The 57,671-nt window shown below is 66.7% G+C and carries 52 protein-coding genes and 1 pseudogene (2 of these 53 running past the window's edge); 11 read left to right on the top strand and 42 right to left on the bottom strand.

Annotation, left to right across the window (positions count from 1 at the left end; genetic code table 11):
- Positions 1 to 1,222, bottom strand: partial view of an aspartate--tRNA ligase gene (gene aspS / locus ACQP2D_RS15030; RefSeq protein WP_433684308.1) — the 5' portion only. The gene continues 581 nt to the left of window position 1, outside the view; the window shows 1,222 of its 1,803 coding nt (coding positions 1-1,222); the start codon lies at positions 1,220 to 1,222; the stop codon falls past the left edge of the window.
- Between the two features lie 217 nt (positions 1,223 to 1,439).
- Here aspS and ypfJ point away from each other — a divergent pair, with 217 nt between their 5' ends.
- Positions 1,440 to 2,363 (top strand): KPN_02809 family neutral zinc metallopeptidase, encoded by a 924-nt coding sequence (ypfJ, locus tag ACQP2D_RS15025; protein WP_433684307.1) that lies wholly within the window; start codon positions 1,440 to 1,442, stop codon positions 2,361 to 2,363.
- A 127-nt stretch (positions 2,364 to 2,490) separates the two neighbouring features.
- Positions 2,491 to 3,030: a hypothetical protein gene (locus ACQP2D_RS15020; RefSeq protein ID WP_433684306.1), complete on the top strand. Its 540-nt coding sequence runs from the start codon at positions 2,491 to 2,493 to the stop codon at positions 3,028 to 3,030.
- A gap of 281 nt (positions 3,031 to 3,311) precedes the next feature.
- On the opposite strand, the gene ACQP2D_RS15015 is transcribed toward ACQP2D_RS15020, so the two are convergent.
- Complete coding sequence (locus tag ACQP2D_RS15015) at positions 3,312 to 4,919, bottom strand: hypothetical protein (RefSeq protein WP_433684305.1); 1,608 nt, start codon at positions 4,917 to 4,919, stop codon at positions 3,312 to 3,314.
- Positions 4,916 to 5,245 carry a type VII secretion target gene (locus ACQP2D_RS15010; RefSeq protein WP_433684304.1) on the bottom strand — a complete coding sequence of 110 codons (330 nt, stop codon included), beginning with the start codon at positions 5,243 to 5,245 and terminating at the stop codon, positions 4,916 to 4,918. The genes ACQP2D_RS15015 and ACQP2D_RS15010 overlap by 4 nt, the downstream gene beginning before the upstream one ends.
- Before the next feature lie 246 nt (positions 5,246 to 5,491).
- Between ACQP2D_RS15010 and ACQP2D_RS15005 the strand changes: the two genes are divergently transcribed.
- From ACQP2D_RS15005 to ACQP2D_RS14990, 4 genes are all read left to right on the top strand, one after another.
- Entirely contained in the window at positions 5,492 to 6,496 is a 1,005-nt protein-coding gene (locus ACQP2D_RS15005) for an NAD-dependent epimerase/dehydratase family protein (protein WP_433684303.1), read from the top strand.
- A gap of 31 nt (positions 6,497 to 6,527) precedes the next feature.
- Positions 6,528 to 7,544: an Rv2578c family radical SAM protein gene (locus ACQP2D_RS15000; protein ID WP_433684302.1), complete on the top strand. Its 1,017-nt coding sequence runs from the start codon at positions 6,528 to 6,530 to the stop codon at positions 7,542 to 7,544.
- Between the two features lie 83 nt (positions 7,545 to 7,627).
- Positions 7,628 to 9,571, top strand: coding sequence for a 2-oxoacid:acceptor oxidoreductase subunit alpha (locus ACQP2D_RS14995; RefSeq protein ID WP_433684301.1), 1,944 nt, complete (start codon positions 7,628 to 7,630; stop codon positions 9,569 to 9,571).
- Positions 9,571 to 10,650: a 2-oxoacid:ferredoxin oxidoreductase subunit beta gene (locus tag ACQP2D_RS14990; RefSeq protein WP_433684300.1), complete on the top strand. Its 1,080-nt coding sequence runs from the start codon at positions 9,571 to 9,573 to the stop codon at positions 10,648 to 10,650. The genes ACQP2D_RS14995 and ACQP2D_RS14990 overlap by 1 nt, the downstream gene beginning before the upstream one ends.
- Before the next feature lie 6 nt (positions 10,651 to 10,656).
- Here the strand turns inward: ACQP2D_RS14990 and ACQP2D_RS14985 are convergent, their stop codons facing one another.
- A complete protein-coding gene (locus tag ACQP2D_RS14985) occupies positions 10,657 to 11,103 on the bottom strand; it encodes a MarR family winged helix-turn-helix transcriptional regulator (RefSeq protein ID WP_433684299.1) in 447 nt (148 codons plus the stop codon).
- Positions 11,104 to 11,161: 58 nt separating this feature from the next.
- Here ACQP2D_RS14985 and ACQP2D_RS14980 point away from each other — a divergent pair, with 58 nt between their 5' ends.
- Positions 11,162 to 11,557 (top strand): hypothetical protein, encoded by a 396-nt coding sequence (locus tag ACQP2D_RS14980; RefSeq protein WP_433684298.1) that lies wholly within the window; start codon positions 11,162 to 11,164, stop codon positions 11,555 to 11,557.
- A gap of 235 nt (positions 11,558 to 11,792) precedes the next feature.
- Here the strand turns inward: ACQP2D_RS14980 and ACQP2D_RS14975 are convergent, their stop codons facing one another.
- The 3 genes from ACQP2D_RS14975 to hisS form a co-directional block, all read right to left on the bottom strand.
- The gene (locus ACQP2D_RS14975) at positions 11,793 to 12,800 is read right to left on the bottom strand and encodes a malate dehydrogenase (protein ID WP_433684297.1); all 1,008 of its coding nucleotides are present in this window, start codon (positions 12,798 to 12,800) and stop codon (positions 11,793 to 11,795) included.
- A 506-nt stretch (positions 12,801 to 13,306) separates the two neighbouring features.
- Positions 13,307 to 13,963: a hypothetical protein gene (locus ACQP2D_RS14970; RefSeq protein ID WP_433684296.1), complete on the bottom strand. Its 657-nt coding sequence runs from the start codon at positions 13,961 to 13,963 to the stop codon at positions 13,307 to 13,309.
- A gap of 45 nt (positions 13,964 to 14,008) precedes the next feature.
- Positions 14,009 to 15,286, bottom strand: coding sequence for a histidine--tRNA ligase (hisS, locus tag ACQP2D_RS14965; RefSeq protein ID WP_433685658.1), 1,278 nt, complete (start codon positions 15,284 to 15,286; stop codon positions 14,009 to 14,011).
- Positions 15,287 to 15,421: 135 nt separating this feature from the next.
- Here hisS and ACQP2D_RS14960 point away from each other — a divergent pair, with 135 nt between their 5' ends.
- Positions 15,422 to 16,237 (top strand): peptidylprolyl isomerase, encoded by an 816-nt coding sequence (locus ACQP2D_RS14960; RefSeq protein ID WP_433684295.1) that lies wholly within the window; start codon positions 15,422 to 15,424, stop codon positions 16,235 to 16,237.
- 423 nt (positions 16,238 to 16,660) lie between these two features.
- Positions 16,661 to 17,215 (top strand): hypothetical protein, encoded by a 555-nt coding sequence (locus tag ACQP2D_RS14955; protein ID WP_433684294.1) that lies wholly within the window; start codon positions 16,661 to 16,663, stop codon positions 17,213 to 17,215.
- A 63-nt stretch (positions 17,216 to 17,278) separates the two neighbouring features.
- On the opposite strand, the gene ACQP2D_RS14950 is transcribed toward ACQP2D_RS14955, so the two are convergent.
- The 19 genes from ACQP2D_RS14950 to ACQP2D_RS14860 form a co-directional block, all read right to left on the bottom strand.
- A complete protein-coding gene (locus tag ACQP2D_RS14950) occupies positions 17,279 to 17,665 on the bottom strand; it encodes a DUF4913 domain-containing protein (RefSeq protein WP_354950769.1) in 387 nt (128 codons plus the stop codon).
- 64 nt (positions 17,666 to 17,729) lie between these two features.
- Entirely contained in the window at positions 17,730 to 19,553 is a 1,824-nt protein-coding gene (locus tag ACQP2D_RS14945; protein ID WP_433684293.1) for a type IV secretory system conjugative DNA transfer family protein, read from the bottom strand.
- 48 nt (positions 19,554 to 19,601) lie between these two features.
- Complete coding sequence (locus ACQP2D_RS14940) at positions 19,602 to 20,315, bottom strand: hypothetical protein (protein ID WP_433684292.1); 714 nt, start codon at positions 20,313 to 20,315, stop codon at positions 19,602 to 19,604.
- Complete coding sequence (locus tag ACQP2D_RS14935; RefSeq protein WP_433684291.1) at positions 20,312 to 22,012, bottom strand: peptidoglycan DD-metalloendopeptidase family protein; 1,701 nt, start codon at positions 22,010 to 22,012, stop codon at positions 20,312 to 20,314. Before ACQP2D_RS14935 ends, ACQP2D_RS14940 begins: the two co-directional genes overlap by 4 nt.
- A gap of 46 nt (positions 22,013 to 22,058) precedes the next feature.
- Entirely contained in the window at positions 22,059 to 22,367 is a 309-nt protein-coding gene (locus tag ACQP2D_RS14930) for a transposase (RefSeq protein ID WP_355178213.1), read from the bottom strand.
- 49 nt (positions 22,368 to 22,416) lie between these two features.
- Positions 22,417 to 24,741 (bottom strand): hypothetical protein, encoded by a 2,325-nt coding sequence (locus ACQP2D_RS14925; RefSeq protein ID WP_433684290.1) that lies wholly within the window; start codon positions 24,739 to 24,741, stop codon positions 22,417 to 22,419.
- A 7-nt stretch (positions 24,742 to 24,748) separates the two neighbouring features.
- Positions 24,749 to 26,239 carry an SCO6880 family protein gene (locus ACQP2D_RS14920; RefSeq protein WP_433685657.1) on the bottom strand — a complete coding sequence of 497 codons (1,491 nt, stop codon included), beginning with the start codon at positions 26,237 to 26,239 and terminating at the stop codon, positions 24,749 to 24,751.
- Between the two features lie 2 nt (positions 26,240 to 26,241).
- On the bottom strand, positions 26,242 to 27,726 hold the full coding sequence (locus ACQP2D_RS14915; RefSeq protein WP_433684289.1) for a hypothetical protein: 1,485 nt from the start codon (positions 27,724 to 27,726) through the stop codon (positions 26,242 to 26,244).
- Positions 27,720 to 28,571 carry a hypothetical protein gene (locus ACQP2D_RS14910; protein WP_433684288.1) on the bottom strand — a complete coding sequence of 284 codons (852 nt, stop codon included), beginning with the start codon at positions 28,569 to 28,571 and terminating at the stop codon, positions 27,720 to 27,722. The genes ACQP2D_RS14915 and ACQP2D_RS14910 overlap by 7 nt, the downstream gene beginning before the upstream one ends.
- The gene (locus tag ACQP2D_RS14905; protein WP_433684287.1) at positions 28,565 to 29,377 is read right to left on the bottom strand and encodes a hypothetical protein; all 813 of its coding nucleotides are present in this window, start codon (positions 29,375 to 29,377) and stop codon (positions 28,565 to 28,567) included. The genes ACQP2D_RS14910 and ACQP2D_RS14905 overlap by 7 nt, the downstream gene beginning before the upstream one ends.
- On the bottom strand, positions 29,374 to 30,075 hold the full coding sequence (locus ACQP2D_RS14900; protein ID WP_433684286.1) for a hypothetical protein: 702 nt from the start codon (positions 30,073 to 30,075) through the stop codon (positions 29,374 to 29,376). Before ACQP2D_RS14900 ends, ACQP2D_RS14905 begins: the two co-directional genes overlap by 4 nt.
- 23 nt (positions 30,076 to 30,098) lie before the next feature.
- Positions 30,099 to 30,374: a hypothetical protein gene (locus ACQP2D_RS14895; RefSeq protein ID WP_354950750.1), complete on the bottom strand. Its 276-nt coding sequence runs from the start codon at positions 30,372 to 30,374 to the stop codon at positions 30,099 to 30,101.
- 8 nt (positions 30,375 to 30,382) lie between these two features.
- A complete protein-coding gene (locus tag ACQP2D_RS14890; RefSeq protein ID WP_040692318.1) occupies positions 30,383 to 30,679 on the bottom strand; it encodes a hypothetical protein in 297 nt (98 codons plus the stop codon).
- Between the two features lie 60 nt (positions 30,680 to 30,739).
- Entirely contained in the window at positions 30,740 to 31,381 is a 642-nt protein-coding gene (locus tag ACQP2D_RS14885) for a DUF6668 family protein (RefSeq protein WP_433684285.1), read from the bottom strand.
- A complete protein-coding gene (locus ACQP2D_RS14880; protein WP_433684284.1) occupies positions 31,378 to 32,256 on the bottom strand; it encodes a MinD/ParA family ATP-binding protein in 879 nt (292 codons plus the stop codon). Before ACQP2D_RS14880 ends, ACQP2D_RS14885 begins: the two co-directional genes overlap by 4 nt.
- Before the next feature lie 19 nt (positions 32,257 to 32,275).
- Positions 32,276 to 33,211, bottom strand: a complete 936-nt coding sequence (locus ACQP2D_RS14875; RefSeq protein WP_433684283.1) for a hypothetical protein — start codon at positions 33,209 to 33,211, stop codon at positions 32,276 to 32,278.
- Positions 33,212 to 33,265: 54 nt separating this feature from the next.
- Positions 33,266 to 34,897, bottom strand: coding sequence for a cutinase family protein (locus ACQP2D_RS14870; RefSeq protein WP_433684282.1), 1,632 nt, complete (start codon positions 34,895 to 34,897; stop codon positions 33,266 to 33,268).
- 338 nt (positions 34,898 to 35,235) lie between these two features.
- Positions 35,236 to 37,641: a RelA/SpoT family protein gene (locus ACQP2D_RS14865; RefSeq protein ID WP_433684281.1), complete on the bottom strand. Its 2,406-nt coding sequence runs from the start codon at positions 37,639 to 37,641 to the stop codon at positions 35,236 to 35,238.
- A 162-nt stretch (positions 37,642 to 37,803) separates the two neighbouring features.
- Entirely contained in the window at positions 37,804 to 38,769 is a 966-nt protein-coding gene (locus tag ACQP2D_RS14860; RefSeq protein WP_433684280.1) for an alkaline phosphatase family protein, read from the bottom strand.
- 190 nt (positions 38,770 to 38,959) lie between these two features.
- Here ACQP2D_RS14860 and ACQP2D_RS14855 point away from each other — a divergent pair.
- Positions 38,960 to 39,091, top strand: a pseudogene (locus ACQP2D_RS14855) (YnfA family protein); the annotation flags it as partial.
- Positions 39,092 to 39,133: 42 nt separating this feature from the next.
- Here the strand turns inward: ACQP2D_RS14855 and ACQP2D_RS14850 are convergent.
- From ACQP2D_RS14850 to ACQP2D_RS14815, 8 genes are all read right to left on the bottom strand, one after another.
- Positions 39,134 to 39,760, bottom strand: coding sequence for an NUDIX hydrolase (locus tag ACQP2D_RS14850; protein ID WP_433684279.1), 627 nt, complete (start codon positions 39,758 to 39,760; stop codon positions 39,134 to 39,136).
- A gap of 192 nt (positions 39,761 to 39,952) precedes the next feature.
- A complete protein-coding gene (locus ACQP2D_RS14845; protein ID WP_433684278.1) occupies positions 39,953 to 41,209 on the bottom strand; it encodes an adenylosuccinate synthetase in 1,257 nt (418 codons plus the stop codon).
- A gap of 47 nt (positions 41,210 to 41,256) precedes the next feature.
- Entirely contained in the window at positions 41,257 to 42,207 is a 951-nt protein-coding gene (locus ACQP2D_RS14840) for a hypothetical protein (protein WP_433684277.1), read from the bottom strand.
- A 117-nt stretch (positions 42,208 to 42,324) separates the two neighbouring features.
- The gene (locus ACQP2D_RS14835) at positions 42,325 to 43,284 is read right to left on the bottom strand and encodes an acyl-ACP desaturase (protein ID WP_433684276.1); all 960 of its coding nucleotides are present in this window, start codon (positions 43,282 to 43,284) and stop codon (positions 42,325 to 42,327) included.
- 256 nt (positions 43,285 to 43,540) lie between these two features.
- Positions 43,541 to 43,906 carry a DUF4345 domain-containing protein gene (locus tag ACQP2D_RS14830; protein ID WP_433684275.1) on the bottom strand — a complete coding sequence of 122 codons (366 nt, stop codon included), beginning with the start codon at positions 43,904 to 43,906 and terminating at the stop codon, positions 43,541 to 43,543.
- A gap of 72 nt (positions 43,907 to 43,978) precedes the next feature.
- A complete protein-coding gene (locus ACQP2D_RS14825; protein ID WP_433684274.1) occupies positions 43,979 to 45,250 on the bottom strand; it encodes a hypothetical protein in 1,272 nt (423 codons plus the stop codon).
- Between the two features lie 106 nt (positions 45,251 to 45,356).
- Entirely contained in the window at positions 45,357 to 46,622 is a 1,266-nt protein-coding gene (locus ACQP2D_RS14820; protein ID WP_433684273.1) for a hypothetical protein, read from the bottom strand.
- A 58-nt stretch (positions 46,623 to 46,680) separates the two neighbouring features.
- Positions 46,681 to 47,181, bottom strand: a complete 501-nt coding sequence (locus tag ACQP2D_RS14815; protein WP_433684272.1) for a winged helix-turn-helix transcriptional regulator — start codon at positions 47,179 to 47,181, stop codon at positions 46,681 to 46,683.
- An 84-nt stretch (positions 47,182 to 47,265) separates the two neighbouring features.
- Between ACQP2D_RS14815 and ACQP2D_RS14810 the strand changes: the two genes are divergently transcribed.
- On the top strand, positions 47,266 to 47,676 hold the full coding sequence (locus tag ACQP2D_RS14810; protein ID WP_433684271.1) for a nuclear transport factor 2 family protein: 411 nt from the start codon (positions 47,266 to 47,268) through the stop codon (positions 47,674 to 47,676).
- Positions 47,677 to 47,678: 2 nt separating this feature from the next.
- Here the strand turns inward: ACQP2D_RS14810 and ACQP2D_RS14805 are convergent, their stop codons facing one another.
- The 8 genes from ACQP2D_RS14805 to ACQP2D_RS14770 all read right to left on the bottom strand — a co-directional run.
- Positions 47,679 to 49,268, bottom strand: a complete 1,590-nt coding sequence (locus tag ACQP2D_RS14805; protein WP_433684270.1) for an ABC-F family ATP-binding cassette domain-containing protein — start codon at positions 49,266 to 49,268, stop codon at positions 47,679 to 47,681.
- 224 nt (positions 49,269 to 49,492) lie between these two features.
- A complete protein-coding gene (locus ACQP2D_RS14800; RefSeq protein WP_433684269.1) occupies positions 49,493 to 50,098 on the bottom strand; it encodes a DUF4291 domain-containing protein in 606 nt (201 codons plus the stop codon).
- 57 nt (positions 50,099 to 50,155) lie between these two features.
- Positions 50,156 to 50,728, bottom strand: coding sequence for an adenine phosphoribosyltransferase (locus ACQP2D_RS14795; RefSeq protein WP_433684268.1), 573 nt, complete (start codon positions 50,726 to 50,728; stop codon positions 50,156 to 50,158).
- A gap of 37 nt (positions 50,729 to 50,765) precedes the next feature.
- Entirely contained in the window at positions 50,766 to 52,481 is a 1,716-nt protein-coding gene (locus tag ACQP2D_RS14790; RefSeq protein ID WP_433684267.1) for an ABC transporter substrate-binding protein, read from the bottom strand.
- A 26-nt stretch (positions 52,482 to 52,507) separates the two neighbouring features.
- The gene (gene secF / locus ACQP2D_RS14785; protein ID WP_433684266.1) at positions 52,508 to 53,758 is read right to left on the bottom strand and encodes a protein translocase subunit SecF; all 1,251 of its coding nucleotides are present in this window, start codon (positions 53,756 to 53,758) and stop codon (positions 52,508 to 52,510) included.
- On the bottom strand, positions 53,755 to 55,506 hold the full coding sequence (secD, locus tag ACQP2D_RS14780) for a protein translocase subunit SecD (RefSeq protein WP_433684265.1): 1,752 nt from the start codon (positions 55,504 to 55,506) through the stop codon (positions 53,755 to 53,757). The genes secF and secD overlap by 4 nt, the downstream gene beginning before the upstream one ends.
- Before the next feature lie 117 nt (positions 55,507 to 55,623).
- Positions 55,624 to 55,986, bottom strand: a complete 363-nt coding sequence (yajC, locus tag ACQP2D_RS14775; RefSeq protein ID WP_433684264.1) for a preprotein translocase subunit YajC — start codon at positions 55,984 to 55,986, stop codon at positions 55,624 to 55,626.
- A 259-nt stretch (positions 55,987 to 56,245) separates the two neighbouring features.
- Positions 56,246 to 57,671, bottom strand: partial view of a flavin-containing monooxygenase gene (locus tag ACQP2D_RS14770; RefSeq protein ID WP_433684263.1) — the 3' portion only. Its footprint extends 65 nt past the window's final position; only the last 1,426 of its 1,491 coding nucleotides appear in the window; its start codon lies beyond the right edge, outside the window; its stop codon occupies positions 56,246 to 56,248.

Here is a 57,671-nt window from a genome sequence, read left to right as displayed (position 1 = left end):
GACCGCATTTGCGCGCGATCTCGCCGCGCGCCGCACCGAGCAGCGCACGCTGCGCCTTGGCCGGACCGGCGGCGAAGAACACACAGTCACCGGGCACCGCGCCGACATGTTTGGCCAAGCCCTCGCGCTCGGATTCGCTGAGGTTCTTGGCGACCGGACCGCCGAGCGTGCCGTCCTCCTGCACCAGCACATACGCCAAACCCTTGGCGCCGCGCTGCTTGGCCCACTCCTGCCAGGCGTCGAGCTGACGCCGCGGCTGGCTCGCACCGCCCGGCATGACGACCGCGCCGACGTACTCCGCCTGGAATACCCGGAACGGGGTGTCCTTGAAGTATTCGGCGCATTCGGTGATCTCGACGCCGAAACGCAGGTCCGGCTTATCGGTACCGAAGCGACGCATCGCCTCGGCATAGGTCATATGCGGAATCGGGAAGGGGATCTCGTAGCCGACCAGCCGCCACAGCGCCTCCAGGATCTCCTCGGCGACGAGGATCACATCCTCCTGGCGCACGAAGCTCATCTCGAGGTCGAGCTGCGTGAATTCGGGCTGACGGTCGGCGCGGAAGTCCTCGTCGCGGTAGCAGCGCGCGATCTGGTAGTACCGCTCGACGCCGGCGACCATCAGCAGCTGCTTGAACAGCTGCGGGCTCTGCGGCAGCGCGTAGAAGCTGCCCGGCTGCAGGCGTGCGGGCACCAGGAAGTCGCGGGCGCCCTCGGGAGTCGAGCGCGTCATCGTCGGGGTCTCGACCTCGACGAACTCGTGCTGGGCCAATACCGCGCGGGCGGCGGCGTTGACCTTGGACCGCAGCCGAATGGCCTTACCGGGCGCCTCGCGACGCAGATCGAGGTAGCGGTACTTCAGTCGGGCCTCTTCACCGGGCTGCTCGTCGAGCTGGAACGGCAGCGGTGCGGCCTCGTTGAGTACCTCGAGCTGGGTGACGTTGACCTCGATCGAACCGGTCGGCAACTCCGGGTTCTCATTGCCGTCGGGCCGCCGCTCGACGACACCGGTGACCAGCACGCAATACTCGGCGCGCAGTTTGTGCGCCTGTTCGGCGGGCTCACCCTCGCGGAACACCGCCTGCGCCACACCCGACGCATCGCGCAGATCGATGAAGATCACGCCACCGTGGTCACGACGCCGGGCCACCCAGCCGGTGAGGGTGACGGTCTGACCGGCGTGCTCGCTTCGCAGCGAACCAGCCAAGTGGGTGCGCAGCACAGGATTCCTTTCGACGAATGTGACACCGGAAGGGCGAACCCGGTGCGCGTCCATCGTAGTGAGACACATTCCCCAACTGGAAACCGATATCGCCGCCACCCGTGCGAAGCTGTATAGCGACACGGTTGCGGCGGCCTCTCCCGGGCCGAATCCGAGCATCACGGCTTCCGTGCCCACCGCCGCAGGCGCTGCAAATCCAACTCAGAAAGCGAAGCAGATGACCTTCAACGAAGGCCTCCAGATCGACCCGGATCGCGCTTCCTCCGGTGGTGGACCGGGGATGGGCGGCAAGCTGGCGCTGGGCGGTGGCGCGGGCGGTCTGATCCTGCTGGTGCTGGGCCTGCTGTTGGGCGGCGATCCCGGGTCGCTGCTCGGACAGCTGAACGGCACCGAGAGCAGCACTGTGCAGCCCGGGACCGCTGGCACGCCCGCGCACTGCAAGACCGGAGCGGACGCCAATAGGTACGTCGACTGCCGGGTGGTGGCCACCGCACAGAGCCTCGACGCGGTGTGGGCGGCGCAACTGCCGCAGCAGACCGGTAAGAAGTATTCGAAGCCGAAGCTGGTGCTGTTCTCCGGCGCCGTCTCGACCGGCTGCGGCAATGCGACCAGCGCGGTCGGCCCGTTCTACTGCCCCGCCGACCGGACCGCCTACTTCGACACCAGCTTCTTCCAGGAGCTGGTCGACCGCTTCGGGTCCAGCGGCGGCCCGCTCGCCCAGGAGTACGTGGTGGCGCACGAGATCGGCCACCACATCCAGAACCTGCTCGGCGATATCGGCCGGGCCCAGCGGGATCCGCGCGGACCCGAGTCGGGCGCGGTGCGCACCGAACTCCAGGCCGACTGCTACGCGGGCATCTGGGCCCACTTCGCGGATAAGCAGAACGCCCCCGGCAGCGACCAGCCGTTTCTGAAACCCCTGTCCGACAACGACATCCGCGATGCCCTCTCCGCCGCCTCCGCGGTCGGCGACGACCGGATCCAGCGCGCCGCCCAGGGGCGGGTCAATCCGGAGGCCTGGACCCACGGCTCCTCGGAGCAGCGGCAGAAGTGGTTCCTCACCGGATATAAGACCGGCCAGGTCCAGGCATGCGATACGTACTCGGCGCCAGATCTGACCAATCCGTCGGGCCTGCGCTGATCCAGAGGAATTTTGCGACACCACCGCGCGTGGGCACCGATTCGGGCCCGCGCACTGCGATGATCGAGGGCATCCGGCTCGATCATCCAGAGCAATTGGCCTGTTGCACACCGTAGATGGGGATTTCATGCGAACGAAGTCGGCACTGCTGGTTCTGGTCGTGGCACTCGCCGGTAGCTGGGGCATCGCCTCGGCCCAACCGGCCATCGACGCGCCACCGCCCGCGCCGGTCCAGGCCCCCTTGCCCGCCACCGCGTTGTTGACGCTGACGACCATTCCGAGCGGCTGGTCCGAGCGGGTCGACCTGCGCCCGATGCTGCAGATCTACGCCGATGGCCGCGCCGTCCACCAACCCGACGCCGCCACGCCCACCCGGGCCGCCGACGTCTCACCACAGCGGCTCACCGGCACCATTTCCACCGACGTCCTGACTGCCGCACTGGCGGAAACCAGAGCACTCGCGGCCCTCGATCTCGGCATGCCGAGCGATGACGACCAGGGCTTGCAGATCATCGACCTCATGCCCGCCCCACCCGACCAGGACGTCCATGTGCTCATGTACGCCCCGGAGGCGACCCAGGGCCTGACCACTGACCAGCAGGACAACCGCAAACGCTTCACCGATCTCTACCGCAAGCTCCTCGACGCCTTCAGCCAGGACCACTGAATCCACCAGCTCCGAGCGCCGCGCGCCCCTCCCCACACCAGGGCTGGGGTCGCGGTCTTCGGCCCCGAGATCTATGCGGCCGCACCCCAATGGGGTTTCGGGTTGCGCGGACGCAGCAGACTCGTCGGCGGGTCTCCACACTCGGATTTCGAGTCAGCAGAGAGACCCCATACCGGGTGGAATCCCGACAACGGGGACCCGGAGGGATAGGAACGCCGCAACGACAGCACCCCGGCCGGAAACCGGGCGGGGCACTGTCAGAACCGTTGTGGTGGTTGGGGTTAGAACTGGTCCTGTTCGTAATCCGAGCTGACCAGCTCGTCGGGATGGGTCGCACCGATGACATCGGGGGTGGACTCCCCGAGAGGGCCGGTGAGGTCGTCATTGCCGGTGCGGCTCTGGTAGGGCTCGACGGTGCGTGAGTGCTCGTCGTCGTTGGCACCGCGCTGCCCGGTGGCGCCGGGGCTACCACCCATGAAGGAGTTGCCCGTGCTGGCGGAGCTGGTCGATGTGCCGGTGCCGAACGACGTGCCCGACACACCCGAGACCCGGCTGATGGGCGACACGGTGCTGCCCGGGGTGCCGGTCACCTTCTGTGTCGACGGCGAACCCGATCCACTCGACGATCCGGACCGGCTCCCGATGCCGGTGATGCTCGGCGTGCCCGTGGTGGTGTGTCCGGTGCTGGTCGATGCCGTCGTGGTGGCCGTACTCGGTGAACTGGAGGTGCTCGATCCGTCCAACAGGCTGGCGGCATTGGTCGAGGTGTCCGATGCGATCGACTGCGCCTGCTCCAGGATCGGCTCACCGATGTTCTGCATGACCGCCTGCGCGACCTCCTGCGGGGCGGGCAGACCGCTGGTCCCGAGCAGCTGGTTCACCAGACCGGTCAGTTCGGCCGTCTTCCCGGCCAGGTCACCCCGGGTGGCATTGGCGACCGCGACGGCCGACCCCAGATGTTCGGTCGCCGTCGCGATCAGCGCGGCCTGACCGGGCGGGGTCAGCGCCACCGGCACGAGCGCGGTGGCCTGCGTGGCGAATTCGCTTGCGATCCCGAGCAACTGTGCATTGCCCTGCTGCACCACCGCGGCGGCCCGCTGGGTGAGTTCGGAGATATCGATACCGCGCTGGCTGGTGTCCTGCCCCTGGGTCTGTGCCGTCTTGCTCGCGGCCTGCGCCTCGCGCGAGGACTGGCCCTCCCACAGCTGCTCGACGGTCTGCAGACCACCCTTGCCCACGCTCACGGCCGCGTCGATGATCTTCGAGGACTGACTGAGAATCGCGGTCGGGTCGAACGCGCCGATAACGCCGGTGCCGAAGCTGCTGAGCAGTTGGAGAATCGGCTGGAACAAGGTGTCGATGCCGGGAATCCCGGGAATCGATAGCCCCTGCATCAGCGCCGCGACCGGATCGGTAGGAATGTCGGTGGCCGCCGCGCTCGCCGCCGCTCCCTGGGTGCTCGCCCCGCCGAGCGCGCTGCTCACCGCGCTCTGCGCCTGCTGCGCCACGCTCTGCGCCGCTTGGACCACCGGCGCCGCCGCATGGCTGATCGCGGTATGCGCATCGGTGAGTGCCTGCGATACGTCCGGCGGCACCGCGCCGGACAAGATCGCGCTGGCATCCGGCGTCGCATTGCCGTTCAGTCCCGACAATCCTGCTGGCATGGTGCCCAGCTGCGGCGAGTCCTCGGTGATCTTGCGTGCGAGCACGAATTCGGGCGCCTCGATCGGCGGCAGATCCGCGGGCAACTGCGGCAGCGACAGATCGCTCAACCCCTGCCCCACATTCTGCAGTGCATCGACCGCGGTGTTCTGTGTCGCGATCACGGCCTCTTCGATCGCCACGCTCTGGCCGTCGGGTGCGATCACGCCGGTATCCATCGGCTTCATGCCCCGCCTCCGACCTGGTTCGCAATCGCGTTCAATACGCCGGCGTTGCTGGAATCGGTGGTATCGAACGCACCGGCCGCGGTGAACGCCGACTTCGACAGCTTGTCGTACTTGGCCGAGAGATCGTTGATGTCCTTGGCCTGCAATACCTGCGCCGCGGCGAAGGCCAACAGATAGTCGGCGCCGATCAAACCGAATACCGGCGTGAGCGCGGCGACGTTCTGCACCGCGTCGAAATTGCCCGCCCCCGCGATCTCGCTGGCCACCCCGGCGTTCGTGGTAGCGAAGGCTCGAACCGCATCGGTCTCCACCGAGAGATCAGCCATCGAGTTGCACCCCCCATATCCTTTTGAACTGCAGTTCAGTACTCATAGCGTCGATCAACGTCACTCCCTGCCCGGACCGGCAGCTGAGCCGTGATCGGGCCCCTGCGCAGCCGCGAGTTGATACCAGCGCCGCTGCGGTTGCGCCCAATATAGCGGACCCCAACGGCATCTTTCGAGCCCAACGCGGCCACCGGAAAGGAACTGGAACGTGTTGCAAATTAGAACAAGTTCTATATTCTCGATCACATGAAGGTCGCAGTGACCGGCGCAGCCGGGTACCTTGGCACGAATCTGCTCAGCCTGCTGGTCGAACGAGGACATGAGGTCACGGCAATCGATCGCATCGTTCCGGAGCAGCGGACGGACCCGAACGTCACCTGGGTCAGCGGCAATGTGCTCGATCCCGAATCCATGCGCACCGTCCTCGCGGGCGCGGAGATCGTCTACCACCTGGTCGCGGTGATCACCCTGGCCGAGCAGCACGACCTGGCCTGGAAGGTCAATACCGAGGGTGTGCGCGTCGTCGCCGAGGCCGCACTCGACCTCGGCGTGCGCCGGATGGTGCACGCCAGCTCCATCCACGCCTTCAACCAGTACACCTGCGGCGGCCGCATCGACGAGTCCTCGGTGCGCTCCACCGATCCGAGCCTGCCCGTGTACGACCGGTCCAAGTGGGCGGGCGAGGTCGAGTTGCGCAAGGTCATCGACAAGGGCCTCGACGCGGTCATCTGCAATCCCACCGGCGTGTTCGGCCCGCTCGACTACAGCACCCCGCTGTCCAGGATCAACCGCACGCTCAAGGACGCGGCCCGCGGCCGGGTGCCCGCGATGATCGGCGGCGGCTTCGATCTGGTCGACGTGCGCGATGTCGCCAAGGGCCTGATCCTGGCCGGGGAGCGCGGCAAGACCGGCGAGAACTACCTGCTCGGCGGCTCGATGATCTCCATGCTCGACCTGTGCCGCACGGCGGCGGCCTGCGGCGGCAAGAAGGGGCCGAAGTTCTCGATCTCCCCCAAGGTCGTCCACGGCCTGATCCCGGCACTCGAGCCGATCGGCAAACTCTTCAAGACCGATATCGTCTCGAAGGCCGCGCTCGGCGCGCTGGTCTCGGCCCCGGTCGTCGATCACGGCAAGGCCGAACGCGAAATCGGCTATCAGCCACGGCCCATCGAGGAGACCGTGCGTGATCTGGTCACCTTCTTCACCGACCCGCAGCAGCTCACCGAGTCCAACACCCGACAGATCGCTTGACACTGTTTAGAACACATGTTCGACTGAGAGGGTGCGGTGGCAAAGCCAAACCCTGGATGCCGACGACGGCGCCCTGCCCGGCCTAGGCCGGGCGGGTTTCGTGCGCACCGTACAGACCCCCGAATTCGAGGGCATCACGTTCCACGAGGTGCTGTGCAAGAGCGCGTTGAACAAAATGCCCGAGGCGTCGAACCTGCCGTTCCATTGGACGATCAATCCGATGCGCGGTTGTTCGCATGCCTGCCGTTACTGTTTCGCGCGCCCCACCCACGAGTATCTCGATCTGGACGCCGGCCGGGATTTCGATTCGCAGATCGTGGTGAAGACCAATATCGCCGCGGTACTGCGCAAGGAACTCGGCCGCCGCTCCTGGCATCGGGAACCAGTCGCACTCGGCACCAATACCGATCCGTATCAACGTGCCGAGGGTCGATATCGGTTGATGCCCGGCATCATTCGCGCACTGACCGATTCCGGGACGCCATTCTCCATCCTCACCAAGGGCACTCTGCTGCGCCGGGATCTACCACTGCTCACCGCGGCGGCCGAGCAGGTCCGGGTGAGCATCGCGGTCTCCATCGCGATCCTCGACATCGATCTGCACCACAGCCTCGAGTCGGGCACCCCGGCTCCGAAGGCACGGCTGGAGATGGTGCGAGCGCTCGCCGATGCCGGGTTCGAGGTAAATGTCATGGTCGCGCCGGTGATTCCGTATCTCACCGACAGCCGCGCTCATCTGGACGCGCTGTTCGGCGCGATCGCCGAGGCCGGGGCGGTTTCGGTGGTCGCGTTCCCGATGCACCTGCGCGGCGCCACCCGCGGCTGGTTTCTGAGCTGGCTGGCCGAGCACCATCCCGCGCTGCTGCGCCGCTATCGCCAGCTTTATGGCCGGGGCGCCTATGTGACACCGGAGTACGGCTCCTGGCTACGCGAGCGGGTGCAGCCGCTGCTACAACAGCACGGCCTCATCCGCGAACACACCCCGGAACCCGAGACCCAGGCCACGGCACCGGTTCCGAACGACACGCAGCTGGCGCTCTTCGCGTAAAGCATTTCACAAGCAAATCCCGCACACGGCGGAGTAGGTTGGCCAATGGCACCTCCCATCGGACGAGGAAGTGAAGCAGGCACATGTCCCCACATCATCGGATCGGCGCGGACCAAAATGATGTCGGCACAGCGAAATTGGAAAAGGTTGTAATTCGGTTCGCCGGGGACTCCGGCGACGGAATGCAGCTCACTGGTGACCGCTTCACACACGAGGCGGCCGCATTCGGCAACGACCTGGCCACCCAGCCCAACTTTCCGGCCGAAATCCGGGCGCCGCAGGGCACGCTACCCGGCGTCTCGTCCTTCCAGATCCAGATCGCCGACTACGACATCCTCACCGCTGGTGACCAGCCCGATGTGCTGGTGGTAATGAACCCGGCCGCGCTGAAGTCGAATCTGGAGGACCTGCCGCGCGGCGCCACCGTCATCGTGAACACCGACGAATTCACCAAGCGCAATCTCGGCAAGGTCGGCTACGCGACGGATCCGCTCGACGATGACACGCTGAGCGATTTCGTGGTGCACCGCGTCCCGATGACCTCACTCACCCTCGCCGCGACCGAACCGACCGGTGTCGGCAAAAAGGACGGCCAGCGCGCCAAGAATATGTTCGCGCTCGGCCTGCTGTCCTGGATGTACGGCCGCCCGATCGGTGGCACCGAGCGCTTCCTGCGCGAGAAGTTCGCCGCGAAGCCCGATATCGCCGAGGCGAATCTGCTGGCCTTCCGCGCGGGCTGGAACTATGGCGAGACCACCGAAAGCTTCGCCACCACCTTCGAGGTATCCCCGGCCAAGCTGCCGCCGGGCACCTACCGCCAGATCACCGGCAATACCGCGCTCGCCTACGGCCTCGTCACCGCAGGTCAGCTGTCCGGATTGCCGGTCTTTCTCGGCACCTATCCGATCACGCCCGCCTCCGACATCCTGCACGAGTTGAGCAAGCACAAGAACTTCGACGTCACCACCTTCCAGGCCGAGGACGAGATCGCGGGTATCGGCGCGGCGCTGGGTGCTTCGCTCGGCGGCGCGCTGGGGGTCACCAGCACCTCCGGTCCCGGACTCGCACTCAAGAGCGAGACGATCGGACTCGCGGTGATGACGGAACTGCCGCTGCTGATCGTCGATGTACAGCGCGGCGGTCCGTCCACCGGACTGCCGACCAAGACCGAACAGGCCGATCTGCTGCAAGCGCTGTATGGACGCAATGGGGAGTCGCCGGTCGCGGTGCTCGCGCCACGTTCCCCCGCCGACTGCTTCGCCGCCGCGGTGGAGGCGGCCCGCATCGCACTCACCTATCGCACACCGGTGCTGTTGCTCTCGGACGGCTCGATCGCCAATGGTTCTGAGCCATGGTCGATTCCGCGGGTCAGCGACTTGGCACCGATCGATCCGCGCTTCGAGCCGCACGCCGAGGAAGGGACGTCGTTCCAGCCCTATGCCCGTGATCCGGAGACGCTCGCCAGGCCGCTCGCGGTGCCGGGCACCGCGGGCCGCGCGCATCGGATCGGTGGACTGGAGAAGGCCGACGGCAGCGGCAATATCTCCTATGAGCCCGCCAACCACGAGCTGATGGTGCGCCTACGGCAGGCCAAGATCGATGGCATCGCCGTTCCCGAGCTCGAGGTCGACGATCCGGATGGGCGTGCCGAACTGCTGCTGATCGGCTGGGGCAGCTCCTACGGACCGATCGGCGAGGCCTGTCGCCGCGCCCGCCGCCGCGGCGTCCCGGTCGCCCAGGCGCACCTGCGATATCTGAATCCATTGCCCGCCAACCTCGGTGACGTACTGCGCCGCTATCGCACGGTGGTGGCGCCGGAGATGAACGGCGGCCAGCTGGCCATGCTGCTGCGGGCGAAGTACCTGGTGGATGTGCAGCCGTGGACGAAGATCGCGGGTACGGCGTTCTCCGCGCAGGAACTCGTCGGGGTGATCGATGCCGCACTGGACGGGTCGATCGAGGAGATGGAAAACGATAAGGCCTTCGCGGCGCGGGCGCGGGCCACGTACTCGACTGGGGGTAACTGATGACCATCGTCGAAACCTCGCTCATCGGAACCGATCTCGGTCTCACCGGGGTCTCCGGTGTCCCCGCGGCCGACGGGCCACAAAAGGTCAAGGACTTCACCTCCGATCAGGAGGTGCGCTGGTGCCCCGGCTGCGGCGACTATGTGATCCTGGCGACCGTGCGCGGCTTCCTCGCCGAACTCGGATTGCGCAGGGAGAACCTGATGTTCGTCTCCGGGATCGGCTGCTCGAGCCGGTTCCCGTATTACCTCGAGGCCTACGGTATCCACTCCATCCACGGCCGGGCGCCCGCCATCGCGACCGGGCTCGCGGTGACCCGGCCGGATCTGTCGGTGTGGGTGGTGACCGGTGACGGTGACGCGCTGTCGATCGGCGGCAACCATCTGATCCACGCACTGCGCCGCAATGTGAATATGACGATCCTGCTGTTCAACAATCGGATCTACGGACTCACCAAGGGCCAGTACTCCCCCACCTCGGAACAGGGCAAGATCACCAAGTCGACGCCGATGGGCTCGGTCGACCACCCGTTCAACACCCTGTCGGTCGCGCTCGGCGCCGAGGCCAGCTTCGCCGCCCGCGCACTGGATTCCGATCGCGCCGGCCTCACCGAGGTGCTGCGCGCGGCCGCCGAACACCGCGGCACCGCATTCGTGGAGATCCTGCAGGACTGCCCGATCTTCAACGACGGCTCCTTCGATGTGCTGCGCAAGGGCGACGCCGAATCCCGCCTCATTCCGCTGCACGACGGCCAACCGATCCGCTTCGGCGCCGACGGTGAATTCGCCGTGGTCCGAGACGGTTTCGGGCTCGCGGTGGCCCGCGCCGACGAGGTCGAGGAGTCCGACATCATCGTGCACGACGCCTACGCCGACAATCCGGAGTACGCCTACGCCCTCTCGCGTCTGTCCGACCAGGATCTCGGCCATGTGGTGACCGGCATCTTCCGCAATGTCACCAGGCCCACCTACGACGATGCGGTCCGCACCCAGACCACAGCGGCGCGGGAACGCAAACCGGTACAGGCGGATTCGCTGCAAACCCTGCTCAATGGTCCGGAAACCTGGACCGTCGACTAGCGGGGACTAGTTCGGCAGTCCCAGCCGATCCGCGAGCGCGCCGAGGGTTCGATGGAATGCGGCGCGCTCGACGGCGCTGAGATCCGCGGTCGTCTCGGCGTCGATCGCATGTGCCGCTTCGAGGCATTTGCGCAGTAGCGCGCGTCCGTGGGAGGTCAGACTCAGGATCTGACGGCGGCGATCCTCCGGATCGCGCAGTCGATCGATGGCGCCCAGGGATTCCAAGTGGTCGGCCAGAGTGACGACCAGGCTCGGCGCGACGCGCAAGATCTGCGCCATCTCCATCTGCGACGCGGGACCGTTGGCCGCGAGGACATTCAGCATTCCGGCATGTTTCGGCTTGAGACCGAGATCCGCCACGCGGGTACTGAAGCGGTCCGTCAGGAACGCGCCGAGCAGCCCGAGCCGGAAGGTGACGGTCTCCGGCAGATTTTCCGCCTTGACGTTCTTCATGCGCCGCATAATACTGATCCAGAACCATTCAGACTATGAACGATTCTTGGAGTGAAAGATGCAGACCGAGAAGCTCACCAAGTCCGCGATCATCGTCAACGCAATCGGTGCGGGTGTCGCCATGGCATTCAGCACCGCGGCTCTCATCGACCCCACCCTCGTCGTAACCGGCGGCGCGGACTCCCCCGGCGTCGATATGTACGCCCAGGCCTATGCCGCCCGTGCCATCCCACTCGGCGCCGCCCTACTGTTCAGCCTGACCAGCCGCCACAAGCGCGGTCTGCTACCACTGCTGATCGTTTCCGGAGCGGTCCAACTCGGCGATGTCGCCATAGGCGCCGCTCAGGGGGTTCCGGGCATGATGGTCGGCGGCACCGTGCTCGCGTTCATTCATTTGGCAACTGCCGGCCAGTTGGCCCTCGGCAGAAATCGCGGCGCCGCAGCCACCGCCTGAGCCGTGAGACGGCGCAGACACGCGCACAGGACGAGATACGCGATCGACTCGTCAGTAAAAGCTCAACCGTGCAGCTTCTGGAACACCCCCGCGGCCGAAGAGCATTCCTAATGAACCGGGGATCCTTACCCGCCACGACACTTCGCAAGTCGGACGATTCGGGCCGAGCCGGGACGCCGCCTACGTGGCAGCCAGGTCGGAGCTGTGAGCGATCGTCCGGACCAGGTGTCGACGATCAGGCGCGCTTGGCGAACCCCAGGTCGATGACCGCATCGCGTTCTTGTTCGAGTTCGGCGACGCTGGCCTCGATGCGGGTGCGGGAGAAGTCGTCGATATCGAGGCCCTGGACGACCGAGTATGCGCCGTCAGCGCAGGTGACGGGGAATGAGGTGATGAGGCCTTCGGGGATGCCGTAGGAGCCGTCGGAAGGGATGGCCATGGAGGTCCAGTCGTCTGCGCGGGTGCCGAGCGACCAGTCGTGGATGTGGTCGATGGCGGCGCTGGCCGCGCTGGCGGCCGAGGATGCGCCACGGGCCCGGATAATGGCGGTACCGCGCTGTTGGACGGTGGGGATGAAGTACTCGCTCAGCCAGCTCTCGTCGACCATGTCGAGGGCAGGGCGGCCGGCGATGGTGGCCTGAGTGATATCCGGGTACTGAGTCGCGGAGTGGTTACCCCAGATGGTGACGCGGGCGATATCGGCGGTAGGCGTGCCGGTCTTCTTGGCGAGTTGGGCGATGGCGCGATTGTGGTCGAGCCGCGTCATGGCGGTGAAGCGTTCGGCGGGCACATCGGGGGCATTGCTCATCGCGATGAAAGCGTTGGTATTGGCCGGATTTCCGACCACGAGTACCTTGACGTCGTCGGCGGCGCTGGCGTTGATGGCCTGCCCCTGCTCGGTGAAGATCGGGCCGTTGGCGGCCAGCAGATCCGAGCGCTCCATCCCCGCGGTGCGCGGCCGCGCGCCGACCAGCAGCGCGACATTCGCCCCGGCGAACCCGACCCACGGGTCGTCACTGATATCGATCGACTCCAGCAGCGGGAAGGCGCCGTCCTCGAGTTCCATCGCCACACCCTCCAGCGATGCGACCGCGGCCGGGATCTCGAGCAGGCGCAGCCGCACCGGTGTATCGGACCCGAGCATGGCCCCGGACGCGATCCGGAACAGCAGACCGTAGGCGATCTGCCCCGCACCCCCGGTCACGGCGACGGTCACGGGCGCGGTCCGAGCGGCGGTGCTCACGACGAACTCCTTGCGATAGGCGGACACTCGATCCCCACCCTAACGACTCTCACCACCCCCGAACCGCAGTGGTGAGCTACACGACAATCACCCCGGCAAACACATTTACCCCGCTCCCGCGACCAAGAAGCGCGAGTTGACCAGCCCCCGGCGCGACCGTTGCGCGGCACCCAACCGCCCACCAAGGATCCGCGCCCGTGCGGGTTCAAGGGGTATGCGGCACGTCTGATCAGGAATGCTGATGATGGTTTGTGCGCCCCGCTCTGTGGGTGAGTTGTGGGGCACCTGCCGGTGCGCAATGTCGCACCACAAGCGGATTCACATGTCGCGCAGCTCGCCTCTCGCCCGCGGATCCCGCGTGGACCGCCGCCACTGCGCGCACGTCCGCTACGGAGAGGGGCTGTCCGCCAGCGACACTCGACCCACCCGCCAACTCAACCCGCGCACAACGCCCATCAACGCATCCTGCCAACCTCGGCCACGCGCGAAATCCGCTGCGCGCGAGTTCAGCACAATCCCGCGACTTCCTGATCGGTCAGCACGATCGGCGAAACATAATCCTTCGCCCTCGCAAGCCGCACAGCGCGGTACAGCGGACGCTCCTCCAGACCCGCGTCGCGAGCTTCGGCGCGCAGCTGGTGGACGAGCATGGTCGAAACCGCAACGGCCGCGGCGAGTTCACTGGCGGACAGGGCGTCGGCGAGTTTGCGGAGGCCGAGCAGATGTAATTCACGACCGCTGCCCGCATCGGTGTACATCGCCAGCGGAACGACCTGGGATTCGGCGCCGGCGGTGACTCGCAGAACAATTCGGCTCAAACGGGCCGGGTAGACAAGGACCTCCACGCCGTTCGCGGCGGCCAAGTCGACCCGGCGTTCACCGAAGGTGTGTCTGGCGTGAATCGTGGTCCCGGCCAACCACATCCGCCGCCGTCGCAGGGCGATGGCATAGGCAACCGTCGGCACGCCGACGACCACACCGATCGCGATCGCGATCGACCACGGCACCAGCAGCGCCGCGAGCAGCGCGGCACCGACACCCACCCCTACCGCGGCGAGGGCGAGTCGCCGCAGCATGGGTGCGTAGGTTTCGGGTGCGACGAGGTCGAGTCCGACCGTCGGAACCGGTTCGGCTGCGCCGGGATCGATGGGTTCTACGGGCACGGCTGCGCATTCATATGGGTGCGGATGTCGTCTTCCGGCACCGTACTACCCGGCCGGGCGCAGCGCCGCCGCGACAGCGGCGACCGTCTCGTCCAATGGGATCTGGCGCTGCTCACCGGTGGCCATATCCTTCAGGCCGATGGTGTTCTCGGCCAGGTCACGATCGCCGAGGACCAGGGTGAATTTCGCACCGGACTTATCGGCGGCCTTCAAGGAACCCTTGACGCTACGGCCGCCATAGGCCAGGTCGACCCGAATCCCCGCCGCTCGCAACTGCGCCGCCAGCACGACAAGGCGCTGTTTGGCCGCGTCACCCAGCGCCACACCGTAGACCTCGCACCGCGCCGGATCGCCCGCCGATTTGCCCTCGGCCTGCAAGGCCAGAATGGTGCGGTCGACGCCGAGGCCGAAACCGATACCGGACAGCGGCTGTCCACCCAGCTCGGCCATCAGCCCGTCGTAGCGACCGCCGCCGCCGATCCCCGACTGCGCCCCGAGTCCGTCGTGCACGAATTCGAAGGTCGTCTTCGTGTAGTAGTCCAGGCCGCGCACCATGCGCGGATTGACCACATACGGTATGCCGAGCGCGTCCAGATATCCCAGCACCTGCTCGAAGTGCGTCTTCGCCGATTCGGACAGGTGATCGATCATCAACGGCGCGTTCGCCGTCATCTCCCGCACCTCGGGCCGCTTGTCGTCGAGCACGCGCAGCGGATTCAGTTGCGCCCTACGCTTGGTCTCCTCGTCCAGCGGCAGGCCGAACAGGAACTCCTGCAACAGCTCTCGATACTGCGGACGGCAGGTCTCGTCACCGAGCGAGGTGATCTCCAGCCGGAAACCGTCCAGTCCGAGCCCGCGATATCCGGCGTCGGCGATCGCGATCACCTCGGCGTCCAATGCCGGATCGTCGACGCCGATGGCTTCGACGCCGACCTGCTGCAACTGCCGGTACCGACCGGCCTGCGGCCGCTCGTAGCGGAAGAACGGACCCGAGTACACCAGCTTCACCGGCAGTTGGCCCCGGTCGAGTCCGTGTTCGATGACCGCTCGCATAACACCGGCGGTACCCTCCGGCCGCAGCGTGACGCTGCGGTCGCCACGGTCGGCGAAGGTGTACATCTCCTTGGTCACCACATCGGTGGACTCACCGACACCGCGGGCGAACAGCGCGGTGTCCTCGAAGATCGGCAGCTCCACATGCCCGTATCCGGCCAGTCGGGCGGCGCGGATCAAGCCGTCGCGCACCGCGACGAACTCGGCCGAACCGGGTGGCACGTAATCCGGGACCCCCTTCGGGGCGGAGAAGCTGCTGGTCTTGGTCACGATGGTCAAGTTTCCACCACCACCGCCTGTCAAGTCCAACCGGTTAGCCCGCGCGGTAAATGGCCTGCTGAGCAGTCTCAGGAATAGATGGCACAATCCTGTGCCGTACGTAACGGATACGGGAGGAACGTGGTAGTGCCGAGCAACGAACAGCGACGGGCAGCGGCGAAACGCAAGCTGGAGCGCCAGCTGGCCAATCGGGCCGATCGGGCGCGCAAGCGCAAGCGACTCATGATCGCCGGGTCCGTGCTCGGCGTGGTCGTGGTAGCAGCGGCGGCCGTCGGCGTGTACTTCCTGACCAAGAGTGATAACAAACCCGCGGCCATCAGCTGCGACTACCGCAACAGCCAGAAGCCCGCCGATAAGCCGGTCAACAAGCCGCGCACCAGTGGCATCGAGAACACCGGCGATAACGCCAAGCTCAGCGTCAGCATGGAGACCTCCCAGGGCCCCGTCGGCCTGACCCTGGACAACGCCAAGGCGCCCTGCACCGTGAACAGCTTCGCCAGCCTGGCCGGTCAGGGCTACTTCGACAACACCATCTGCCACCGCATGACCGCGGACGAGGGCCTGAAGGTGCTGCAGTGCGGTGACCCGACCGGCACCGGCACGGGCGGTCCCGGCTACCAGTTCGACAATGAGTACCCGACCAATCGGTACAACCCCGCCGACCCGGCGTTGCAAAAGCCGATGGACTACCCTCGCGGCACCCTCGCCATGGCCAACGCGGGACCGGATCCGGTCGACGGCGGTGGCACCAATGGCAGTCAGTTCTTCATCGTCTACGGCGATTCGAAGCTGCCGCCGAACTACACCATCTTCGGCACGGTCGACCCGGACAGCATGGCCACACTGGACAAGATCGCCGCGGGCGGTCAGGACAACTCCAACGGCCAGGGCGACGGCAAGCCGAATCTCCCCGTGACCATCCAGTCGGTTCGCATCGACTAGTGACACGCCCGGTCCGGGCGCTCGCTTCGTTCGGGCCCGCTGCGCAGAATGAGCAGCGGGCCCGAACTGTCATTCACTGGATGAGCCTAGGATAGGCGACCCTAATCGTTCGGTTAGGATGCGCTAAAACCGTAGATACTCCGAAGCTTTCGCCTACCCGCCGGAATTGTGCGATATATGCTGTTAAGCGGCACGCCCACGCGGTTGGTGCCGAGCTTTCTCGGGTAATCTCGAATGAAGGAGAACGCGTAGCGTAGTCATTCCCTGATCGGGCGACCCCCTTGGGAGTGCCACGCGACGAGTCCTCTGGGTGGCCGCGTTTGCAGGCGGGGCACCGACACGACGGATTACAGTTCGGCGTGCCGGCGTCCGTGTCAAGCACCACAACATCCATAGTGATCACTGCAGCATCGGGGAGCAGCCATGTCCGAGGAACTGGACGACATCGGCCGGGAAACCGCGGCCATGATGAGGACTATGTTGCAGCTTGCGACCCTGGTCGCGCTGCGGACCCGGGAGCGTGGTCAGAAAGAAGCCGAAGCCCGCGTCAAGGTCACCGAGGCCCGTATCAAGGAGGCTCGGGAGCTTCAGATCCGTGAGGCCCGAGACGCCAAGGCGAAGGACCCACGCAATCTCGAACTGGCCCGCATGGTCGAGAAATCGGTTCCCGCCCAGGGGATTTCATTGGAGAAGGATCGCTTCTCCGCACAGGCCGAGGCCAGCCGGATGGCCGCGACTGCGTCGGCTCAGTCCAAACCGCTCGTTCGTTACGACTCCCAGGAACGTCGGATGGCAATCGCGGCACATCTCGCTCGCATCGGTATCGCACCGGAGCTAGCGGCGGTGCGGATGCTCATCGAAGTAGGCCAGGGCCAACCGCCCGAAGAAGCGGTTCGCATTCGTGATGAAGCGGCCCGAGCCGCTGCGGCACGGGGCCGGGAACAGGACGCTCGCGGCCTGGAGCGCGTCAGACAGTAAGGCGCACACCGCAAACCAAAACGCCCGCTGAAATCAGCGGGCGTTTCGTCGTTCTCGGGGATCTCACATGCGGAAATCGCCGATGGTCGGATCGCCGAAGAGCCCCTGGGCCGGAGACTTCAGCGGTAGCGGGCTGAGCATGTCCTTGTGGCCGTTGCGCACACTGCAGTACTTGAACGGGCCGCGCGGATCGAACAGCTTGGTCATATGCGGATCGGCGTGGTCGAGGAACCAGATGCTCAATCCGGTGCTCGGCTCCAGTCGGTAGTGCTCCCAGGCGCGCCACAGCGCGTCCAACCGCGCCACCGCCTCGGCATGTTTCCACCACTCCGGGCACCACACCGTTTCACTGATATCGGTGACCTGACGCCGATACACCAGGCTGAGGTAGTTTTCGACGAACTCCACCACATTGGTGTAGATCATGGGCTGTTGCTGCTGCTCGGTCACAGCTCCACCTCGCTACCCCTCGGTTCCGCAGTGCCCGATGGTGCTGTGTCCATGGTTCGCTCCTTCACAGGGGCCGGACCTCCTCGACTTGGCCGTATTCGGGTGGCGGAGCAGCCTTGGTCAGGTTGGGCGAGCCGAACAGGTCGGCGATCTCGGTCTTGCGCCCCGGAAGATGGTGCGAGATCGACTTCTTCACGTCATCAGCGTAGTCGCCCTCCCACCACGGCACGGTGCGCACGAGCACCGCGGGCTGGCCGGAAGTGAAAACGATCGCACGCCCCTGCGGCAAGGTCGCCAATGCGTTCACGGTGAAGGTCTTCGACGAACCCAGTGACCGCGAATAGCTCTTGCCGCCTTTGGATTCCGATACCGAGGAGGAGATCGCGTCGTATTCCCCGATCGCCTCGGACCTGTCTCGCAGGAAGTTCATATCGTCGACACCGGGGCCGAGCACCTTGATATTGGCCGCCGACCACAGCGCGAGCATGCCGTCATCACCCCAGCAGCGCGCACCCTGGGCCCAGGACTGCAACACCGTCATCACCACGATGCCGCGCGAGCCGAAGTGGCTGTACTGCTTGGGCAGATCCTTCCAGCGCACCACATTCGCCGCCTCGTCGAGCACGGCGAGCATCGGAATCGGCAGCCGTCCGCCCGGCGACCGCGAGGCCTTGCGCATGGCCACATCGACCACGGCCTCGGTGAGCGCGCTCACCAGCGGCGCCGCCGAACCGCGGCCCTCCAGCGACAGACTGTAGAGAGTGCCGTTGTTCTCGATGAATTCGAGTTCGTCGAACTGCATGCGGTTATCGCCGGGCAGGATCCACGGATGCACATTCGACAGCTGCAGACACCGGATCATCTTCTTCGCGGTGCCGAAAATGCCGCTCTTGGTGCGTGGATCGGCGTTGTACTGCATCGCGAGGCCCGAGGCCGTGTAGTGCTTGCTCGCATTGCGCAGCAGCTCGATGGGTTCGGCGTCGTTGGGGTTGGTCACCCAATCCCAGACCTGGACGATCGGGCGATTGCCGAGCGCGGCGGCCAGGAACAGCCCGGCCAGCAGATCCTCGGCCTCCGGATCGAAGAATACGTCGCCCTTGGCATCGGAGCCGTTGTCGGCGTCGGCGAAGTGGCCGGCCAGCCGCGCGGCCCGCATCTCGGCGCCGTCGTGGTGGGCGTCCACCCAGTCCAGCGGATCCCAGAACCAGGAGGGCTCCTCCCCCGCGACGCCCTGCGGATCGAAGACGAAGGTGCGACTTCCCTTGGCCTCGCGCACATCTCGGGTCGCGTCGACCACATCGCGCTTATTCGAGGTGGACAGCACCGGGCCGATCGCGGTCAGGATCGCCGGGATCACCCGCGAGGTCGACTTGCCCTGCCGGGGGCCCCAAATGTCCAGGTGCAGGTCCTCATAGGAGCCGTAGAGCATCACCCCGTCGGCGACGCCGATGCCGATCGGTACGCCGGGGCTGTCGTTGTAGCCGAGTCGCACGCCGAGTAGATCGGCCTTGGCCCGGACCCCGGCCTCGGTGAGCGACTTGATGGCGCTGCCGCTGCCCATGACATCGGCCTTGTCGTCGACGGCGAGCCTGCCCACCGCCCGGCGCGCGGCAAGCCTTTTCCGCACCACGAGATAGGCGATGAGCGCCGCGATGACGAGCAGCACGATCACGGTGGAGGCGCGCGGCCAGTGCAACTTGCCCTTGGCGAGATCGGCGACGATCTGGATCGGGTTGATCGGAACGTGCTGCGGGGTGACCGCCATCGCGTTGCCGAGATGCAGTGCGAGCCAGAGGGTTCCGAGCAGCGCGAAACTGGCGTAGATCAGGTAGAGGGTGATATCGGGTCCGACCACGGCCGGATCCTGCACCTTCTTCTTTTTCGCCATGTCTGCCTCCTGTTAGGACCTAGCTATGCGGTTGTCGCTGGTGCGGGTTCAGCGGTACGCGTCTAGCCGCCAGCCCGCTGGTGTGCGTACGACGGTCGCGATCACCGTCGTGGGCGGGAGGGATTCCTTGCGCCCGTTCGGATAGACGACCGTCTGCTCGATCCCGATCTTGAACTGCTCGACGTTCGGATCCGTGCTCGCAGGCGGGCGCTCACCCGACGCGAAGGTGAAGGCATCGATATGCGCCTGTGCCTTGGCCCAGTCCGCCCACTGCAGCGTTGCCTTCGGCGTCTCCACCGCGGTGGGCGTGCTGTCCAGTATGCGGATCAGGCTGGGCCCCAACCATTTCCGCGCACGCGACAGCGAGGCACCCTGGGCCTCGGTGGCGGGCTGCCAGGAGTAGATCTCCTTCAGCGCGGCCACCGCGACGCCATCGGGCGTCACCGGATCGGGTGCGGGCACCTCCTCCAGCAACCGGGTCGTCGACGTGGGTGGATGCGGCGCAGCGGAACCCGCGTCCTTGTCCTTGCTGCCGCACCCTGCACCGAGCATCGCAACGCTCACCACCAGCATCACCACCAGTTTCGCGCATGTGTCATTCAAGGCTAGCCGCCACGGCCGATACTTGGGCGGTCCGCTCACGGCAGACGCTTCGGCGTGTTCGCTTGCCGAGCTGGCGGTTGTCGTCTCCGCCGCGGTCGCGGGTGTCGTCTCCGCCGCGGTCGCGGGTGTCGTCCCCGCCGCGGTCGCGGTTGTCGTCACAGTACCCTCCTCCCGCGGCCATCACCCGGCACCGCAACCTCGGTCACGCCACTGGAATGCCCGGATGCGGCGGGCACGGATTTGATCATTCGTCCATTGCCGGAATAGATTCCGACCTCGGCCGGGCCACGCGGGCCGAACGAACTGAATACCAGATCGCCGGGCTCCAGCTTGCGCATGGGCACCTCGATGCCCGCCTCCCACTGCTGTTCGGCGGTCCGCGGCAGCGTAACCGTGCCCGAGGAGGCCGCGAACACGGCGGCCGAGGTGAGCCCAGGTCCGTCCAGTCCGCCACCGCTCGGTCCCTGCGGACCGCCACCGCCCCAAACGTACGGAGTGCCGAGCCATTGCTGGGCCGCCTGGACGATCTGCCCGCGGCCCGCCCCCTCCTGGGGGGTGAAGCGTCCATTGGAGCCCTGCGCGCGGTACAGCGGTTCCATCGCAAGGATATTCGCGACGTAGGGCTGGGTCTCCGCATAGTGCGCGGACACCAGGTTCGGCATGCCGCCGGAGGCCAGTACCGCACCCTCACCGGCGTTGTAGGCGGCCAGCGTCAGCGCGACGACATCGCCCTGTACCCGGCCCGCGGACTCCCATCCGACGATCTTGCGCGCGATGGCGCACATATAGCGGCCCTGACCCATGATCGCGTCACCGTCGTCCCACACGCTGGCCACACCATTGCCGTCGGCATCGATGACATAGGGCTGACCGTCGTCGGGATCGATACTGGCCGCGGTCCCGGGCAGGAACTGGGCCAGTCCCTGCGCGCCAGCGGGTGAGGACGCGCCGCGCCGGAATCCGGATTCCTGCCTGCCCTGTGCGGCCAGCAGCGAGGGGGTGATCTGCGGGCAGATGGAACCCGCACGGCGGTACCAGATTTCGAGCTCCTGCGGTACCTTGCCCGCCGCCAGCGCGCCGCCCGCCGTGCCGAAGCCACGATTGCAGCGCGGATCGGACGAGAAGGCCCGCGCGCCACCGACATCCGGTGTCGGGGCGCCGTCGAGCCAGGGCAGCGGGTCGATCTGGCGGCCACCGGTGAAGCGCCCGCCCGGGACGATCTCGAAATGCAGGTGCGGACCGCTGGATTGGCCCGCCGACCCGACCTGGGCAATGGGCTGACCGGCGACGACCGTATCGCCGACGTGGACGTGCACACCGCTGTCCCACATATGCCCGTAGACCGCCGAATAGGCGCGGCCGTTGGTATCGACGGAGTCGACGACGATCCAGTTGCCGAAACCGGATGCGGGACCGGCCGCGACGACGCGTCCATCGGATACCGAGTAGATAGTGGTGCCGTCGGTGGCGGCGAGGTCGACGCCCAGGTGCGTGCCGCCGCGCGCGCCGAAGACATCCGACACGGTGAAGGTGCCAACGGCCAATGGCAGGGTCCGGCGGATCGGGCCGATACCGGCGGCCAGCGACGGCGCACCGGTCGCGGTCGGATTGGCCTGCGTGACAGTGGGATTGGTCGGCGTGGCAGACGGACTGCCGGTACGTGCGGCGGAAGTGGTAGCGGCGACTCGGGAATTACCCGGCGCGTAGCCACCCAGCGGCGGCAGCACACTCGACGATCCGAGCACCGAGGAGCCGTCGCACCCGTCGTCCACGGCGGGCATCACGACGACCAGCACCAAGGTCATCAACCCGAGCACACTCGCCAGCGCCAGGTACAGGACGGTCCGCCCGGTCACCGTATCCCCGGCGGCGCCGATCGAACGCAGGACGAATTCAGGTGATTCACCGTTGCCGCCGAGATTCGTTGAGGGTGTCGGCCAGCGTGCGGTTCATCTCCGCCGCGGCGGCCAATTGTTGTTGTAGCAGTGCGACTTTGCGGCGCAACGCGGTCGCGTCGAGGCGCTCCAGACTCGGTCCCTCGGCCGCGCGCACCCAGTTGCGAACCGAATTGGTATGCACGCCGATCTGCTCGGCCACCACCCGACACGCCTCCGATTCGCTGCGCAATTTGCCGGTCAGCGCGATGACCTGTTCGACCGCGGCCTTGCGCACCTCCGGCGATACTCTGCGATAGGACCGGTGCGGCATCATGCGCCCCACCTCACACAGACACCCGGTCTCCATAAGAGTGCGAGCTTTCTCATGCGGCACTCCCACTGGGGGAATCGCCACCGCGCGAAGTGGATTCGGTGAACTCGGAGAAGCGCTGGTTGGTTTCGTGGATACCACTCTCCTTCTCGGACAGGGTGAATTCCATATGGAACGGGATGCCGGGGCGGCGATCCTCACCGATCTTCAGTAGGAATTTGCCGGTACCCGGCGGTGACGGACGTTGCTGGCCGGGTTTGAGCGCCTCACCGGTCAGCGCTTGCGGTGCGGACCATCCGGTCACCATCTCCTCCTCGGCGGATGTGAACGGAACCACGCTGTCCAGGCGCTTGATCTCCTCGCCGGGCAGCGCGCCGAATATCTTGGCGCGCGCGCGTTCGAGGAAGCCGAGCGCCTTCGCGATGGCGGCCTCCGATCCCAGTGCTTGCAGGTCCTTGATGGTGTGGCTGATCATGATCAGCGCGGTGGCGATGGTGCGCTGCAGACGGGTCAGCTCATCGACCCGGTCGACCATGAAGTCACCGAGGCCGAGCACCTGCCACAGCTCGTCCATCACCACTTGGAAATAGCGCTGCGGGCCGAGATTCGCGTCGGCGAGCACATGCGCGGCCTCCACCGAGGCGAATCCGTCGGCCCAGCAGGCCAGCATCACGGCGGCCTTGAGTTTCTTGTCGCCGGTGGGGATGTGCGAGACATCGATGCAGACCGCGACCGCGCTGGTATCGATCGGAACGCTGGTCTGACCGTTGAAGATCGCGCCGAAGGGGCCCTGGGTGAGCGCGCGCAGCGAACGCCGCAGGCCCTTGATGGCGACCTGGTATTCGTTGGGGTCGTCGGCGCCCGCGTCGAGCTGCAATTCCTCACCGCCGCTGACGATCACCTCGAGCAGGTTCTCCATGATGGGCGGCTGGTCCGGGGTGTAGCCACTGCCCGGCCGGTAGAGGATGCGCAGCGCGGTGGCGATCAGGGTCTCCTCGTAGTCGCGCACACGTGCGCCGCGCACGAGTTCCACCAGACCGGCGATGAGTGTGACCTGGCGGGCGCGCAGGTCCTGCAGCACCTGAAGTTGCAGTGCGGGAAACTCGTCCAGCATCGGCACGACCGAACCGAGCACACCCGCGGCGAGCGGGTTGAGCTTGCCGTGGCCGTAGCCGAGGTCGATCACCTGACCGCCGACCAACTCGACCAGCTTGCGGTAGTCGGGTTTCACGTCGGCCAGGATCAGCGGGGTGATTCCCTGCGCAATACCGCCGAGCACGATCCGGCGCACCAGCGAGGACTTACCGAAACCGTTGAGCCCCAGAACGAAAAGGCTCGGCGCGGTGATGAAGCTGCCGCGCAGGAACCAGTTCATCGGGTCGAAGCAGACCGGGGCGCCGGTGTGCAGATGTGAACCGAGCGGGGTGCCGATCAACGGCGCACCGGCGCCGACCGACCACGGCCACAGACCGGCCACCTGGGCGGTGGTGGCCCGGTATTCGACCGGGCGGCCGACGACATTCATCCGGCCGCCACCCGGGCCCAGATAGCCGCGATCGGTGAGTTGGGCCGTGCTGCGGTCGAATCCGTCCTCGAAGACCTGTTCGGCGCGGGCCGCGTAGTTGCGCCGGCGGATGTCGTCGGTGCGGACGCGGAAGGTCGCGAAGGCCGCCCGCAGGCCGCTGCCCTCGCGGCTGATCTGTTCGAGTTTGGCCCGGGTCACATCGTCGAGCAGAGGCGGACCGGACTGTTTGCGCTTATCGGCCCTGGCCTTTGCCCGGCGGGCGGCCTTATCGGTCTGCGGGGTGCCCATCGCACGGTCGGCGGTGTAGTCGACCTTGGCCGCGCGCTGTGCCTCGCGACTCGTCCTGGCTCCGTTGCGATCCGGTCGTGCCACCCGTACCCCCCGTACCGATCGTTGTGGTGCCCCCTCGCGTGCGGGGCGGGCGGTCCTGGCGCCGTCGAGACGGCCACGATCGGCCGAAGTTCGCTCACCGCGGCCGTTTTCGGACCTGCTGCGCCCACGCTCGGATCCGGACTGCGGCCGATCGGCACGGCCACCGTCGGCGGGCCCGGCACCGGAACGCGCCCGACGCTCTGCCGCATCGCGCGACGGTCGCCGCTCCCGATCGGACGTCTGGCCCACCCCGGTCCGCTCGCCGCCGCTCACCCGCGCGGACCGCCGATCCCGGTCGGGCATTTCCTCGATACCCGACCGCTCGATTCGGTCGCCGGTGGGCCGCTGTGCACGTCCCTGCGCGGGGCGGGGCCGACCGTCACCGGTCGGCGGCGCCCACGCATCGTCCTCGGGACGCCCCTTGCCGCGCATAGGCAGCTCGTCCCGTTCGCGTACGGGTGGCTCGTACTCACGTGCCATGGATCGCTCACCCCGCCAAGGCTTTCGGAATTGTCGCGTGTTCCGGCAGGATCACCCCGCAACCGAGCGAGGCCGCGAAGGCCGCCGCCTGATAGCGGTAGCACCGCCGGATCTTCAACCGCGCCTGTGTGGACAGGTCGCGGGTAATGGCTTCGATACGCGGCAGATCGCCGCGCAGGGGCTCGGTAATGGTCACCAGCGCCCCGAAGCGGGTCACACCGTGACCCCGGGCTTGTTCCTCACGGGCCTGCTGGGTGGCGCCCACCCGCAGGGTCGCGGCCGCCGAGACGACACCGCGTTCGCTCTGCTGTGCCACCAGCGCATTCTTGAAGTCGTCATCGACGATTTCGGCGGCGTCGGCGGCCGAATGCGGACGGTACACGATGGCGATGCGCTTGCGCGGCACTTCGGGATTCGGCGCAAGCAGCCGCTGCAGCACCCGTTCGTCCACCGCGCCCTCGGGTGCGGCGTCCATCTCCCAGGTGACCGAGCGGCCGCCGTCGTGCACCAGGTGATCCCACTTCTCGTCGTGCGAGACCGGTCCGGCATCGGCCCAATCCAGCCCGTGCCCTTCGGGTTCGCCCGCGGCGACCTCGAGATCGGCCTGGGAGGCCGGGTCGTAGCTGCGCCGGATGAACGAGATGACCTCATCGGCCGACATCGGCTGGGCGCGCACGCCCGCCTCGGCGAGTGCGGCGCAGATGCCCGGCAGCCGGCGCCCGATCTCGACGGCCTCCTCGGCGGGATTCTTACGCCGCTCGGCGGTGGTCGCCTTGAAGGTGATCGCGACCCGTGGCAGCAATTGCACCCGTTCCTGCGGTAGTTCGGTCGCGAGTTCGTACATCACCTGCTGCGCCAGTTCCGGCGCCTCCGGCCGGGTGATGGTGGAGACCTCGGTGAGCAGCCGGTTGCCGGTTTCGGGCACGGTATCGATCACCGGCACCACGGCGACGATGTCACTGGTCTGGCCGACCGAGGCGAGGAAGGTGCCCCAAGCCGAGACCCAGCGATCGATGACCGGCTGATCGACGGCCTCGTGGCCCTGCGGCCACGCCCGCAAAACCACTGTGTACTGGGCGAATTGCGGTAGGTGGATCATGCCGAAGCTGTAGCCGCCCGCATCGATGCCCTCATAGAGCTTCGAGGGCGCGAGCAGCCCGGGTAGCCGGGTGACACCGCCCGGAATCCGCGAGAACCGGCCACCCCGGTACACATGCTCACCGCGGCTGCGTGAGCGCATCCAGTTGAACATCATCAATCCGTTCTCGTATCCGGAGCGGCCCCCGGTCCGCCACACCAGTGGAACCATCACGACAACGCCGGTACCGCCCACGATCAGACCCCACTGGAACCCGCCGACCATGGCGCAGATCAGGGCCGTGATCACGACGACGAAGCCGATGACGGTCTCTTCCCAGCGCAGACCGAAAAGGCCTGCGCTGCGCGGCTTCTGCCACAGTCCGTACGAGCGGCGCTCGTAGGGATCGCTCGTCGTCATCGTCATCGCGGAATGGTGCTCCTCCCGAGGTCGGGCGAACGATTCGCCCAACGGTCACCGGCCACATCACCCATGGCCTCATCGGCCCGGGTCAGCGGCGCGGTCGCGGCGCGGGCCGCGCCGATCGCGCCCGCCGCCCTGGACGCTCCGGACGGTACTCCCGCCCCGCCCTGCGGGACGGAGGCGCGCGGAGGTGCGCCCGTCGCGGCACCGCCGCCGCCACCGCCACCACGCGGCGGGACCGGACGCGGAGCGCCACCGCCACCACGCGGACCACCCGCGCCGCCCGGCGGCCGCGGACCGGCGGACGAACCGCTGACATAACCCGCCGAACCCGGTGCGGCACCCTTGACCGAGACCGCCTTGGTACCCATCGCACCCAAAGCGCCTACCGCAAGCAAGGTTCCACCCGCCGCGGTGAGGCCGGAACCACCGCTACCCACGATCGCGACCGCGGGCGTCACCAGTCGCATCAGCGCGGGCAGCACGAACGCGACACTGCACAGCAGCACGATCGCGACCAGCATCCGCTGTGCCTGTTCACCTTCGGGCAGCCCGCCGGTATCGGTCAGCGAATCCACATGGCCCGCAGTGGTGAACGCGATCATATAGACGATGGCGGCCACCGGTTTCCAGAGCATGAACGCGATGATCCAGCCGATCAGCTTCTGATAGGACTGCTTGCCGACATTCATGCCGGACGCGGCCGCCGCCAATGGCAGCACACCCGCCGCGATGAGCAGCAGACCCTGCCGGACGATGGCGAGCACGATCTGTGCCAGCGCGCCGAGCAATCCGACGATCGCGATGATCAGCACCAGACCCGGCGAAAATGCCTGCAGCTTACTGGTTTTCACCATCAGCTCGGCCAGGTCCTTGGCATTGCCATTGGTCGAATCGTTGATGATCCACTCGGAGAAGCGATCCGAGGCCTGGGTACCGGCGACGATGACGGCGCCGAGCATCCAGGAACTGAAAACCACACGGGCGAACATGCGGAACGATTCGGCCGCCTCGTTCATCACGGCGCCGCGTCTGGCCTCGGCCAGTCTGGCACCGGACAGGATCACCGAGGCTATCAGCAGCAATATCTGCGCCTGATAGGTGTAATCGTTGATCTTCACGAACAACGAACCGTTATCGCTGGCCGCCTCGTTGGGGACCTTCATCCAGAAGGTCAATGCGAGGATGATGGCCTCGCCGAGGCCGTTCATCAGCGAATCGACGACCTTGCCGAAGGTCGAATCCCAGGCCTTGTCCTTGACCGCGTCCGCGGCGCTGCGGGGATGCGAGACGGCGTTACCCGCCTTGCACGCGGCCGACGCGGCGTCACCGAGGGATACCCCCGGCAGACCGACGTTATCGAGGGTGTCGTGCAGTTCGTTGCACGTATCGTCGAAACCGTAGGTCTGTCCGTATGCCACCGTCGGTGTCGCGATCATCACCGTGAAGATGACCGCGAAAATCGTGACTAGACGCCTCACCATTGTGTCCACCCCTCGATGCTTCGCAGGGAATCGATCTGGACTTGCTGCTGTCCGCTCACCGCCGTGAGCTTCCAATCGCCTTCGCGCCATACGACTGCCAGGCGCATGCCGACCCATGTTGGTTGGCCATCAGCTGTTTCTCGGGCCTTTCTCGCAAACTGGACGATCGCGGAATCTTCGGTATAGCTCTCGATTCGGAACGCATCCGAAGCGAACAGCAAGGGTCGCAACTTGTCCGGCAGTCGATCCGAGACCTTGCCCTCGGCCACCAGTCGGTCGTAATCGGCCAGATAGTGCGGCGTGACCTCGACCAGCCGCAGCAGCAGGTCACGGTCGCGCGGGTTGGCATTGGTGCGCCAGTAGATCTGTTCGGCCGCCAGGGCGGCGCCCTGCGGCGTGTGAGCGAATCCGACGGCTGCCTTGCCGTCGATGCGTGCCGGACCATCGGAGGCGGAGAACCGCACCACGGGTCCGCCGAACACGCGCTGCCACACGCCTTGTCCACTGGCGGGCTGCGGTGCGGCGGTCTGCCAGGTCGGGGCGCCCGGCTGCTGTCGCAGTGCGGGATTCTGTTCCAGCGCAACACCTACGCCGTCAACGGGCACATCCACCCGACGGCCGAACATGTCGACGTCCGGGTTGCCGAACCCCACCGCACCGGTCTCGGGCACATTCTCCGAACTTGTTCCCGTCTTGGACACCAGGTCGCCGCCAACGGCGTTGTCCCGCATCGCGACCACGGTCACCGCGACCGCGACGACCACCGCGAGCAGCGCGCCGACGCCGAGCACCGCGAGCGACGAACGGTTGCGTGCCGGACCCGATCCGGGCCCCGGGCTCACCATTTCGTCCACCCGTTCAGCGATTCGACGTACTCGGTCTGCGCGTTATTGGACACGGCCGGCTTGAGCCGCCAGTCCCCCGCATCCCAGATCATCACCAATCGCAGGGCTGCCCACAGCGGCTTGCCGTCCACCGCGGGACCGCGGGTGGCGAACTGGATGATCGCCAGATCATCCGCATAGTTCTCGACCCTGAACGCATCCGAGGCGACGAAGTACCGAGTTATCTTCTCCGGCTGCTGTTCCGGCAGCTTGTCCTGGGACAGTGCCTTGTCGTAGGCGGCGATCTGCTGGGCCGAGACGCGCACCTGGCGGACGTAGAGGTCGCGGTCGGCGGGGCGGGCGTTGAGGCGGTAGGTGATCTGGGCCGCGGCCAGCACCGCGCCCTGTGGGGTGTGCGAATAGCCAACGGCCAGACCGTCTTCGATGCGGGTGGGTCCGTCGGAGGTGGAGAAGGGAACCGAGGCGCCGTAGACCCGCTGCCAGCCGTGCGGTGCCGTGGTGCCCTCCGGGGCCGCGGTCAGCCAGTCCGGGTCGGATGGCTTGCGCTGGCGGGTCGGATCCTGTGGAAGTGGTTGTCCGGCAGGGTTGTTCGGGATATCGACGCGCCTGCCGAGGATATCCACGTCGGGGGTCGCGAAACCCTCCGCACCGGAACCCGCTGCGGCGGCCTTGTCGCCACCGGAACCCGAATCGTCCCGCCCGATGAAGACGAATATGCCCACCACAATGATGAGCACCACCACGGCCGCGGACGCGATGACACCGAAGGAGACGCGATCGCGCGGGGACGACTCCTTCTCGCTCATGCCGGTGCCTCCAATTTCACTATGTCCGTGGGTAATTCATCGACCGACTCAATGGGCCGTGCGGTCGATTCCGGGTCGGGCAGCCGTAACCTCCAGTCGTTGCCGAACCACTCGACGGTGGTGTGATTCACCGCCTTGGAGGCGTCCGAGTATTCGGTATAGACATCGACGGCCGATCCCGCGTCGGTGTAACTGGTGATCTTGTAACCCAGCAGTCTCGGCGCGTATTCGGGCGCTGCCGGGCCGGTGATCGAGAGCTGCAGGCGGTTCACCGACCACTCGTCTCTCGCCTGGTCCGGCACCACCTCGAGGCGCACGATATCGGGCCACTGGCTGTCGCCGGCGATCGACAATCGCACCGTGTGGACGATCGCCGCCAAGGCCGCACCGGTCGGCGAGTGCTCGAAACCCGTTGCGGCGCCATCGCCCGTCTTCTTGGGCCCCTGCGCGGCGTTCGGAAGTGCGACGCCCTGGAACGGCTGCCACCGCACCTGGGTCGGCGCGGCCGACAGGTTCGGGCCGGAATCGCTGTCACCGCCCCCGCAGCCGACCGTCGCCAGCAGCAGGGCGGCACCGAACACGCCCGCCGCGGGCGTGCGAATGCGCCGTCGCCGCGCGATGAGGTGGTTTCGCGGGTGCTCACACGGCTCTGCTGTTGCGCGCGACCGGCGAGCGGTCGCCAGCGGTGTGGAATTCATGCCAGGGCCGTCCCCATCCCGGTTCACGTCGGCAGGAACGCCAACGCGATCCCCGAGGCCGTGCTCGCCACCGCCGCCCCGAGCAGACTCATCAATACGCCGTGCGAGGCGTCGTTCATCGCCAGATCGCTCCGGAATGCGATCCACAGGCGGCCCGCGGAGACGATCATCCACGCCAGGCACACCAGCAGCACGAACCAGAGCAGCCAGTTCAGCAGCTGCATCAGCGGTTGCAGCACTTCGGCGGGCATCTGCTTGTAGGCGAGCAGTTCCGCCGCGGACATTCGCACGGTCGACATCGTCGACATCAGGTTCCGATGACAGCGTTCATGATGGTGCCCGCGCTGGTCGCGACCACCCCGCCGATCATGGCTCCGGCCACCATCTTCGGCGATTCGAGTCCACCACCGGTCCACTTCTCCCATGCGAACTTGCCGCCCGCGTAGGTGATTCCGCAGATTCCGGACAGCAATACGAACCAGGTGAGGTACCGGACCAGCTGCAAGATCTTCTCCGAGCCGGGAGGCGCCTCCGGGGTCGGGTTACCGACCTGAGCCAGGACAGTGCCGTACGTGTCCTGCACGGCGAGGAGAATCATGCTCATCGGCTGCCTTTCTGGGTAGGAGTTGTGGTCATCGGTCCGGTCCGGCGGTCAGCGTCGTGCTCATCGGTCGCCCTCCTCGAAAGATGTACCGCTATCCAGGTTTTCGCGTACCACCGCAACGATATCGGCGCCGAGTTCCCGGAGTTCGAGCGGAACTTCCTCGAGCGGATCGATCCTCTTCTTCTTCGGCGGAAGCTCGTCGCCGGGGGTCCAGATGGGCAGCTTCTCCGGTTCGACCAGAGTCCATTCCTCGTACCACGGGATCTGCCAGACCTGGCCCGCGAGCGAGCCGACCACGTCGCGGTAGCGGCGGATCTCGGCGGGCAGGCGACCCGGACGGGCGGCGACGGTGATCAGACCGAGCACCTCACACGATCCGGCGAAGCCCGAATGATGTTGGCGCAGAAGGTCATGCGCGCGGGTGAGCCCGGTAATGGTCTCCCTGGCCACCAAGACGACAAAGGGTGATTCGCGGTCGAAGACGCCGGGCCAGCGGCGGCCCGAATCCGCCGCGGGCGCAAGCACATGCGCGAGGGTACTGGCTCCCGCACCGCCGTGCACACCAAGCAGCCACCACAGCGGCGCCCGGCCGACGCCGGGTACGGGACGGTCCCAGATGGGTGCGCGACGGGATTCCGGTGGGGCGACCACACCGGCCCGAGCGGCTTCGGATCGACGGCGAAGTTTCATGGCGGCCGTCATGATGCCACTCCGGCGAGCAGCCGCCCATAAGCACGGCGCGTCTCGGCGGCCAGCGATGCGTGGCGCACGAGTTCACCGCGCGCCAAATGCGGATCGTAGGGAATCTCCCTGATATCGCGAACCCAGCCGGACAGATGCTCGCGCAAATGGTCGGCAACATGCGAGTCCGCACCCGACATCTGGTGTGAGACAACAATTGTGGTATCGCCGACGATGCCGGCTCCCTGCCCCTCGGCCGAGTCGCCGAACTGGTCGTCGAGCCATTCCAGGGTGACTCGCAGCCGGTTCGCCGCATCGGCGCGCGCCGGAATGGCAAGTACCAGAGCGACATCCGCGTCATCGAGCAGCGGCCGCAGCTGCCGTCCAGCAATCGGGCTGCCGCCGTCGTAGACCGCAGTGTACCCGGCGTCATAGATCGCGCGCGCGACTGTGAGATATGTGGCACGCCGACGCAACGGCGCGGCGTCGCGCCACAGCAATCCGATGCCCGAACTCGCCTGCGACAGACACTCCTTCAACGGCGCCGGTTCATCGTTGCCACGTCCGTACAGCCACGACTGCAGACTGATCGGGTGCAGGTGCTCATCGGCTCCGCGTAGCGCCAGATCACTGCCCGCCGCGGTCGCGTCCACCGCCACCGTCGGCGTACCCGCCATGCCCAACTCCCCGGCCAAACCCAATGCCGTGGTTGTCGTCCCCGCACCACCACAGCCTCCGACCACCAGAATCGAACGCTGCGTCGGTTCCGCGGACTCGCTCTCACCGCGCTTGCTACGCCGCAGTCGCACCACCGGAGCCTTGGATGGCGCATGCCGGTCCGACGAATCACCCGCATCGGGCGCGTCATCGAGCCAGCGGCTCCAGTCGTCTCCCATCGCTATCAGCTCTCCCTACTCATCCGGCCGCGATGCCCGTGATGAGCGTGCGGCCGTCGACCATCGCCGTGGTGACGGTCTGCTTGTTGTACGTGGCGGGCGCGCCGCCGGGCCGGTACTCGGTGACCTCGACCGAATACCGGTTCTCGGTGATGGTCTGGATCCGCACACAGTGCGTGGTGCCGACCGGAACGGTGTCGATGCCGTGCTGGATCACCTCGGCGGCGGAGATATTCGAATCCGGCGCGACCACCGCCCGGACTCGCTCGCCGGAGCGTTCCACGTAGTAGGCGTACTGAAATGCCAGGATCGCGTCCGGTCCGGACTCGGTGCCACCGGGTTCGGCACTGCGCACGATGCGGTCGGCGCGTTCTGTGGGGCAATCCGAAATGCCCCGGGATTGAACGCTGCCCGCGGTGAACTGCATCGAGGGCACGACCGGTGCGGCGCCGTGCTCACCGGAGGAACGGAGGAGATAGACCGCGCCCGCGGCGGCAGCTGCCAGCAGCAGCACGGCAATGACGAGCACCGCGACCACCCGGGCACGCCGTGCGGATGGGTGATCGCGTGCTTCCTGGCGCAACGCCCGCGTCGCGCGCGCGGACCGCGCGACGCCACCGTTGTCGTGTTCGTCCTGCGGCCACGGGAACTGGACGAGTTCGCCATCGCGCGGCCCGATGTAGTCGTCGTCGGGGCCGGGCGCGTGCCCGGCGACCCAGTCCGACCAGCCACCGGTGAATTCGCTGCGATGGGAGCCCAGATCGGCCGGAACCTCATTGCGCGCGCGCATTTCGTCGGGATCCTCTTCGCGAATGTAGTGCGGATACCGGGCCGGGCCGTCCTCATCGCCCGGCATCTGCAATCCCGCCTCGTCGTGTTCTGGCGGGTTGGACACATCCGCTTCCGGCTCCAGCGCGCCGTACCAGCGCGACAGCTGTTTGTACGACTTCAACATTCCCCACTTCCCGCAGCGCGAGGCACGTGATGCATCATCGGACCCTCTCGGCGATCAGTTCGTGGAGAACGGGTAGGTGTTGTTTGCGGTGCCGGGTACCACGGTGGGCCGAGCCGACGTCGCGCCGCCGGGTGAGGCGCCGTCGGCTCCTGTCCCAAACGGAAATTGTCCCGTACTGGAGGTATTCGGCGTAGTCGACGCGCCGGAAGTTTGTCCGAAGAATCCGGTACTCGGCTTGGTGCTCCCGCCCTGCGGTATCGTGCCGCTGCCGAAGTCGTCGGCCAGATCGTGTGCCACCGCGGCGAACCAGTCGGCCACGAATCGGGTGGGCGCCGCACCGGTAGCGGTCACGGCCGTGCTGCCGTAGGCGCCGTGGCGCTGGACGGTGTCCCAATACCGCACCCAGGTGGTCACATTGAGCAGGTCGCTGTTGTCGGTGATGTTCTGTACAACCGCGTCGAAGGCCTGGGTGACCAGCCGCACGCCGGTCGTCGGCGGCACCAGCTGGGTCACCGCGCCCAGCAATTTCGTACCGAGCAGGAGGATTCCGGAGACCGGGTCGGACAGGCCAGCGGTGGCGAGTTGGGTGATGTTCGCCGGGTTGATGACCGCCCTGACCACCGTCACGACGGCGTTCAGACCGATCATGCCGACCTTGAGCAGTGCCCGCAGTGCCGCGGGGGCATCGAGCGGGGTGCGCGGGTCGGCGGCGTCGGCGAGGCGCTGGGAAATCGACTTCTGCGGCGAGATCGACAGATTCGCGAGCGAGTTGCCTTGGACGTCCTCGTTGACCACCTTGGTCGCGGTCTTGATCGAGGTGTAGGCCAGCGCCTGTGCGATCGAAACCAGTGCGGCGATCGGATCCCCGCCGCTCAACTTGGTCTGGCCCGCGACGCTGGCGACCGCTTTGAGGATCGGCGCACCCTCCGGCGCGTCGCACGCGAGATCGCCTGCGGCACAGAAGCTGGCGACGCGGCCGGTCAGCGCGGCGAAGTTGGCGGCCTTATCGCGTTCGGGTCCGATGCCGCCGCCGCTGGCGGGTTCCTGCGGCAATGCCGCGATGGACGCGATCCGATCGCCCGAGGTGCCCGGCGCGGGATCGGGCGTCGCCTTGCCCGGCGAGCCGGGAAACAGCGGCGCACCGGGATTGCGGGTCGGATCGGCGAACAGGGCCACCGCCGCGACTCTGTCGGGCGCGACCACACCATGGCCCTGGCCGACCTCCTGCGCGAACATCGAGGCCACATGCGCGCCTTGCGAATAGCCGACGATCGCGAAACGGGTCTCGGCACAGCGGTCCGCGACATCCTTGGCCATCGAACGCAGCCGCGCCAATCCGCCGGTCACCGACTCCGCGTACGACGCGGCACCACCGGCGGTCGCGCCGCCGAAGCCGGATTCATAAGGGACGTAGGCCCGATCGACCAAACCGGGCTGCGACGCCTCGGCCAGCATGGGCATGAAGACCGTGGAGAGCATGCCGGTATCGGTGGTCGGCGCGGCATCGGGCGACGATTCGCCGGTGCCCTGAATTCCCAACGCGTACAGTGCCGGACAGGTGCCGATGGTGATATTCGTCGTCGGGCCGGCGGGATCGGACGGTTGCGCCGTGGCGGTTCCTGCGGTCGCCACAGCAACGGTGAATGCGACCAGCATTCCCGACATCCGTGCCGCGTACTCCGTCATAGCGATCCGCAATCAATTCGTGTTGCCGCACCCAACCAAAACGCCATGAAACGCAATAGACCGTAACAGATTCCGGCTCTTACTGCGGGTTCGACGAAAAGTTCGCGCGAACCGCCATGGAACAGACGGGAGTTCGCGGCGTGCCGTCAGGGGTATTCCGACAAGTTTCCGGTCGCCGACATCGCCGGGCAATCGGTGCGCGCCCCGTCGGCGATTCGAATCATCAACGTGGACTTCGCATTCCGGTGATCGGCCGCTGCGCACAGGCCACCGCGACAACCCTTACGGTTACACCGGATATGCCCTCCGGCGATGTTCAGCGTGCTTGACCGTGGCGATCAGGTGGCCGAGGTCACCCGGTAGACGTCGTAGACGCCTTCCACGTTGCGCACCACATTCAGCAAGTGGCCCAAATGTTTCGGATCGCCCATCTCGAAGGTGAACTTGCTGATCGCGACCCGGTCGCCGTGCGTGGCCACCGAGGCGGACAGGATATTGACCTTCTCATCGGCGAGCACCTTGGTCACATCCGAGAGCAGCCGGGTGCGGTCGAGGGCCTCGATCTGGATGGCCACCAGGAATACCGAGGACGGCGACGGCGCCCACTCCACTTCGATGATGCGCTCGGCCTGTTCCCGCAGCGAACCGGCGTTGGTGCAGTCGGTGCGGTGCACGCTGACCGCGCCGCCGCGGGTCACGAAGCCCATGATCTCGTCACCGGGCACCGGGGTGCAGCACTTGGCCAGCTTGGCGACCGTGCCGGACGCACCGGGAATCAGCACACCCGCGTCACCGGTGACGCGCTGGCGGGCCGGGGTGGTCGACGGGGTGGAGCGCTCGGCGAGTTCGTTCTCGACATCACCGATGCCGCCGAGTTGCGCCATCAACCGCTGCACGACGTGGTGCGCCGACACCTGGTGTTCGCCGACGGCGGTGTAGAGCGTGGAGATGTCGGTGTAGTGCAGTTCGTGCGCGACCGCGGTCATCGCGTCCACGCTCATCAACCGCTGCAGCGGCAGCCCGACGCGGCGGACCTCCTTGGAGATCTGCTCCTTACCGCTTTCCAGCGCCTCCTCGCGGCGCTCCTTGGCGAACCACTGCCGGATCTTGGCCTTCGCGCGCGGCGAGACCACGAAGTTCTGCCAGTCCCGGCTGGGTCCGGCATTCTGCGCCTTCGAGGTGAATACCTCGACGACCTCACCGTTTTCGAGCTGACGTTCCAATGCGACCAGACGACCGTTGACCCGCGCACCGATGCAGCGGTGCCCGACCTCGGTGTGCACCGCATAGGCGAAGTCGACCGGAGTCGACTTCTGCGGCAACGTGATCACATCACCCTTCGGGGTGAAGACGAAGATCTCCGGCGACTTCAGATCGAAGCGCAGCGATTCCAAGAACTCCGCCGGGTCGGCGGCCTCACGCTGCCAGTCGAGGAGTTGACGCATCCACGCCATATCGTCGACCTCGGTGGAGTCATTGGAGTGCTTACCGCGGGTCTCCTTGTAGCGCCAGTGCGCGGCAATGCCGAATTCGGCGGTGCGGTGCATGTCCTGGGTGCGGATCTGCACCTCCAGGGGTTTGCCGTCCGGGCCGACGACCGTGGTGTGCAGCGACTGGTAGACGCCGTAGCGCGGCTGGGCGATGTAGTCCTTGAACCGGCCCGCCATCGGCTGCCACAGTGAATGCACGACGCCGACCGCCGCGTAGCAATCGCGGACCTCGTCGCACAGGATGCGGATGCCGACCAGGTCATGGATATCGTCGAAGTCCTTACCCTTGACGATCATCTTCTGGTAGATCGACCAGTAGTGCTTGGGGCGGCCCTCGACGATCGCGTTGATCCGCGACGCCGCAAGGGTATTGACGATCTCCGCACGCACTCGCGCCAGGTAGGTATCGCGTGAGGGCGCACGGTCGGCGACCAGTCGCACGATCTCGTCGTACTTCTTCGGGTGCAGGATCGCGAACGCGAGGTCCTCGAGTTCCCATTTGACCGTGGCCATACCGAGGCGGTGCGCCAGCGGCGCGATCACCTCGAGGGTTTCCTTGGCCTTTTTCGCCTGCTTCTCCGGCGGCAGGAAACGCATGGTGCGCATGTTGTGCAGGCGGTCGGCCACCTTGATCACCAGTACACGCGGGTCGCGTGCCATCGCGATGATCATCTTGCGAATGGTCTCGGCCTCGGCGGCAGCACCCAGGTTGACCTTGTCCAACTTGGTGACGCCATCGACCAGATGCGCGACCTCGGCGCCGAAATCCTGGGTCAGCTGCTCGAGCGAGTAGCCGGTGTCCTCCACGGTGTCGTGCAGCAGCGCCGCGACCAGCGTGGTGGTGTCCATGCCGAGTTCGGCCAGGATATTGGCGACCGCGAGCGGATGCGTGATGTACGGGTCACCGGATTTGCGGAACTGGTGGGCGTGGCGCTCGTCGGCGACGTCGAAGGCGCGCTGCAGCAGGGTGAGGTTCGCCTTCGGATACAGCTCGCGATGCACGCTGGCCAACGGTTCGAGCACCGGTTTGACCGCCGCGATACCGCGCTGACCGGTCATGCGCCGGGCCAAGCGGGCGCGCACCCGCCGGGAGGCGGAGGTCGGCACGGCGGCCGCGGTGCCGGGCTGGCGCGCCGCCGCGGAAGTGCCGCTCACCTGCGGGTTGGGCTTCGATGCATCCGGGGTGGCCGCACCGTTCGACTGCGGGGCGCCCGCCGATTGCTCGACATTCGCCTCGCCAAGATGCTGAGTCATGCCACCACCTCTCCACGCCGCGATCGGAACACCCTAGCCGACCGCTGCAACCGCCCAGACCACAACTTTAGTCCGAGCGCAGGTCATGCGTTCGATCCGAGGTTGCCGAGTCGGCGGCAAACCCGGGAAAACAGCATCGTGTGAGGTGCGAAAAAGGGTGCCCTACCGGCTGGTGAAGGGTTCGACGGGCTGGCGGATGCGGGACTCGCCGTCGAAGTCCGGGTCGAGCGGGGCGTGGAAGATATCCAGCACCGTCGGGGTGATATCGACCAGAGAGAAGCTGGAGCTGGTCGCGCCCGCGATGAAGTTCGGGCCGCGGGCGATGACGAAACTGGTTGTCTCGTCGGGGGTTTGGCCGCCGTGCCCGCCCTTGGGCCGGTGACCGTGGTCGGTGGTGACCAGGATGGTCCAGCGTTCCGCGGGGTTGGCGCGGGCGCGGGCGTCCACGGCGGCAACGATGCGGCCGACCAGGGTATCGATGCGGGTGACGGCGTCGCGGTATTCGCTGGTTGCGCCGCCGTGCTTGTGACCGGCGCGGTCGACCTGGTCGAGGTGGGTGAAGAGGAAGTCGGGGGCATATTTGGTGATGGCGGTGACGACGCTGTCGGCGGTGGCGGCATCGGTGGCGATTTCGTCGTCGTCACCGGGGACGGGCGGGGTGGAGATGACGACGTCGGCGCGGGGGTTCCCGCTGCCGGCCATGGTGGCGATCTGATCCCAGGTGGCGATGGACTGGGTCTTCAGGGTCGGATCCGAGCGTTCGAGCCGGGTGAAGACCGTCGGATACTTCGCGAACGGGGTGGCGTCGAAGTTGTTGTCGGTGATGCCGTGCTTGCTGCCCCAGACACCGGTGAGCACAGTGGCCCAGGACGGACCGGAGATGGTGACGTGCGGGGCGATCGAGGTGCGGCCGAGGGCGCCTTCGGCGCTGAGCCGCAAGAGGTTCGGGGCGCGGACCTCCTCGATCTTGCGGTACATCAGGCCGTCGAGGCCGATGAGGACGACCTTGTCGACCTGGGTGGCGGCCTGTGCGCGGCCGGTGGCGAGGACGGTCGAAACGGCCGCTACGGCAACGGCACTGGAGAACAGTTGCCTGCGTGCGAGGGACGTGCTGGTTCGCGCGCTCATATCCGGAACGATCCGGTACGCCCGTGCCCTTCGGATAGTTCACCGAGCGAGTGTTCATGGACGTTTCATCGGTCTCGCCATCGCTGGTCGCCTCGCTGAACAACCATTGAACTCCCGATAGCCAATAGCTATTCCCACTGCTCACTGGCGCGTATCGGTGAGGTGAACAGCAGAAGCCGGTGGACACCTCGGCGTCTTCTTCGCGGGCTCACTCGCCTGGGGCATGATCGTCGACAAATTCCACCCCGACCGCTGGGACTACCTGGGCGCCGCCCTCTGCCTCTTCGGCGTCGCGGTCATCATGTACGCCCCACGCTCCTGAACCCTTGCGCCCCTACCCGCACCGACCCGGCATGCAGCTGCGCTATTCGTCGGGGGTGAAGGCCCAGATGGCGGCGGGGCGGCCGGTGGCCTTGACGCGGCGGCGTTCGGTGGTGCGGGCCAGGCCGGGGATGGCGGCCAGGGTGCGGTTCAGGTTCGCCGCGTCCGGGCGGGTGCCGTGGACCGAGGCGCTGAGTTCGACCGCGCGGGTGGCGGGAAATTCGTCGCCGGTCAGTGCCCGGGTGAAGGCGATGTCCTTCCAGAGCAATCGGGCGAGCAGGCCGCGGGCGGCATCGACGATGCGATTGTGGTCGAAGGCCAGTTCGGGCACCGCATCGAAGGGAACCCATCGCGCGGGCCCCTCGTGCGGGCCGACCACCGCCCACATCGCGATGGACAACGTCGGCCCGCGCGGGTCGCGGTTCGGTTCATCGAAGGTCACCAACTGCCCGACGGCCCCGATCGCCGCCTCCGGCACCCCGAGCTTGGTGTGCACGGCCCGCCGCGCAGCCGCGACCAGTCGCTCCCCCCGCCCGAGCAGCACGCCCGGCAATGCCAACCGCCCCGTGAACGGCTCCATCTCCCGCGGCGCGATACCAACACTCACCCCGGCGTCATCGCCCCAGAACCGCAACGCCACCACATCGACCGAAACAACGGATTGCTCCACGCCGCCCCATCCTGCCGGACCCCCGAGATGCTCCGCCGAGTGGCACGCGAACAAGAACATCTCGACCTTCGCCGCAGCCGTATGCCACGCGATACGCCCCTGCCGGCTCGGGCGCGAGAACACGGCCGTGTGTCGCGCCACCGTCGCGTGGTACGACCACGATGGACCATCGCAAGGTCATAGCTTTGAGCCCTATGCGACAGCGGCCGCCGTACGGATCGGCGTGCGGTCGCGGCGGTCGGGACCATCGGCCGTCAGGACTATCGGGGTATCGAGTCGACGTTCCAGCCACGGGATCGGGTCGGCGGGGATCGGTGTGAGGATCGGGTTGGACGTGGTCAGGAGTTCGGTGAGCTGGCGTTGGTGGTCCAGATCCTGCCATGGGCCCGGTTCCAGGCGGTCCACTACACCGGTCGGTGTCGCGTATCCCGTTGCGGCGTAGCCGGTTCCGGGGGCGTCCAGGTGGGTGACGGCGAGGCCGTCGATACCACCGGAGGCCTCGATGGCATAGCGCAACAGGATCGAGTCGAGGTGGCCGCGACGAAAGGCGCCCTGATAGGGGCCGGTGGTGTTGTGCGGTTCGGGGATGGTGATGGTGTGGTCTTCGGTGGGGAACGGGCCGGCACCGTGGCGGGTCAGGTAGGTGCGGGTGACGCCGAGTGTGTAGGCGGGAGTATCGATTTCGGCCAGCAGGGCGCGGGCGTTGCGCGGTTCCACCGTGGACCAGGTGGTGTGCGGGTGGAAGCCGCGCCACTCGTCGAGCAGAACGCCCTGTGCGCCTTCGAAGATCAGGCGGCCGCGCCGGGCCAGGCGGGCGAGTTCGCCGCCGTCGACGATGCGGACGGCGGCGGCGAATTCCCGGTACATCTCGACCAGATCGCGAATCGGCTCGTAGCGGTGCGCGCTCGGCGCGATCGGCGGGCCGTAATGTGCCGCCAGCGCCTGGAGCTTGGCGTACAAGACGTTCGGGCGCAGACAGTCCGATACCGTCGGCGCGTCGTATTCGAGTGCGTAGCTGGCCGTTTCGCCGATGCCGCGGCCGCAGGAACCGTGCCGTGAGGAACCCCTCGCGTCCTCGCGAGCACGGTTGGCGGCGATATGAATCGGCGTGGTGAGCAACGCGCGCCCATCGATCCGCAGCAGTGACAGCGGATCCGGCACCCCCAGTGCGGCCAGCCGCAGCGATTCACTCGCCAGCGCGATCGGCTCGACCAGCATATGCCGCGAGAGCAGCGTCGGAATGCCGCAGAAGGTGCCGGATCCGAACTGCGCGAAGGTGTGATGCCGTCCGTCGGCGATCACATTGTGCGCCGCCTGTGCACCGCCGTTGAATCGCACGACCGCCGATACGCCGAACCCCGCCTCCGGCGAGCACAGCCAATCGACGGTCGCACCCTTCCCCGCATCCCCGAACCCGAGGTCGAGCACTATGATGTGTGACCGAATCACCCTGCACCCCTCGCCTTTCCGATCGATGACTGCGCAGCGACCCGACGTCAGCTCCGCCCCCGGGACAGTGCACGCATACTCGGTCCCGCCTTGGCGCCCAACGCCTTTCCGACCGAATCCGCCTCGGCCACCGACCCCACATCGCGCAGGTCCGCCAGTCCGGTATGCACATCGACGCGGTCCTCAGCGAGCCCGATGGTGAGTGCGATGAGCTCACACACCGCGGCCGGATCGTCGAGCTTCATGAAGTTCTGGCCGAGCAATCCCCGCCAGTGCTCGGCGATCTCCGGATCGTCGAAGTAGCTCGACTGGTTGGGCAGGATGTAATACACGTGCCACCGTTCGGCCAGTTCCCGGTAGATCGAGGCCACATCGATATCGGTGCGCACATGGTCGCCGATGACGGCGCGGATGTGCCGCCCCGCCAACCCGGGCTTGTTCAGCTCGTCACCGATGATGAACAGATAGCCGCGCTTGCCGCGCCGCTCCCATGCGTCGGTCGCGACATGGGTGGCCATGAAATACGCGGCCAGTTCATAGCTTTCGGACTTCTGTCCGCCACCGCCGCCTTCCAACAGGATATTGCGCAACTGCTCGTCCATCCGGTTGTCGGACTCGAACTGCCCCACCTGCAGCGGCACCCGATCGGTATCGGCATCGCCGATGGCACCGAACATGACCTGCGGATCCTGCGCGTACCCCTTGCTCCGCAACAGACCGTGCAGCTTGGCGAGTTTGTCCTGCATGATCCGTGGCACCCGTCCCATCGATCCGGTGACGTCGAACAGCACCGCGATCGGCAGCGAATTCCCGTGCTCATCGGAATCCCGGCATTCGCGCGCGGTGACACCGAGCGGGTCGAGGGCCGGATGCGCCTGCCAACTCGTATATGGCTGGCCCTGCATCTCGGCGGTATATCCGAAGTCGTCCAGACCCCGGCTGGCCCGGAAGGTCTTGGCCGCGCGGTAGGCGGTGTCGTCCCAATGTCCGTATCCCATTTCGTCACTTCCTCTCGTGAACTAGTTTTAGTGTATGAGACTAAAACTATGCTCGTCAAGAGTCCGCTGGTCGAGATCGGTACCGCGAGTTGATCTTCGCGGACGGGTCCAACCCGCTCAGGCGTCCTGCTGCTCGCGCTTCGCCGCCTCGCGCGCCAAGGCCCGGTCGCGCTGCTCCTCGAACCTGATCACATCCTTGCCGAGTCGCTCCAGGAACAATCCGAGCTCCTCGCGGGCCTGTTCGCCGCGGGCGGTGAAGTCAGTGCGCTCGAAGACATTCCACTTGCGCAGCACCGGGTTGATGACCTCCTCGAGGTGCTGGCGCAGATCGTAGATGCCGTGTTTGGCCATCAATACGCTGTTGCGCCGCCAGTTCGGCATCCCTGCGCCCGGCATCTGGAAGTTGCGGATGATCGCCGAAATCGCCGTCAGCGCCTGGTCCGGGGCCAGATCGATGGCCGCGCCGCACAGGTTGCGATAGAAGACCATGTGCAGGTTCTCATCTGTGGCGATGCGCTGCAGCATGCGGTCGGCGACCGCGTCGTTGCAGACCTTGCCGGTGTTGCGGTGACTGACCCGGGTTGCCAGTTCTTGAAATGTCACATAGGCGATGCCGGGCAGGAAGCCGTTGTCGTCCACTCCGGTCGGATGCTGCACCCCGGTCGTCATACAGACCATCCGCGCGTGTTCCAGCGCCACCGGATCCACCCCTCGGGTGACCACGAGATAGTCGCGCATGACAATTCCGTGCCGGTGTTCCTCGGCGGTCCAGCGTCCCACCCACGTGCCCCAAGCGCCGTCCTGTGAGAAGGATTCGGCGATCAGTCGGTGATAGGACGGCAAGTTGTCCTCGGTCAGCAGGTTGGTGACCATCGCCGCCTTTGCCAGTTCGCTCAGACTGGATTGTCCTGGCTCCCAATCGATTCCGCCCATCTCGGCGAAACTTCGGCCCTCGTCCCATGGCACATAATCGTGCGGGTGCCAGTTCTTGGCGATCGATAGGTGGCGGTTGAGGTTCTGTTCGGCAACGGGTTCGAGTTCGGTCAGCAACTCCAGCTGAGTCAAGGTATGTGTCACGATCGGGTTCCTGTCGTCGGATCAGCGGCTCTCCGTCCAGAGTGCCCCGATTGGCGTGCTGCCGAAATCCCTCACGGCGAATTCACCGGCGAATTCGAACCGCGCACCATTGGTTGATCGCGTAGACAGGCCGATGCGTATCGCGCGGAGGCCTGATCAGGCACGCACCGTCGTAGTTGAAAGAAGTACAACCTCGATGGATGGGTGATGAGCCGCGCGACAGGCACCGGCCAGCGATGCAACAACCGGATTCGGCTCAGGCCGTCAGCACCAGGGCCGCCGCCGCGACGGTTTCGATCAGGCAGTAGAACCAGTTGGGGTAGAAGGATGTTCGGTCATCGATGACGGCGGAAATGATTCGCCCCGAAGCCATTCCGCCCAGCGCGGCACCGATCGTGAACATGATTCCCGACCGCAGGGATCCATCGTGGGTCGCCGCGACCGCCAGCATCGCCGCCATCGCCAGCCCGAACCCGCCGTAGACGGCGCGGATCTCATAGCGGGCCGTGGCGTGCTCGGGACGCATGCCGAAGGGACGTATCAGCGCGGCCGGCGCGGCGAGGGCATATCCACCCATCGCGAGGAAGAACAGGCCGATGACGATATCGATGACAGTTGCCAAGAGAACCTCCTGATCGAGTCGGAAGGCCAGCATGATCGATGGGAGCGCGCACCCGCTTCCACAAACGTGTGATCAATCCCCGCCGTATTGCAGCGAGCGCCAGACCTCGATCGCCCAACCCAGTTGTGACCCCGGAACACTGATCGTGACCAGGAGAAGTTCGCCGTTGCGGCGGCTGGCGATCCCCTGCACCCCGACCTCGTCGCCGTCCTCCGCGGGCAACCACCACCCGTCACCCGGTCCGCCGGTGACCGGCTCGCCGCGATGACCCGCGGTGGCATTGGCGCCGTATTGCAGCATCGCAGCCGGCGGCGGACCGGTCTGCGCGTCGCCGACCCGCAGAATGGTGATCTCGATCTGGCAGGTGCCGTCCCAGGCCCACCAGCGATCGCCGTCCCAGCCGTAGGTGAAATCGCCCGGTATCCGCAGACTCCAGCCGGATACCGGCGTCGTGCGGACCGAGCGGCGGCGGTAGCCGAGCCGCGCGGGCCGATCCGCGGCGGCCCGCGCGGGCAGATCGATGGGCGCACCGGCCGCGATGGGTGCCGAATCCGCCAGCAGCGACCGCAATTCGTGCCAGGCCGCCCACGGCAGGTCCAGTGCGGCGTCGAGCCGGTGCGCCTCGGCGAGCAAGGCGTCGGCCTGGTGCAGCGCGGGGGTGTCATCGGCGTCCGACGGGGCGCGCCACCGCACGTCGTTCCAGATGATGCCCATCGCGGTATTGCGAATCGTCAGCGCGGTCCAGCCGTCGTCCCACCAGGGGAAGAACGCGCGTGCCGCCGCCTCGTTGCCGTCGCAGACGGCCTGGAACCAGTCGCGGTCGCGCGGTCCCAACCAACTCGCGGCCAGCCCGTCATGATCGAAACGGTCACTGCCCAGGGACAATCCGATCGACACCCAGGCGCCCTCGGCGGGCACCTCGGTCAGTACCGTCCGGGCGAGCGCGCGGATCCACATCAGGTAGTCGTGTTCGACCTCGGCGCGGTTATCGGCCAGTCCGAGCGGATCCTCGGTGCCCTCATCCCACACGATGTCGAAGCGCCTGCCCATTTCGTGCAGTACCGCCGCGACGTGCCGGTGATAGCCCGGCCCGGCCGAAGCGCAGCCCGCGCTCACCACCACCTGGCCGTGCGCCGCGCGCAGATCGACCGGCTCGGCCGCCGGATGCAGCACCGCCAGCAGGCGATCCCCGGAGATCTCCACCGATTTCCGAAAAGGAGCCGACGTGGCGGTCCAGCCGACCCGCGCACCGGCCGGACCGGTCCGCAACCACGCCCCGACCTGATCGAGGAAGTCCTCGGTGGGCGCGCGGCACACCCCCGCCACGTTCAACTCGATTCCCATGGATACACATCCTTGTGTCCGCGGTCCGGCGGCGAAAGTCAGGACCCTACACCCACACTGCGGACGCGGACCCGTTGACGCGGCCCGCGGCGATGGATCGAATCGCCTACTGCTCGACGAACCGACGGCAGCTCGCCCGGCCGCCGGGCAGGCCCGCCTCGCTGAACCAGCGATCGAGTTGACCGGTCTGCCACAGGGGCTCGATCTCGGCCAGCACCGCGAGATAGGACAGCTGTGCGGCGGACAGCTCCGACTCGTCGGTGATCGGATCAGGAAAGGCTCTGTGCAGGAACGAAATACAGTCGTTGTGTACGGTGTGCTCATTGGCGGCCCAGGCCGCTTCGATGGCGGCGGGCAGCAGTATCTCGAAATCATGGACGCGACCGACGAGTTCGCGGATGACATCGTGGCGAAGCCAGCCGTCCTGCCCGGGTAGGTAGCGGTTGAACCACTCGTCGATGACCTCGGGGCGCTCGAGTGCGGCAAGAAGTTCGTCGGTGGCGCGTTGTTCGGTGGCGAATGCGGGCGCCAGGGCGGCACAGGCGCGGACACCGGGATGGGGGTCGGCGAGCAGCCGTTCCGGACAGCCGCCGTGGATGCCCGAAACCCTTGCGGCAGTGGCACGTTCGGCAGGGTCCGGAATGGTCGGCGCGATGGTGTCGAGCCGGTCGAGCAGTGCGGACCGCTTCGCGTTCAGGGTGGGATGCGCGGTGAGCTCGATCAGCGCGCGCAGCGTGGCGATGCGCACCACCGCGTCGGCATCGTCGACCAGGGGTTCGATCGCCTCGATGACGCCGGGAATCACCGCGCGACAGGCGATCTCGTCCCGCGCACGCATCGCCGTGCGGAATTCGTTGTCATCGATTGCCGCCAGTAGGCCTGGCGGTGTCGGAACATGCTCCACCAGTAGGGCTTTCGCGGGATCGGGACCCAGTTCCAGCAGTCCCGCGCGCCGATTTGCCTTGACCCGCTGCAGATCCTCCTCGCTGCGACCGGGTGGATAGGCCTCGGCATACAGCTGTGCGTCGGAAATTCCGGAACAACAACTGTGCGCGAAGATCTCGAGGTAGTCCAGCAGCGCCACCCGCAAGGACCGCGGCTCCGGATCCCACGGCAGGATGTCCTCGATCGTCATCGCGGTATGCGGGCGCGGCAGCAATTGGGCGACGATCGCGACGAACGGCGCGGTCGCGGAGTACACACTCCCCTGGTGCAATAGCGCGGCATCGAGATAGCCGACCGCGTCGACACAGGCCTCGGCATCACCGTCGAGCAGCGCCCGAAGATGCGCCGGAGCATCCGCCGCGGGGCCATAAGCATGTTCCAGCTCGTCCCAATCGACGTCGGCTATTGCTTGCAGCACCGGGTCCATCGCATTGATCATGCTGCAGCCGAGCAAGTCGCTCAACTCGAGCGGGTGCGCGGTGGCCCTACTGCGCCGGTTCCAGATGGTCGCCGATGAGCATGGTCCCCGGCCCTCGGTGCGCGCCGGGGCCGTGCCGCCAGTACACGTTGTCCGCGGTGAGCGGCGCACCGCAGGCGCGACAGACCACCACCCCGGAGGTCTCGTGCCCACAGTCGCGATGCACGACCAGCGCGGGTGGGCCCGCGGGCCCGGCGAGCCACTTGTCACCCCAGGAAATCAGCATGGTGAGCACCGGATACAGGTCGCGGCCCTGTTCGGTGAGCAGGTATTCGTGGCGCACCGGATTCGATTGATACGCCCGCGCCTCGACAATCCCGTACTCCCGCAGCGTATCCAGGCGCGCGGTGAGGACATTCGAGGCGATGCCGAGGTCACGGCGGATGTCTTCGAACCGGTTCACCCCGACGAACAGATCGCGCAGTATCAGCGGCGTCCACCGCTCCCCGACCACGTCGAGCGTTCGCGCGATCGAGCACACAATGTCGGACATGGCAGCTTTGGGCACCATCTCATCCTAGTCCATTGCTTTTTGCAAGTGACTTGGTTACGTTGCGATACGACCGATGAACCGAACGCAGAGAGGTGATCGATGTCCGACGCAGTGGCACAATTCCGCGAGGCGACCGAGGCCGTCGATATCGACGCCATGATGAGCACCCTCGCCCCCGATGCCGAGCTGACCTCACCGCTGTCCGGCCGCCTGACCTTCCGCGGTCACGACGACCTGCGCATCCTGCTGACCGCGGCCTACGGCAGCCTCTCGCAACTGCGCTGGACCGAGGACATCGGCGACGGCGACCGTCGCGTTCTGCTGGCCGAGGCCAGCGTCGGTCCGTTCCGAATGACCGAAGCCATGATCCTCGAACTGGCCGCCGACGGCCGGATTCGCCGCCTCAACCCGCATCTGCGGCCCTGGCTACCGCTCAGCCTCCTCGCGGTGAAGCTGGGGCCGCGGCTGTTGCGGCATCCGGGGGTCATGCGGCGGGCCGCGCGCGGATAGCGCTACCGGATCAGGGTTTCGGTCAGTCCGTCGGCGCTCAACTCCGCGCGCCTGGTTATCCCGATGTCATCGAGGAAGCGGGGGTCGTGGCTGACGACGATCAGCGCGCCCTCGTAGTTGGCCAGGGCCTGGGTGAGGTGGTCGAGGCTGGGGAGATCGAGGTTATTGGTCGGCTCGTCGAGTAGCAGGAGTTTGGGGGCCGGGTCGGCGAGTAGGAGCATGGCGAGTGCGGCGCGCAGGCGTTCACCACCGGAGAGAGCCGATGCCGCGACGTCGGCGTCGGTGCCTCGGAACAGGAAGCGGGCGAGTTGGGCTCGGATCTGTTCGGCGCAGGCGTGCGGCGCGGTCGAGGCGACATTCTCGAAGACCGTGCGGTGCTCGTCGAAGATATCGAGGCGTTGCGGCAGCATCCGCCACGGAACCTTCGGCGGTGCCGCGGCAATGCGGTGCAGCAGTGTGGTTTTGCCCGCGCCATTGCGACCGGTCAGCGCGATCCGCTCTGGACCGGACACCCGCAGCGTCACGGTCGGCCCGCAGGCCAGTTCGACCCGGTCGAGCTCGATGACATCCTGGCCCGGATAGAGCCTGGTGCCGGGCAGGTCGATGCGGATGTGCCGGTCGTCGCGCAACAGGTCCTCGGCCTGCTGTAGCTGTTCCTTTGCGGTGTCCAGCTTTTCGATGTGGTTATTGCGCAGCTTGCCCGCCGACACCTGCGCGGCCCGCTTGCGCGCGCCCATGACGATTTTCGGTTCGCGCTTGTTCTCGAACATCTTCTGTCCGTAGCGCGCTCGGCGATCCAGTTTGATCCGAGTCTCGACCAGTTCGCGTGCCTGTTTGCGGACATCGCTGCGCGCGTCTCGGATCATGGCCCGCGCGACCTCCTGTTCTGCCTCGATGATCCGTTCGTACTCGCTGAAATTGCCGCCGAACAAACGTAATTCGCCCTGCCGGAGTTCGGCGATCGCGCTCATCCGCTCCAGCAACTCGCGGTCGTGGCTGACCGTGAGGACGGTGCCGGAGAATTGCCCGACGACCTCGTAGAGGCGTTGCCGGGCATGCTGATCCAGGTTGTTGGTCGGCTCGTCCAGTAGCAGCACGTCCGGTTCGCGCAACAGTTGCGCGACCAGGCCGAGCAGCACCGTCTCGCCGCCGGAGAGCGTCTCCAGACGGCGGTCCAGCTGTTCGACCGAGTCGGCGAGGTAGTGCAGACCCAGTCGACCGAGTAGGGCGATGGCGCCCTCTTCGACATCCCACTGCCCACCGACGGTGTTGAAGTCCGACTCCTCGCCGAGGCCGGATTCGATGCGGTGCAACGCCTTCCGTATCGCGGCGATGCCCAGCACCGCATCGACGCGCTGACCGGTGCCCAGGCCGAGATCCTGACGCAGATAACCGAGCCGCCCGGTCACCGTGACCGAACCGCACGCTGGCGTCAACCCACCCGCGATCAGCCGCAGCAGTGTGGACTTGCCCGCGCCATTGGCACCGACCAAGCCGAGATGACCGGGGCCGAGCACGGCATCCAGCCCGTCGAATACGGGTGTGCCGTCGGGCCAGGAAAAGGTGAGATCGGAAAGGGAAAGATTGGCCATGTGGACCCCAGAGGTTGCTACGGAAATGCGGCGCGCGGATGCGGGCCGCCCGAATGGCTACCTCATGAGAGCAACGACATGACTCCGATCAACGGGGATTAGACTCGTACAGGTTAAGCGCAACCGCGGATCTAGCGCCACTGATATTTGGATCACACGATCCGCCGCGGCTGCGACACGACCGGGCAATCACCTGGACTACCCGGTCCGAAGGCCCTGATCCGCTACCCGCCGGCACCGATAACAGCCGAGATCTCCGCAGGCAATGGGTACGGCCGCTCGACCGGCAGCGCCCCGGCGGCCGCATCCAATTCACCGGCGGCGACCAGCTTACGGATCCCCCGCGCCTGATCGGTCACATCCCGTATCCCGGTGATCCAGGTGTCGATATATGCGTCAACCGCCGCGCCACCCAGTCCGACCTGCAGCGACCGATGCGGCAACGGCCGGTGATGCAGATCGCGTTCGGGATCCCATTGAATTCGCACCGGACTCGTCCGCAACCGCTCGGCCCACTCCCGGCGATCCGAATACAGTGCCGGCGCATAGTGACTCAGGCACGCCCGCGCCAATGCCCACTCGAATCCGCTGCGCGTGATGCTGATGGCGAGCACCCGCTCCTGCCCCGGCTTACTCGCCCACCCGCAGCGATACATCATCCACAGAAACGACGGCTTGATCCAGGTCATCCGCTCACGCTTGAACGGACTCACGAAAGTCGCCGCGGCGAGGGCGGGTTCGGCGATATGCGGCGAATATGCTTGATAGACCACAACTGTCGAATCGTCATACGACGCCCGAATCTGCCGCATCGGCGCGGAAGCAACCATCAGGCGATCCTCGCAGCCCGAACCTCCAGCGGCAAACCGGTTTCCGCGAACGGCGAACTAGATCCGCACCACCGACGTCAACGGGTAGTCCCCTTGGCGATCGCGCCCGTTGAGGAATCCGAGCTCCAAAACCACTGCGGCCGCGATGATTTCGGCACCGGCGGCCTGGAACAGGTCCGCCGCGGCTGCCAATGTTCCACCGGTCGCGAGGACGTCGTCGAGGAGCAGGACGCGACGGCCCTTCAGCTCGACCCCATCGGCGGGGATCTCCAGGGCGGCCGTGCCGTACTCGAGGCTGTACTCGCGCGAGATCACCGGCGGCGGCAACTTGCCCGCCTTCCGCACCGCCATGACACCGGTACCCAATGTCGTGGCCACACCCGCGGCGATAATGAACCCCCGCGCGTCTACCCCCGCCACCAGATCGGCATCGGGCGCACAGGCGGCGAGGCAGTCGACAACCGCCCGGAAACCCTCCGGATCGGCGAAAACCGGCGTCAGATCGGCAAAGCGGATGCCGGGAGAGGGGAAATCGTCGCGCCAGCGGGTGAGACGTTCGACCATTTGGGCCGCCTTGCCCGTCCGCTCGGCTAGGACGTCATCCGTTTCCACCGCCGCATGCTTGCTCATCGACACCTCTCCATGGTCACTCACCCACCAACACCTGTCACCGCCGCAACACCCAACGGTCCATATTCCAGCCGGTTCCCGCCTGGGTGGGCCCGGCTATGCCGTTGCGCAGACCGTCACCGAACGCGATGGTGCGGGGTGTGGCGAACAACGGAATGCTCGGCATCTCCGCCCACAACAGGTTCTCGGCCTCGGTGCGCAGATTCAGCGTTGTGGTCGAGTTGTCGTCGCCCGCAAGCTGATCGGTGATCGAATCGTAGCGGCCATTACCGAAGCGACCGAAATTGAGCCCGCTACCGGTGCGCAACGCGCTGGTCGCGGCCACACCGGTCTCGGATCCGGCCGGACCCGGCGCCGATGCGGTGCTACCGAGGACGGCGTCGACTTTGCCCTCGGTGAGCTGGGGCGGTGCGAAATCGGCGGATCCGGCGTCCACCACACTGATACCCGCCGGCTTACAGGCATCCGCGATCATCTGCACGGTTTGGGTGCGACGCTCGTCCGGCTTCCGATACCCGATCCGGATGGTCGGATTCGGCGCACCCGCGGCCGCGACGGCCGCGGTGGCGCCGGATACATTCGCGCCCTGATATTTGTCGGCCGCACCGATGACCGCCGGGTAGTACAGCGAATCCTGCTGTGTGATGCGAGAATTCAGCACCCCGGTGCCGAGCCCGCTCTTCGGCGCGTCCTTGGCCTTGCCGAGCTTGTCGAACAGCGCCTGCCGCGGCACGCACAGGGCGAAGGCCCGCCGCGCGTCGGCCGAACCGAAGACGCCGCCGGTCCCGAGCACCAACTGCTCGGCACCGCGCCCCGGTACGGTCCGCACCGAGAACCCGTCCAGATTGATGTCCTTCACCGATCCGGCACCGATATCGACGACCCCGACCGCATTGTCGCCGACCTTCGACTTCAGATCGGCGGTCTTCGGGTACACCACGATCCGCCCGGTCTCGGGCTTATTGCCCCACCAGCGCTCGTTGGCGACCAGGACCAGCCCGTCCTCGGCGGAGTAGGAATCGATCCGATACGGCCCCGACGACGGGAACCGGCTCTGATCCAGCTTGTCCGCGCCGATGGTCCACCCGTTGTTCCAGAAGTCGGCGATCCGCTGCAATGCGGCCTGGTCACCGGACTGCACGGCCGTCACGACATTCGGCACATTCGCCACCCGCGCCGCCACATGCGCGGGCATCAACTCCCCCGCGGCGAACAGATTGCGCCAGGACAGGTAGTGCCGGTCCCCGCGGAACACCACGGTGGCGTCCTTGGAGCCGGGCTGGCAATCCACCCGCTCGATATCGGCGTATCCGGCGGTGCTCGCGGCATCGAAGAGCGGAACCTGGCCGCGGTCACCGGGCTTGGTGTATCGGCCGCTGCGCGCGGCCCAGGCCAGCACCAGATCGTCACATGAGGTCGGCACGCCGTCGGAGTACACACCGTCCGCGTTGAGCCGGTACTGCACCGTCTGTGCCTCGCCCGGCACCTCTTTCGCGGTACCCACATCGGTATCGGCGACCTGCTGGCCGTCGGGGCCGGTGTAGAAGAACCCGGTCAGCACGCGCGCGAACACCGCGTCCGAACCGCTGCTCGCGCCGAGCGCGGTCCCCCCGTTGTAACTGGCGATCACCGCGTCGACGGCATAGCCGATGGAGGGCACCTGGTTCTGGCTCGAGCACCCGACCACCACCGTGGCGGCCACGGTGCCCGCAGCCACCGCTCCGATCAGACGTGCCGCTAGCGACTGCTTCATCAAGGAAAAACCCCTGCCGTCGGCTGTCAGTGCCTGCGCTTGTTCCGCTTTCCGCTCGGCCGAGCGCCGGGACGCGGGGCCTGCCCGGGTTCACGCACGGGGCGAGCGCCCAGTTCCCGGCCGGTCGCCGCGACCGCGCGCCGCTCCGCCTCGGCTCCCGCCCGCGCCGACGCCAGCCCGGCGCGCTTGTTGAGCACCTTCTTGGTGTGCGCCGCGACCGGACCCCACCGCTCCTTGATCGATACCAGCAGCGGCACCGCGAAGAAGATCGACGAGTACGCACCGACGATCATGCCGACCAGCTGCACCAGCGCCAGATCCTTCAGCGTGCCGACGCCGAGCAGCCACACCGCGATCACCAGCATGCCGACGATCGGCAGAATGCCGATGACGGTGGTGTTGATCGAACGCATCAGAGTCTGGTTCGCCGCGAGGTTCGCCTGTTCGGCATAGGTGCGCCGGGACGTATTCACCACACCGCGGGTGTTCTCCTCGACCTTGTCGAAGACGACGACATTGTCGTAGAGCACATAGCCGAGGATGGTCAGCAGACCGATTACCGCGGCAGGGGTCACCTCGAAGCCGACCAGCGAGTAGATACCCGCGGTGACGATCATGTTGAAGAACAGCGAGGCGATCGCCGCGACCGACATATCCCGTTCGAACCGGATGGCGATGTAGACCATGGTCAGCGCGATGAACACCACCAGCGCGATCACGGCCTTCTTGGTGATCTGGCTACCCCAGGTCTCGCTGATCTCCGCGACACTGATCGCGTTGCGAGAAACGTTGCCGTCCTTGTCCTTCGGTTGGAAGGCATTGAACAGCGCGGTCTGCAGCGCGTCGGTCTGGGCGGCGCTCAGCGTATCCGAGCGAACCTGGATGGTCTCCGCCGAACCGGACCCCACCTTCTGCACCGTCACCGGGGCGTGGCCGATGGTCTGGGAGTAGACGTCCTCGACCTTCTGCGTGGTCGCGGTCCCTGCCGCGGGCAACTGGATGCGTGAGCCGCCCGCGAAGTCGATGCCGAGGGTGAATCCGCGAATTCCGATGCTCAGCAACGAGATCAGCACGAAGGCCGCGGTCAGCGCGTAGTAGAAGCGCCGCCGACTGACGATCTTGAAACCGCCGGTGCCGGTGTAGAGGCGCTCGAAGACGCTGTGCTTCGGCGCGGCATCGTATTCGTTCATCTCGTCGGCGAGCGGCTCCACCGTCGAGTAACGGTCATCCGTCTCCCGACCGCCCCCAACGGAATCGCTGCGCGATGCTGTCCTCATCGTGACGTCTCCTTCACCAGAGCCTCGCCAGCCCTGCGTTCCCTGGCCACTTCCTGAATCGCGCCGAGCCCGTTGACCGACGGTTTGGCCCAGAACGGCGAGCGCGACGCCAGCATCATCAGCGGCGCGGTCACCAGGTAGAGCACGATCACGTCGAGGACGGTGGTGACACCGAGGGTGAACGCGAAGCCCTTCACCTGACCGGCGGCCAGAATGTAGAGCACGACCGAGGCGATCAGGCTGACGGTCTTGCCGGACAGGTTGGTGCGCTGGGCCCGCTGCCAACCGCGCGGCACCGCCGAGCGGAAGCTGCGACCCTCACGCATTTCGTCCTTGATGCGTTCGAAGAACACCACGAAGGAGTCGGCGGTCAGACCGATACCGATGATCAGACCGGCGATACCGGCCAGATCGAGGGTGAATCCGATCCACCGGCCGAGCAGCACGATGATGCCGTACACCGCGACACCGGAGGCGACCAGCGAGAATCCGGCGAGGAAGCCGAGCATCCGATAGTAGGCCAGGCAGTACAGCAGCACCACCGCGAGACCGATCGCACCGGCGAGCAGACCGGCGCGCAGCGAGGACAGACCCAACGTCGCCGATACCGTTTCGGCCTCCGAGGTCTGGAACGACAGCGGCAGCGAACCGTACTTCAGGGTGTTCGCGAGCTCCTTGGCGCTGGCCGCGGTGAAGCTGCCGGAGATGGTGGTGCGACCACCCTGCTGCGGACCCGACTGCACGACCGGCGCGCTGACCACCTTCGAGTCGAGTACGAACGCGACCCGCTTGTTGATGTATTCGCCGGTCAGCGTCGCCCAGGCATCACTACCACCGGATTTGAACTCGAGGTTCACCTCGTGGCGGGCCTGCTGCTGGTTCAGTCCCGAGGTGGCGTTCTTGATCTCCTGGCCGTCGATGCGGCTCTTGTCGAGCAGGAAGATCTCCTTGCCGTCGGTGGCGCAAGCGACCAGCGGCAGATTCGGATCGTCGTTACCCGCGAGCGGGTCGGCCTTGCTGCAGTCCATCGCGGCCATCGCGGCCTGCTGCACCGTGGGATCGGTGCTCTGTCGGGTCGCCTTGGCGTCCGCGATCTCCTTCTTCGCCTGCTCCTGCGGCGTCAGCCCGCCGGGCGGGGCCGGGGGCGAGGTCGGGGCCTGTGCCGGGAAGACGCGCGGCTGCGGGGTCGACTCGGCTGCGGGTGCGGACTCGGTGGTCGGCGCCACCCCGGTGCTGGGCGCGGACTGGGTGGTCGGCGCGGACTGGGTCGGCAGCGTCCCGTCCGGGTTCAGCTGCGTGGTGTCCGGCGTGGTGCCCGGAGTCGCCCCGGCGGTGCCGGAGGCCTGCGGCGTGCCCTTGCCGCCGACCGCTGGTACGGCCTGCAGCACCGGACGGATGTAGAGCTTGGCGGTGGTCGCCAGCGCCTTGGCCTGGCCACCGTCGTCACCCGGAACCGTGATCACCAGGTTGTCGCCATCGATGACGACCTCGGAACCCGAGACACCGAGGCCGTTGACACGGTTCTCGATGATCGACTGCGCCCGGCGCAGGCTGTCCTGGCTCGGCTTGCTGCCGTCGGGGGTGCGGGCGGTCAACGTGACCCGGGTCCCACCCTGTAGGTCGATGCCCAGCTTGGCGGTCGGGGAATGGTCACCGGCGAAGAACACCAGCGCATAGATCACGGCCAGCAGGACGGCGTAGACGCCGAGCAACCGGAGCGGATGCGCCGATCCCTGGGAAGGTGGCACAGTTCGTCATCTCCTAGGCGGAAGTCGAGGGTGGAACAGGCGGGCACGCACAGCCGGGCACCCGGACGGACCGCCCGCGGCGGTCCGTCAGCACGCGGGTGCACCGCTGGAACCGGGTCAGTCCTTGGTCAGCCGGGTCTCGGTCTGCTGCGCGGACTCCTCGACGGGACCGGCCTCGATCTCATCGGCCGCGATCTCATCGGCCACGGTCTCATCCGTGGTCTCGTCGGTGGTGCGCACATCGCGGATGGCCTGACGCAGCCAGGTGGTGATGACATCCTCGGCGATTTCGAGATCGACGGTGTCGTCATCGATATCGACCACGGTGCCGTAGAGCCCCGACGTGGTGGTTACCTGATCGCCGACCTTCAGGCTTTCCTGCATGGAGGTGACCTTCTCGGCCTCGCGCTTCTGGCGGCGCACACCGAGGAACATGGGCACGAGCAGGGCTACCAGCAGGAGCGGAAACAGAAGTTCCATCGTCGAAGTCAGTCCCTAGTCTGTGGGTGGGATGGACAAGTACATCCAACAGTCTGCCAGTTCGCGTCGTCGCCACCACACCGGCACACCCCCTGACGTCCCAGAACGCCGCTCCAGGCGGCATCAGGGGACGGTCCGCGGACCGATCGGCCCAGGTATTCCACGCCACCGCACTGGTCGACGCCGCCCGCATTGCCGCAGGTAACGAGCGAACCCCGCGACCGTGGTGGGTGGTCGCGGGGCTGCGCAACAGGGCGTTCTAAGCGATCTTGCCGTAGCGGTAGTCATCGAGCGGGAAGGCGACCGCTTCGCGGTGTGCGTTGATGGTGCTGGTCGGGCGCAGCAGGGCGGCCTCGCCGTGCTGATTGAAGTAGTAGCTGCGCGCGCTCGAGCAGTCACCGCCGTAGAAGACCGAGGAACCCAGCTTGTCGGTGACCCGATCCAGGAAGTGCCGGTTGGCCTGCTCGGTCACCTCGAAGGTGGTCTCGCCGCGACGGAAGGTCTCCTTCAACAGGCGGCCCATATGCTTCATCTGGGCCTCAATGGTGGTGAAGTACGACAGGCCGCTGTAGGAGTACGGACTGTTGAGGCTGAGGAAGTTCGGGAACTTCGGCACCGTGATGCCCTCATAGGCCTGGAAACGGTTGTCGCGCCAGAACTTTCCGAGGTCGACGCCCTCGCGGCCGATGATCTCGATGGCCGGGAAGTTCACATCCCACAGGTTGAAGCCGGTGGCCAGGATCAGCGTGTCGATCTCGGTCTTGTGGCCGTCGGCGGTGACAATGCCGTCGGGCTCGATGTGATCGATCGAGTTGGTCTCCAGCCGGACATTGGGCTGGTTGAATGCCTTGAAGTAGGCGTTGGAGAACGTAGGGCGCTTGCAGCCGAAGTCGTAGTGCGGGGTGAGCTGCTTGCGCGTCTCCCTATCGCGCACCTGCGCGCGAAGATGCGCCTTGGCCAGCACGCCCGCGGCCTTGTTCAGCGGCTTGGCTTGCTTGAAGTGCAACACGCCGAGCACCATCAGCGCCTCGAGCAGACTGGTGTTGACCAGCCGCGCGGCCTTCTGGGTGGCGGGCACGCGGGCGAACAACTGCTGCACCGGCGCGGGAATCGCGGTATCAATCTTGGGCACCACCCAGATCGGCGTGCGCTGGAAGACGGTGAGTTCCTTGGTCTTCTTCGCCGCCTCCGGCACCAACTGCACTGCGGTTGCGCCGGTGCCGATAACGGCGGCCTTGCGACCGGTGAGGTCGAAATCGTCCTCCCATGCGGTGGTGTGGATGATCTTGCCCGCGAAGGACTCGATGCCCGGAAACGGCGGGGTGTAGGGCTGGGACAGGAACCCGGTCGCGGTCAAAAGGTAACGGCCGGTAACGGTTTCACCACCGGTGATGGATACGGCCCAGTGCTGGTGCTCCTCATCCCAGCGGGCACCGTCCACCACCGTGCCGAAGCGCATCCGACGACGCAGGCCGTATTTGTCCGCGACGTGCTCGGCGTACTTCTTGAGCTCCTTGCCCGGTGCGAACAGCCGCGTCCAATACGGGTTGGGCTCAAAGGAATACGAGTAGGTCACCGAGGCGATATCGACGGCGAGCCCCGGGTAGTGGTTGACGTGCCAGGTGCCGCCGAGGTCGTCCTCGCGCTCCAGGATCACGAAATTGCTCAGACCGAGCCGGTCGAGC

The sequence above is a fragment of the Nocardia sp. CA-119907 genome (assembly GCF_050955995.1).
Taxonomy (GTDB): Bacteria; Actinomycetota; Actinomycetes; order Mycobacteriales; family Mycobacteriaceae; genus Nocardia.
Note: the sequence above shows the minus strand (reverse complement) of the source record. Positions and strands in the feature narration are given on the sequence as shown.

Coding starts and splice junctions, on each gene's coding strand:
- ACQP2D_RS14870 (WP_433684282.1), bottom strand. CDS start 34,897: ATGACGGAGTACGCGGCACGGATGTCGGGAATGCTGGTCGCATTCACC.
- ACQP2D_RS14890 (WP_040692318.1), bottom strand. CDS start 30,679: ATGAGCATGATTCTCCTCGCCGTGCAGGACACGTACGGCACTGTCCTG.
- ACQP2D_RS14920 (WP_433685657.1), bottom strand. CDS start 26,239: ATGACGACGAGCGATCCCTACGAGCGCCGCTCGTACGGACTGTGGCAG.
- ACQP2D_RS14800 (WP_433684269.1), bottom strand. CDS start 50,098: ATGGTTGCTTCCGCGCCGATGCGGCAGATTCGGGCGTCGTATGACGAT.
- ACQP2D_RS14985 (WP_433684299.1), bottom strand. CDS start 11,103: ATGAAGAACGTCAAGGCGGAAAATCTGCCGGAGACCGTCACCTTCCGG.
- ACQP2D_RS14790 (WP_433684267.1), bottom strand. CDS start 52,481: ATGAAGCAGTCGCTAGCGGCACGTCTGATCGGAGCGGTGGCTGCGGGC.
- ACQP2D_RS14990 (WP_433684300.1), top strand. CDS start 9,571: ATGACCATCGTCGAAACCTCGCTCATCGGAACCGATCTCGGTCTCACC.
- ACQP2D_RS14900 (WP_433684286.1), bottom strand. CDS start 30,075: ATGAATTCCACACCGCTGGCGACCGCTCGCCGGTCGCGCGCAACAGCA.
- yajC (WP_433684264.1), bottom strand. CDS start 55,986: ATGGAACTTCTGTTTCCGCTCCTGCTGGTAGCCCTGCTCGTGCCCATG.
- secF (WP_433684266.1), bottom strand. CDS start 53,758: ATGAGGACAGCATCGCGCAGCGATTCCGTTGGGGGCGGTCGGGAGACG.
- ACQP2D_RS14825 (WP_433684274.1), bottom strand. CDS start 45,250: ATGGGAATCGAGTTGAACGTGGCGGGGGTGTGCCGCGCGCCCACCGAG.
- ACQP2D_RS14865 (WP_433684281.1), bottom strand. CDS start 37,641: ATGACTCAGCATCTTGGCGAGGCGAATGTCGAGCAATCGGCGGGCGCC.
- ACQP2D_RS14875 (WP_433684283.1), bottom strand. CDS start 33,211: ATGTTGAAGTCGTACAAACAGCTGTCGCGCTGGTACGGCGCGCTGGAG.
- ACQP2D_RS14980 (WP_433684298.1), top strand. CDS start 11,162: ATGCAGACCGAGAAGCTCACCAAGTCCGCGATCATCGTCAACGCAATC.
- ACQP2D_RS14880 (WP_433684284.1), bottom strand. CDS start 32,256: ATGGGAGACGACTGGAGCCGCTGGCTCGATGACGCGCCCGATGCGGGT.
- ACQP2D_RS14810 (WP_433684271.1), top strand. CDS start 47,266: ATGTCCGACGCAGTGGCACAATTCCGCGAGGCGACCGAGGCCGTCGAT.
- ACQP2D_RS14820 (WP_433684273.1), bottom strand. CDS start 46,622: ATGGACCCGGTGCTGCAAGCAATAGCCGACGTCGATTGGGACGAGCTG.
- ACQP2D_RS14885 (WP_433684285.1), bottom strand. CDS start 31,381: ATGACGGCCGCCATGAAACTTCGCCGTCGATCCGAAGCCGCTCGGGCC.
- ACQP2D_RS14945 (WP_433684293.1), bottom strand. CDS start 19,553: ATGGCGAAAAAGAAGAAGGTGCAGGATCCGGCCGTGGTCGGACCCGAT.
- ACQP2D_RS14840 (WP_433684277.1), bottom strand. CDS start 42,207: ATGGGATACGGACATTGGGACGACACCGCCTACCGCGCGGCCAAGACC.
- ACQP2D_RS14910 (WP_433684288.1), bottom strand. CDS start 28,571: ATGGTGAGCCCGGGGCCCGGATCGGGTCCGGCACGCAACCGTTCGTCG.
- ACQP2D_RS14995 (WP_433684301.1), top strand. CDS start 7,628: ATGTCCCCACATCATCGGATCGGCGCGGACCAAAATGATGTCGGCACA.
- ACQP2D_RS15010 (WP_433684304.1), bottom strand. CDS start 5,245: ATGGCTGATCTCTCGGTGGAGACCGATGCGGTTCGAGCCTTCGCTACC.
- ACQP2D_RS14895 (WP_354950750.1), bottom strand. CDS start 30,374: ATGTCGACCGTGCGAATGTCCGCGGCGGAACTGCTCGCCTACAAGCAG.
- ACQP2D_RS14930 (WP_355178213.1), bottom strand. CDS start 22,367: ATGATGCCGCACCGGTCCTATCGCAGAGTATCGCCGGAGGTGCGCAAG.
- ACQP2D_RS14905 (WP_433684287.1), bottom strand. CDS start 29,377: ATGAGCGAGAAGGAGTCGTCCCCGCGCGATCGCGTCTCCTTCGGTGTC.
- ACQP2D_RS14795 (WP_433684268.1), bottom strand. CDS start 50,728: ATGAGCAAGCATGCGGCGGTGGAAACGGATGACGTCCTAGCCGAGCGG.
- ACQP2D_RS15005 (WP_433684303.1), top strand. CDS start 5,492: ATGAAGGTCGCAGTGACCGGCGCAGCCGGGTACCTTGGCACGAATCTG.
- ACQP2D_RS15020 (WP_433684306.1), top strand. CDS start 2,491: ATGCGAACGAAGTCGGCACTGCTGGTTCTGGTCGTGGCACTCGCCGGT.
- ACQP2D_RS14805 (WP_433684270.1), bottom strand. CDS start 49,268: ATGGCCAATCTTTCCCTTTCCGATCTCACCTTTTCCTGGCCCGACGGC.
- ACQP2D_RS15015 (WP_433684305.1), bottom strand. CDS start 4,919: ATGAAGCCGATGGATACCGGCGTGATCGCACCCGACGGCCAGAGCGTG.
- ACQP2D_RS14915 (WP_433684289.1), bottom strand. CDS start 27,726: ATGGTGAGGCGTCTAGTCACGATTTTCGCGGTCATCTTCACGGTGATG.
- ACQP2D_RS14925 (WP_433684290.1), bottom strand. CDS start 24,741: ATGGCACGTGAGTACGAGCCACCCGTACGCGAACGGGACGAGCTGCCT.
- ypfJ (WP_433684307.1), top strand. CDS start 1,440: ATGACCTTCAACGAAGGCCTCCAGATCGACCCGGATCGCGCTTCCTCC.
- ACQP2D_RS14955 (WP_433684294.1), top strand. CDS start 16,661: ATGTCCGAGGAACTGGACGACATCGGCCGGGAAACCGCGGCCATGATG.
- ACQP2D_RS14860 (WP_433684280.1), bottom strand. CDS start 38,769: ATGAGCGCGCGAACCAGCACGTCCCTCGCACGCAGGCAACTGTTCTCC.